General features: G+C 41.2%; 52 protein-coding genes and 1 pseudogene (1 of these 53 cut by a window edge). 20 read left to right on the top strand and 33 right to left on the bottom strand.

All coding sequences use genetic code 11. The features are described from left to right. From MHB45_RS03815 to MHB45_RS03795, 5 genes are all read left to right on the top strand, one after another. Window positions 1–813: the 3' portion of a DegV family protein gene (locus MHB45_RS03815; protein WP_072272566.1), read on the top strand. The gene continues 54 nt to the left of window position 1, outside the view; only the last 813 of its 867 coding nucleotides appear in the window; its start codon lies beyond the left edge, outside the window; its stop codon occupies window positions 811–813. Between the two features lie 68 nt (window positions 814–881). Then, entirely contained in the window at window positions 882–1,013 is a 132-nt protein-coding gene (locus tag MHB45_RS03810) for a DUF3941 domain-containing protein (RefSeq protein ID WP_072272565.1), read from the top strand. A gap of 103 nt (window positions 1,014–1,116) precedes the next feature. Continuing rightward, the gene (locus MHB45_RS03805) at window positions 1,117–1,608 is read left to right on the top strand and encodes a YajQ family cyclic di-GMP-binding protein (protein ID WP_034314577.1); all 492 of its coding nucleotides are present in this window, start codon (window positions 1,117–1,119) and stop codon (window positions 1,606–1,608) included. Window positions 1,609–1,843: 235 nt separating this feature from the next. Beyond that, window positions 1,844–2,719, top strand: coding sequence for an SDR family oxidoreductase (locus MHB45_RS03800; RefSeq protein ID WP_048686877.1), 876 nt, complete (start codon window positions 1,844–1,846; stop codon window positions 2,717–2,719). 130 nt (window positions 2,720–2,849) lie between these two features. Continuing rightward, window positions 2,850–3,629, top strand: coding sequence for an MBL fold metallo-hydrolase (locus tag MHB45_RS03795; RefSeq protein ID WP_081088760.1), 780 nt, complete (start codon window positions 2,850–2,852; stop codon window positions 3,627–3,629). Window positions 3,630–3,667: 38 nt separating this feature from the next. Here the strand turns inward: MHB45_RS03795 and MHB45_RS03790 are convergent, their stop codons facing one another. The 4 genes from MHB45_RS03790 to MHB45_RS03775 all read right to left on the bottom strand — a co-directional run bounded on the left by MHB45_RS03790 (window position 3,668) and on the right by MHB45_RS03775 (window position 9,718). Then, a complete protein-coding gene (locus MHB45_RS03790) occupies window positions 3,668–4,711 on the bottom strand; it encodes a LacI family DNA-binding transcriptional regulator (RefSeq protein ID WP_034314582.1) in 1,044 nt (347 codons plus the stop codon). 329 nt (window positions 4,712–5,040) lie between these two features. Then, window positions 5,041–6,690 (bottom strand): glycoside hydrolase family 13 protein, encoded by a 1,650-nt coding sequence (locus MHB45_RS03785; RefSeq protein WP_048686874.1) that lies wholly within the window; start codon window positions 6,688–6,690, stop codon window positions 5,041–5,043. A 79-nt stretch (window positions 6,691–6,769) separates the two neighbouring features. Continuing rightward, a complete protein-coding gene (locus MHB45_RS03780) occupies window positions 6,770–8,305 on the bottom strand; it encodes an alpha-amylase family glycosyl hydrolase (protein ID WP_072272563.1) in 1,536 nt (511 codons plus the stop codon). Window positions 8,306–8,455: 150 nt separating this feature from the next. Further along, window positions 8,456–9,718 carry an extracellular solute-binding protein gene (locus MHB45_RS03775; RefSeq protein ID WP_207117668.1) on the bottom strand — a complete coding sequence of 421 codons (1,263 nt, stop codon included), beginning with the start codon at window positions 9,716–9,718 and terminating at the stop codon, window positions 8,456–8,458. A gap of 355 nt (window positions 9,719–10,073) precedes the next feature. Here MHB45_RS03775 and MHB45_RS03770 point away from each other — a divergent pair, with 355 nt between their 5' ends. Continuing rightward, a complete protein-coding gene (locus MHB45_RS03770) occupies window positions 10,074–11,825 on the top strand; it encodes a glycoside hydrolase family 13 protein (protein WP_072272562.1) in 1,752 nt (583 codons plus the stop codon). A 43-nt stretch (window positions 11,826–11,868) separates the two neighbouring features. Here MHB45_RS03770 and asnB read toward each other — a convergent pair whose 3' ends face one another. After that, the gene (gene asnB, locus MHB45_RS03765) at window positions 11,869–13,716 is read right to left on the bottom strand and encodes an asparagine synthase (glutamine-hydrolyzing) (protein WP_048686867.1); all 1,848 of its coding nucleotides are present in this window, start codon (window positions 13,714–13,716) and stop codon (window positions 11,869–11,871) included. Between the two features lie 284 nt (window positions 13,717–14,000). On the opposite strand from asnB, the gene MHB45_RS03760 reads away from it, so the two are divergent. Then, window positions 14,001–14,567, top strand: coding sequence for a DUF2777 domain-containing protein (locus tag MHB45_RS03760; protein ID WP_020018810.1), 567 nt, complete (start codon window positions 14,001–14,003; stop codon window positions 14,565–14,567). A gap of 57 nt (window positions 14,568–14,624) precedes the next feature. On the opposite strand, the gene MHB45_RS03755 is transcribed toward MHB45_RS03760, so the two are convergent. The 4 genes from MHB45_RS03755 to MHB45_RS03740 form a co-directional block, all read right to left on the bottom strand. Next, the gene (locus MHB45_RS03755; RefSeq protein ID WP_048686864.1) at window positions 14,625–14,966 is read right to left on the bottom strand and encodes a YisL family protein; all 342 of its coding nucleotides are present in this window, start codon (window positions 14,964–14,966) and stop codon (window positions 14,625–14,627) included. A gap of 133 nt (window positions 14,967–15,099) precedes the next feature. Further along, complete coding sequence (locus MHB45_RS03750; protein ID WP_048686862.1) at window positions 15,100–16,281, bottom strand: DUF418 domain-containing protein; 1,182 nt, start codon at window positions 16,279–16,281, stop codon at window positions 15,100–15,102. A 40-nt stretch (window positions 16,282–16,321) separates the two neighbouring features. Continuing rightward, window positions 16,322–17,596 (bottom strand): MFS transporter, encoded by a 1,275-nt coding sequence (locus tag MHB45_RS03745; protein WP_048686860.1) that lies wholly within the window; start codon window positions 17,594–17,596, stop codon window positions 16,322–16,324. A 279-nt stretch (window positions 17,597–17,875) separates the two neighbouring features. After that, entirely contained in the window at window positions 17,876–19,468 is a 1,593-nt protein-coding gene (locus tag MHB45_RS03740) for a long-chain-fatty-acid--CoA ligase (RefSeq protein ID WP_048686856.1), read from the bottom strand. A gap of 223 nt (window positions 19,469–19,691) precedes the next feature. On the opposite strand from MHB45_RS03740, the gene MHB45_RS03735 reads away from it, so the two are divergent. The 6 genes from MHB45_RS03735 (at window position 19,692) to MHB45_RS03710 (ending at window position 21,657) form a co-directional block, all read left to right on the top strand. After that, window positions 19,692–19,913, top strand: a complete 222-nt coding sequence (locus tag MHB45_RS03735; RefSeq protein ID WP_034315507.1) for a spore germination protein — start codon at window positions 19,692–19,694, stop codon at window positions 19,911–19,913. A gap of 21 nt (window positions 19,914–19,934) precedes the next feature. Next, window positions 19,935–20,141: a spore germination protein GerPB gene (locus tag MHB45_RS03730; protein ID WP_034314608.1), complete on the top strand. Its 207-nt coding sequence runs from the start codon at window positions 19,935–19,937 to the stop codon at window positions 20,139–20,141. 82 nt (window positions 20,142–20,223) lie between these two features. Further along, a complete protein-coding gene (gerPC, locus tag MHB45_RS03725; protein ID WP_048686854.1) occupies window positions 20,224–20,835 on the top strand; it encodes a spore germination protein GerPC in 612 nt (203 codons plus the stop codon). Continuing rightward, complete coding sequence (locus tag MHB45_RS03720; protein WP_034314611.1) at window positions 20,825–21,004, top strand: hypothetical protein; 180 nt, start codon at window positions 20,825–20,827, stop codon at window positions 21,002–21,004. The genes gerPC and MHB45_RS03720 overlap by 11 nt, the downstream gene beginning before the upstream one ends. Before the next feature lie 5 nt (window positions 21,005–21,009). Beyond that, window positions 21,010–21,417: a spore germination protein GerPE gene (locus MHB45_RS03715; protein WP_072272561.1), complete on the top strand. Its 408-nt coding sequence runs from the start codon at window positions 21,010–21,012 to the stop codon at window positions 21,415–21,417. Window positions 21,418–21,438: 21 nt separating this feature from the next. Then, window positions 21,439–21,657 carry a spore germination protein gene (locus MHB45_RS03710; RefSeq protein ID WP_048686849.1) on the top strand — a complete coding sequence of 73 codons (219 nt, stop codon included), beginning with the start codon at window positions 21,439–21,441 and terminating at the stop codon, window positions 21,655–21,657. Window positions 21,658–21,802: 145 nt separating this feature from the next. On the opposite strand, the gene MHB45_RS03705 is transcribed toward MHB45_RS03710, so the two are convergent. The 6 genes from MHB45_RS03705 to MHB45_RS03680 all read right to left on the bottom strand — a co-directional run bounded on the left by MHB45_RS03705 (window position 21,803) and on the right by MHB45_RS03680 (window position 33,389). After that, window positions 21,803–23,161, bottom strand: a complete 1,359-nt coding sequence (locus MHB45_RS03705; RefSeq protein ID WP_072272405.1) for an IS1182 family transposase — start codon at window positions 23,159–23,161, stop codon at window positions 21,803–21,805. A gap of 310 nt (window positions 23,162–23,471) precedes the next feature. Further along, complete coding sequence (trpB, locus tag MHB45_RS03700) at window positions 23,472–24,635, bottom strand: tryptophan synthase subunit beta (RefSeq protein ID WP_072272560.1); 1,164 nt, start codon at window positions 24,633–24,635, stop codon at window positions 23,472–23,474. 129 nt (window positions 24,636–24,764) lie between these two features. Next, window positions 24,765–28,499: a helicase-exonuclease AddAB subunit AddA gene (gene addA, locus MHB45_RS03695; protein WP_072272559.1), complete on the bottom strand. Its 3,735-nt coding sequence runs from the start codon at window positions 28,497–28,499 to the stop codon at window positions 24,765–24,767. Next, a complete protein-coding gene (gene addB, locus MHB45_RS03690) occupies window positions 28,492–31,989 on the bottom strand; it encodes a helicase-exonuclease AddAB subunit AddB (protein ID WP_048680045.1) in 3,498 nt (1,165 codons plus the stop codon). The genes addA and addB overlap by 8 nt, the downstream gene beginning before the upstream one ends. Window positions 31,990–32,177: 188 nt before the next feature. Then, on the bottom strand, window positions 32,178–32,741 hold the full coding sequence (gene lepB / locus MHB45_RS03685; protein ID WP_048680048.1) for a signal peptidase I: 564 nt from the start codon (window positions 32,739–32,741) through the stop codon (window positions 32,178–32,180). 33 nt (window positions 32,742–32,774) lie between these two features. Continuing rightward, window positions 32,775–33,389 (bottom strand): TVP38/TMEM64 family protein, encoded by a 615-nt coding sequence (locus tag MHB45_RS03680; RefSeq protein ID WP_048680052.1) that lies wholly within the window; start codon window positions 33,387–33,389, stop codon window positions 32,775–32,777. Window positions 33,390–33,677: 288 nt separating this feature from the next. Here MHB45_RS03680 and MHB45_RS03675 point away from each other — a divergent pair, with 288 nt between their 5' ends. Continuing rightward, window positions 33,678–34,046 carry a hypothetical protein gene (locus MHB45_RS03675; protein WP_034314629.1) on the top strand — a complete coding sequence of 123 codons (369 nt, stop codon included), beginning with the start codon at window positions 33,678–33,680 and terminating at the stop codon, window positions 34,044–34,046. Between the two features lie 239 nt (window positions 34,047–34,285). Here MHB45_RS03675 and MHB45_RS03670 read toward each other — a convergent pair whose 3' ends face one another. Further along, window positions 34,286–34,540, bottom strand: a complete 255-nt coding sequence (locus MHB45_RS03670; protein ID WP_176702830.1) for a hypothetical protein — start codon at window positions 34,538–34,540, stop codon at window positions 34,286–34,288. A gap of 1,188 nt (window positions 34,541–35,728) precedes the next feature. On the opposite strand from MHB45_RS03670, the pseudogene MHB45_RS03665 reads away from it, so the two are divergent. Further along, window positions 35,729–36,574 (top strand): annotated as a pseudogene (locus MHB45_RS03665) (ComEC/Rec2 family competence protein). Continuing rightward, window positions 36,575–36,793, top strand: a complete 219-nt coding sequence (locus MHB45_RS03660) for a DUF3006 domain-containing protein (protein WP_048680061.1) — start codon at window positions 36,575–36,577, stop codon at window positions 36,791–36,793. 90 nt (window positions 36,794–36,883) lie between these two features. Here MHB45_RS03660 and MHB45_RS03655 read toward each other — a convergent pair whose 3' ends face one another. After that, complete coding sequence (locus tag MHB45_RS03655) at window positions 36,884–37,447, bottom strand: competence protein ComK (RefSeq protein ID WP_048680065.1); 564 nt, start codon at window positions 37,445–37,447, stop codon at window positions 36,884–36,886. Window positions 37,448–37,762: 315 nt separating this feature from the next. On the opposite strand from MHB45_RS03655, the gene MHB45_RS03650 reads away from it, so the two are divergent. Next, window positions 37,763–37,999: an IDEAL domain-containing protein gene (locus tag MHB45_RS03650; RefSeq protein ID WP_048680068.1), complete on the top strand. Its 237-nt coding sequence runs from the start codon at window positions 37,763–37,765 to the stop codon at window positions 37,997–37,999. 151 nt (window positions 38,000–38,150) lie between these two features. Here the strand turns inward: MHB45_RS03650 and MHB45_RS03645 are convergent, their stop codons facing one another. The 9 genes from MHB45_RS03645 to MHB45_RS03610 form a co-directional block, all read right to left on the bottom strand. Beyond that, entirely contained in the window at window positions 38,151–39,509 is a 1,359-nt protein-coding gene (locus MHB45_RS03645) for an IS1182 family transposase (protein ID WP_072272405.1), read from the bottom strand. A gap of 311 nt (window positions 39,510–39,820) precedes the next feature. Next, window positions 39,821–40,630, bottom strand: a complete 810-nt coding sequence (locus MHB45_RS03640) for a YitT family protein (protein WP_072272558.1) — start codon at window positions 40,628–40,630, stop codon at window positions 39,821–39,823. A 142-nt stretch (window positions 40,631–40,772) separates the two neighbouring features. Next, entirely contained in the window at window positions 40,773–42,038 is a 1,266-nt protein-coding gene (locus MHB45_RS03635; RefSeq protein ID WP_048677995.1) for a M48 family metallopeptidase, read from the bottom strand. 366 nt (window positions 42,039–42,404) lie between these two features. Beyond that, entirely contained in the window at window positions 42,405–42,542 is a 138-nt protein-coding gene (locus MHB45_RS28195; RefSeq protein ID WP_226990371.1) for a response regulator transcription factor, read from the bottom strand. Window positions 42,543–42,594: 52 nt separating this feature from the next. Next, window positions 42,595–43,047: a response regulator transcription factor gene (locus tag MHB45_RS03630; RefSeq protein WP_048677996.1), complete on the bottom strand. Its 453-nt coding sequence runs from the start codon at window positions 43,045–43,047 to the stop codon at window positions 42,595–42,597. Between the two features lie 187 nt (window positions 43,048–43,234). Continuing rightward, the gene (locus tag MHB45_RS03625) at window positions 43,235–43,762 is read right to left on the bottom strand and encodes an HD domain-containing protein (protein WP_048677997.1); all 528 of its coding nucleotides are present in this window, start codon (window positions 43,760–43,762) and stop codon (window positions 43,235–43,237) included. 176 nt (window positions 43,763–43,938) lie between these two features. Further along, on the bottom strand, window positions 43,939–45,483 hold the full coding sequence (locus MHB45_RS03620) for a fatty acid--CoA ligase family protein (RefSeq protein ID WP_048677998.1): 1,545 nt from the start codon (window positions 45,481–45,483) through the stop codon (window positions 43,939–43,941). A 178-nt stretch (window positions 45,484–45,661) separates the two neighbouring features. After that, on the bottom strand, window positions 45,662–46,651 hold the full coding sequence (locus MHB45_RS03615; protein WP_048677999.1) for a lipoate--protein ligase: 990 nt from the start codon (window positions 46,649–46,651) through the stop codon (window positions 45,662–45,664). A 41-nt stretch (window positions 46,652–46,692) separates the two neighbouring features. Beyond that, window positions 46,693–47,427, bottom strand: a complete 735-nt coding sequence (locus tag MHB45_RS03610) for an MBL fold metallo-hydrolase (RefSeq protein WP_048678000.1) — start codon at window positions 47,425–47,427, stop codon at window positions 46,693–46,695. 172 nt (window positions 47,428–47,599) lie between these two features. Here MHB45_RS03610 and yhfH point away from each other — a divergent pair, with 172 nt between their 5' ends. Further along, on the top strand, window positions 47,600–47,728 hold the full coding sequence (yhfH, locus tag MHB45_RS03605) for a protein YhfH (RefSeq protein ID WP_065310849.1): 129 nt from the start codon (window positions 47,600–47,602) through the stop codon (window positions 47,726–47,728). A 161-nt stretch (window positions 47,729–47,889) separates the two neighbouring features. Here the strand turns inward: yhfH and MHB45_RS03600 are convergent, their stop codons facing one another. The 3 genes from MHB45_RS03600 to hemE all read right to left on the bottom strand — a co-directional run bounded on the left by MHB45_RS03600 (window position 47,890) and on the right by hemE (window position 50,795). Then, complete coding sequence (locus MHB45_RS03600; RefSeq protein WP_048678001.1) at window positions 47,890–48,465, bottom strand: TetR/AcrR family transcriptional regulator; 576 nt, start codon at window positions 48,463–48,465, stop codon at window positions 47,890–47,892. A gap of 272 nt (window positions 48,466–48,737) precedes the next feature. Further along, window positions 48,738–49,673 carry a ferrochelatase gene (hemH, locus tag MHB45_RS03595; RefSeq protein WP_034314663.1) on the bottom strand — a complete coding sequence of 312 codons (936 nt, stop codon included), beginning with the start codon at window positions 49,671–49,673 and terminating at the stop codon, window positions 48,738–48,740. 78 nt (window positions 49,674–49,751) lie between these two features. Next, window positions 49,752–50,795: a uroporphyrinogen decarboxylase gene (hemE, locus tag MHB45_RS03590; RefSeq protein ID WP_048678002.1), complete on the bottom strand. Its 1,044-nt coding sequence runs from the start codon at window positions 50,793–50,795 to the stop codon at window positions 49,752–49,754. A 252-nt stretch (window positions 50,796–51,047) separates the two neighbouring features. On the opposite strand from hemE, the gene MHB45_RS03585 reads away from it, so the two are divergent. Next, on the top strand, window positions 51,048–51,563 hold the full coding sequence (locus tag MHB45_RS03585; protein ID WP_340907393.1) for an antibiotic biosynthesis monooxygenase family protein: 516 nt from the start codon (window positions 51,048–51,050) through the stop codon (window positions 51,561–51,563). Between the two features lie 550 nt (window positions 51,564–52,113). Here MHB45_RS03585 and MHB45_RS03580 read toward each other — a convergent pair. Continuing rightward, window positions 52,114–52,737, bottom strand: coding sequence for a phosphatase PAP2 family protein (locus MHB45_RS03580; RefSeq protein ID WP_340907391.1), 624 nt, complete (start codon window positions 52,735–52,737; stop codon window positions 52,114–52,116). A gap of 93 nt (window positions 52,738–52,830) precedes the next feature. On the opposite strand from MHB45_RS03580, the gene MHB45_RS03575 reads away from it, so the two are divergent. Then, window positions 52,831–54,042: a M20 family metallopeptidase gene (locus MHB45_RS03575; protein ID WP_323066782.1), complete on the top strand. Its 1,212-nt coding sequence runs from the start codon at window positions 52,831–52,833 to the stop codon at window positions 54,040–54,042. Between the two features lie 28 nt (window positions 54,043–54,070). Here MHB45_RS03575 and MHB45_RS03570 read toward each other — a convergent pair whose 3' ends face one another. The 3 genes from MHB45_RS03570 to MHB45_RS03560 all read right to left on the bottom strand — a co-directional run bounded on the left by MHB45_RS03570 (window position 54,071) and on the right by MHB45_RS03560 (window position 57,072). Beyond that, entirely contained in the window at window positions 54,071–54,778 is a 708-nt protein-coding gene (locus MHB45_RS03570) for an EcsC family protein (protein WP_309247760.1), read from the bottom strand. 349 nt (window positions 54,779–55,127) lie between these two features. Then, window positions 55,128–56,336 carry an ABC transporter permease gene (locus MHB45_RS03565; protein ID WP_048677970.1) on the bottom strand — a complete coding sequence of 403 codons (1,209 nt, stop codon included), beginning with the start codon at window positions 56,334–56,336 and terminating at the stop codon, window positions 55,128–55,130. Further along, on the bottom strand, window positions 56,329–57,072 hold the full coding sequence (locus MHB45_RS03560) for an ABC transporter ATP-binding protein (RefSeq protein WP_202187094.1): 744 nt from the start codon (window positions 57,070–57,072) through the stop codon (window positions 56,329–56,331). Before MHB45_RS03560 ends, MHB45_RS03565 begins: the two co-directional genes overlap by 8 nt. Window positions 57,073–57,671 lie beyond the last annotated feature (599 nt).

Genomic DNA, 57,671 nt, shown 5'->3' with positions numbered 1-57,671 from the left:
AAGGAAAACAATGTTTCATTAATCCCTTTACAAGTCCATCTTGACGGGGAAACTTATGAAGATTTACTTACCATTAATTCTCACGAAGTCTATCAGGCGATGCTTGAAGGAAAAGCCCCGAAAACATCGCAAGCTTCTCCAGAATACTTTATAGAACTTTTCACACAGTTTGCCAAGGAGAAAAAACAAGGGATATATATAGCCTTTTCCTCTGAGTTATCAGGAACATATCAAACGGCAGTCATGATTCTTAATCAGGTGAAGGAAGAGTACCCTGACGTTGACATTGATATCGTCAATACAAAATGCGCTTCCATGGGCGTCGGTTTAATTGTAAAGAAAGCAGCCGATCTTTCAGCAAACGGTGCCACTAAAGAAGAAATCCTGGCTGCCATAGAATTCCAAACCCGGCATATGGAGCATCTATTCACTGTAGACAACCTTGAATATCTGGCCCGTGGCGGCCGCATCTCCAAGACATCTGCCCTTGTTGGCGGTTTATTAAACATTAAACCGTTATTGCATGTTGAAGATGGGAAGCTTGTTCCGCTTGAAAAGATACGCGGCAAAAAGAAATTGATCAAACGTGTAATCGAATTAATGCACGAAAGAGGCAAAAACTTAACTACCCAAACGATTGCCATCAGTCATGGGGACGATGAAGCAACGGCCCTGGAATGGAAGGAAGCCATCCAAAATGAATTCGGGACAACCGACTTCATGATCCATACAATTGGCTCCGTCATCGGTGCGCATGCCGGCCCTGGCACAATTGCCCTCTTCTTCTTAAACGATACCCCTGAGAAATCATAAACATACATACTCCCTTCCATAATTGTGAACAATATATATTGATTAGATAATGGAAGGGAGTTTTCACTATGTCCAAAACAACCGATGACAATAAAAGGCCAAAAGATAACCAAGCGAGAAATGCTGAAAAAAATATCGCATATCAGGAAAACCTTGCTGCAGGTAAGCACTCCTATTCGAAGAAAACGGACCATAAATGAAGCGTGGGGCTTGTCCCCCCGCTTTTTTAATATCGTTTATATAGTTGTCTTCCTATCATACTTTCTCTATAATAAAGGAAATAAACCCTGCTGGAGGTAAGTGATGGCAAAGGAAAATTCATTTGATATTGTTTCGAAAGTAGACTTTTCAGAGGTAACGAATGCAGTTACCATGGCAATGAAGGAAATACAGACACGCTATGATTTTAAAGGGAGCATAAGCAGCATCACCATTGATAAAGAAGACTTGGTTTTAGTATCCGACGATGAATATAAGCTCGAACAGCTGAAGGATGTTCTCATCAGTAAACTCATAAAACGTGACGTACCCGTCAAGAACCTGGATTATGGCAAATTGGAAGGAGCTTCTGGCGGGACCGTTCGCCAACGGGCCAAGTTAATTCAAGGCATCGATAAGGAGCAAGCAAAAAAGATCAATACCATCATTAAAAATAGCGGCCTTAAAGTGAAAAGCCAGATCCAGGATGATCAAATCCGGGTTACCGGTAAGAACCGGGATGATTTACAAGGAATCATTTCCGCGATTCGGGGCGCTGATCTGTCCATTGATGTACAATTCTTAAATTACCGCTAAGTATGAAGACCTCACCTGCTTTGGGTGGGTCTTTTTTCATTTGTTTCAACTGCCTCCGTCAGCGCTCATCCTCCCTTTTCTTATGAATCGCCTTCATGGAACATGGAAAGACTAGTCATGTTCCCTTCAGTTAAAACATAAACCAAAACTTTTATGGGTATTTTTTCCATGTTTTCTTTTTCCTAAAAGAAGGAATAGAAAAAGCGTAGATAATTAAATGGGAGGCGTTTATATCTTGACTACTCAAAACCAAAATCAGAACAAACAAGGATTTCCACCTCAACATCAGCAGCATCAACCTGGATTGGAAACAAAAATGGAACCTAATCCTGATTCAGTTAAAGCTGCCTACAAAGGAAGCGGCAAATTAAAAGGTAAAACGGCAATCATAACGGGAGGAGACAGCGGAATCGGAAAATCAGTTGCCATTTACTACGCTAAAGAAGGAGCGAATGTGACAGTTGCATACCTGGATGAACACGAGGATGCCAAAGCGACAAAAGAATTGATCGAAAAAGAAGGCCAGAAATGTTTACTCATTTCCGGTGATATCGGTGATGAAGCATTCTGCCAGGAAGTCGTCAAAAAAACGGTTGATGAATTTGGCGGTTTGGACATTCTAGTCAACAACGCCGGGGAACAGCATGTGCAGACAAGTATCCTGGACATTTCAGCTGAACAATTGGAAAAAACGTTCCGCACGAATATTTTCTCGATGTTCCACTTAACTAAAGCTGCATTGAAGCACCTTAAAAAAGGAAGCAGCATCATTAATACAACCTCTATCACAGCCTATCAGGGCAACCCAAAACTAATCGATTACTCTTCAACTAAAGGTGCAATACTTGCATTTACAAGAGCCCTGTCGAACTCCATTTCAAAAGATGGCATCCGAGTTAATGGTGTTGCGCCTGGACCGATCTGGACACCGTTGATTCCTGCCTCATTCGGCGAGGAGGATGTTGCCAAATTCGGACAGGATACTCCAATGGGCCGTGCAGGTCAGCCTGAGGAATTGGCACCAGCCTATGTATATTTGGCAAGTGATGATTCATCCTATGTCAGCGGACAAGTCATCCATGTAAACGGCGGGACCGTTGTTAACGGATAAGGCCTCACCTTTTTTCCAAAAGCAGTGGATTTCATAAATTGAAATCCACTGCTTTTATTATTTCAGGCAGGATATTTCCGGTTAACGCGGAATATATGACTGGGAAGGAGTGGAGTAATTTTTGAAAAATATTGTAGATCCATGGTTCACCGTTCAGGGATTGGACTCAAAAACGTTTGCAATCAGTGAATATGGTCATTGGGAGAAAGTTCATTCCTTTTTATTACTTGGTGAGACCCGGGCTGCGTTAATCGACACAGGATTAGGCATCGATTCGATTAAGCGGATTACAGACCAGCTTACCGATCTTCCGATCATCGTCCTGACCACACACGTTCATGCGGATCATATTGGCGGTCACGTTGATTATGAAACGATTTATGTTCATGGTGATGATGCCAATTGGCTGATTAACGGCATTGAAGGTTTGCCCTTGGAACAAATAAGAAAGAACATGGCCCGGGATATCACATTACCCATACCCGATTCATTCAATCCTGATACATACAAGCCATACCAGGGGTACCCCGATAGGCTCTTATCGGATGGGGACACGATTGATCTCGGGAACCGAAGTTTAAGCATTTATCATACACCTGGTCATTCGCCTGGCCACATTTCAATTTTGGATGATAAAACAGGTTATTTATTTACTGGCGACCTGCTTTATTCAGATACTCCCGTTTATGCATTTTATCCCTCGACAAGCCCTGAAGACCTTGTTAATTCGTTAGAAAAAATCGCAAAGATCAAGGCAGTCTCCAAAATCTATGGCGGACACAACCAACTAGGCCTCGAACCAAAGATCCTTGAAGAAGTCCTTGCAGCCATTCAATATCTTAAAGAGAATCATTTGGTCAGACACGGAACGGGTATACATGCATTCAAAAGTTTCAGCGTACATTTCTAGATAAAAAAAGGCATTGCTTTTACGCAATGCCTTCTCGTTCAATAAGTCATGGCCATTGCACCTTGCTTGATCGATCTGCAGGAATGCCTTTCCACGAAATGATGTGGAATGATGGTCCCGGCAGGAGCATCTCCAGTCTGCAGCATATGAATGATGCCCTTAGCGGCCTGATATCCCAAATCAAAAATATTAATATCTACGGAGGTCAGGGCTGGTAATGACAGTTCAGAGAAAAGAACGTTATTGAAGCTGACGATTGACATTTCTTCAGGAGTGCGCACGCCCATTTCGCGAAGTGAATGCACGATGCCAAGTGCCATGAGATCATCACTGACCACCAAAGCGGTAGGTGGTTCATCGATGGATAGTAACCTTTTTGCAGCGGCTTGTCCCCCTTCATGCAAAAAATCTTCATGCAGGGTATATTCCATCCTTCGATCGATTCCAGCCCTCTCCAATGCCCGTTCATATCCTGATAAGCGATCAATGGTCATCATAAGGGATTCATCACCTCCGATGAATCCAACCCTTTCATGTCCTAGCTTTATGAGGTAATCCGTTGCCTGTTCGGCAGCCAAGACATTATCGTTATCAACATATGTTATCTCCTCGATGTAATCATAGGGTTTCCCAATGATCACAAATGGAAAATCCCTTTCCCTCAAATAGGTCAGAATGTGATCGTTCATCCTTGAATACATCAGGATTATTCCATCCACCATCCCCCCCTGCACCATATTCACTACTCCTTCGTAGATTTCATCTTCTGTTTTTCCCGTGCTTAACAACAGGGAATAATGGTTTTCCTGAGCTCCCTCACTTAGACCCTGGAGGATCGTAGGAAAAAAGGGATTTTGATAATAATCATTTGACGAACTTGGCATTACCAAGCCAATGATCCTGGTCGATTGATTGGCAAGACTACGTGCAATGAAGTTTGGATGGTATCCTAATTTAGTCATCGCCTTACGTACCCGTACCTTTGTTTTTTCACTTATCCGAGGATTGTTTGCAATCACTCGAGAAACTGTTGAAGGAGCAACATTCGCTAGCTGTGCCACATCTTTTATTGTGATGGCCATGCATTTCCCCTCTCCTTTCTTAGCCTTTATTGACTTCATTTTAAAAAAGGTGAATACCAATAAACACTTCTCTAATATTCATTTTATATTTATACATTTTGCATGTATTCATAATACACTCAGTTCAATAGTTATATCCATACTTTTTTTAATGTTTATTTAATTTTTCAGAAAATACTTACTTTTCCGTTTTTTTCATCTAAGATTAAAATTCAAAAAGAAGCTGATGGATAATCAGCTTCTTGAAAAACGACAGGTCTATTGGAAATTAAGAAGTCAGACGACTAACTACATAGGTTTTAGGCTAATTTCCAATCAAGTCCATAGAATCAATAACGATAAATCCTCGTTTCATATGGACGTAAATCAATAATGGGCACCTCAGGACAATCCTCATAATTAGCAAGCAAAAGTTCCATTCCCCCCCAATAAGAAAGGTCGATTTGATGGTGATTCATACTAAAGTTACATACCACCATAACTGAATTATCATTCATGTTTCTTGTATAAATATAAAGTTCAGGATGATCTTCCCATAATAACTCATATTCCCCATAAACAAGGACCTGATGTTTTTTTCGAAGTTCAATCATCTTTTTATAAAAATGATAAATGGATGACGGGTCATTTTTCTGCTGTTCTACATTAATGGCGCGATAATTTGGATTAACCCTCATCCAAGGGGTTCCATGAGTGAATCCGCCATTTTCAAGATCATTCCATTGCATCGGTGTTCGTGAATTATCACGGCCGCTATGCCATATAATGTTCATGATCTCATCATGAGGTCGACCTTTCGAGGTCTCTATCCTATAAAAGTTTTTCATTCCGACATCATCATAATCATCAATCGAATCAAATTGGACATTTGTCATGCCAATTTCCTGACCTTGATAAATAAAAGGTGTCCCTTGCATGAAAAAGTAAAGGGCCCCTATCATTTTTGCGCTTTCCAACCAATATTGATGATCATTTCCCCAGGTGGATACACTTCTCGGCTGGTCATGATTTTCAAAAAACAAAGCATTCCATCCTTTGTTTTTCAGCCCCTTTTGCCATTTGGTCATCGTTCGCTTTAGCCCTTGAACATCAACAGCGTGATTCTGTCCCCTATTCCAAAGACCAAGATGTTCAAATTGAAAGATCATATTGAACTTCCCATTCGATTCCCCGACCCATTCTTCCGCCTGCTCTATCCTGACGCCATTGGCCTCACCGACCGTCATGATATCATACTTAGAGAAAGTCTCTTCTTTCAACTCCTGAAGGTAATCCAGAATCCCGTCCTGATTGGTATGCATTTCAAACGCAGGTACATACTGATGCCAATAAGGATTGGGCATATCCGGAAGGCCTTCGCGCTTATGAATATGCGTGATCGCATCAATCCGGAAGCCATCGATTCCCTTATCGAGCCACCAATTGACCATTTCATATAATGCCTTTCGCACATCAGTGTTTTTCCAGTTTAAGTCTGGCTGCTTTTCGGCAAATAGATGTAAATAGTATTGATTGGTCCTTTCATCGAATTTCCAGGCACTTCCGGAAAAGATGCTTTCCCAATTATTAGGCTCACGGCCGTCCTGCCCATCCCTCCAAATATACCAATCCCGTTTCGGATTATCGCGGGAAGAACGTGACTCGACGAACCAAGGGTGCTCATCACTTGTATGATTCAAAACAAGGTCGAGTATCACCTTCATCCCACGCCCGTGAACATCTTTCAATAACAGATCAATATCTTCGATTGAACCGAATTCATCGGAAACTGCTTGATAATCACTAATATCATAGCCATTATCCGCATTGGGCGATTTATAAAAAGGACAAATCCAAATGACATCTATCCCTAATTCCTGCAGATAGTCGAGCTTTGAAATCAAACCTTTTATGTCTCCGACTCCATCACCATTACTATCCATGAAACTGCGCGGGTAAATTTGATAGCAAACCGCTTCTTTCCACCAGGTCTTATTCATGCTGTAACCTCCCGATCCTGTTTTCCACAAAGCCTTAGGGACAATGTTTGGCGGCTACCGACAATCGAGAGGTATATGATTATTTTGGTTGATTCCGTTTTGAACGTTTAATAACCAAAGCAATGAATATACCAAAAATGAGAAGAACCAATCCTATGACTAACAGGTAAGGAATATTAATAATCGACTTAGGTGACAGCGTATAGACTTCTGTCGTCTCCCTGTCGATTACGATAGAGTAGCTGTTGTCCTTACTGCGGACCAGATCCCCATTCAGCATACCTCTCAACTCTTTATTGCTTTCAAGTTCCTTATCAGTAAGGTTTATCGTTTGAGTTTCAGTCGTATTGTTCATGGCGACGACAATCGTTTCTTCACCATATACACGCTTGAATACCGAAGCTCCACCTTCTTCATATAAAAGCTCCATATCCCCTTTTTTCAATGCCGGGTACATGTCTCTGAGGTCAGAAAGCTTTGTTATATATTCCACCAATTCCTGTTCTGTCTTAAAATTCATCAACTTATGATTATCCGGGGCAATATCGCCGTTCAAGGCAATTTCCGATCCATAAAATACGATTGGCACCCCTGGCATCGTATATAGATACGACAGGGCCATTCTCCATCTGGAACCTGGATTTTCGTTATGGTCGGCTGCATCCTTTGTAAACCGGGGCATTCCCTCTGTATCCATGAACAAAGCCTGATCGGCATTGCCCCCTAATTCATCTTCGCTTTTCGCAAACGCATTAAAAACAGGTTTCAATTCCTTATCGGGCGCAGCAAATGCTTCACGTAGCTCAGCATTCTGCGGATAAGCCATAAAAGCATCGATACCCGTCTCCTTGTAGCTTGAGATCAATTTCGCATCACCTTGAACATCGCCGATTGTATAGAAATTTGATTTTTCAGATTTGACTTCATCCACAAATTCCTTCCAAAAATCTTTTGCTACGTATTGGACTTTATTTATACGGTATCCATCAATATCGGTTTCCGTTATCCACCATTTGGCAGCATCAAGTAAATATTTCCTTGTTTCCTCATTATCTTGATTCAAATCGGGAAGACCATCAACCCACCCTGTTTCCAAATCCGTTTGGCTACCATCCTTGGAAATCTTTTTTTCTTCATGGAACCATTCTTGTTTTTTTGGATCGTTCAGCCACGCGGAGTCAGGGCCCACATTATTTGCTTGAAAATCAATGATCACCTTCATATCGCGTTTATGTGCCTCATTCACGAGTTTTTTAAACTCTTCCATTGTCCCATAGTGTTTATCCGTTTTATAAAAATCGGCCACCCAATCGCCATGATAGCCATTTGCATCATTAGCGAAAATCGGTGAAAGGATGATAGCGGTATAACCCATATCTTTTAAATAATTCAGTTTCTTCGTGACACCTTCGAAATCCCCACCATTAAACGTGGAAGGGTCATTCACGTTCGCATCTCCATTATTTTGGGTATCCCCATCGAAAAATCTGTCGACCAATAATGAATATACGATTTCATCCTTCCAAGTTCGTTGTTCTTTTTCAGCTGCTCCTACTGGAATGGCGTAAAAAAGAAGCAACGGAATTAAAGCGAGTGATAACACTCTTTTTCTCATATCCGTTCTCCTCCTAGCTATCTCTTTACGCCTTTAAGATTAGCCTTTTGACCCCTTAACGTCAAATCCAATTTATAAAAAACTTTACACTTAAGGGACAAACTGGGGATACTGGTTATGGTTACTGAATTGGAAAAGAGCCAAACACGGTTAACGCTCTTTTTTTATCTTCTTGACCGCTTTATCCAAAGCCCTTTTTGGTTTTGCTTTTTGAGTGGTCATTTCATCCATGGCTGAATTCATCGGTCCCCATACTTTATTCATTTCCGGAATATTCGGCACTGGTTCAGCGTATTGTAATTGTATGCTTAAGGCTTGTGCCCTTTCATTTTCTTTGATTGCGGCACTGTGTTTAATTGATTTATTAGGTGGAAATTCCCCTGTTAAATCAAAACGCTTCATTGCATTATCATCATTAGTCAAATATTCAACTAACTTCGTAGACCAATAAGGGTGTTTTGTGAATGCTGTTACATGCCAGCCTTTGATTTCCATGAACGTTTTCATTGGCTGACCATTGGGCAATTCTGGCATGGGGGCAATTCCTGTATCCTTTCGCTCGGTAAATGAGTTCCCGTCACTCATGATAGAAGCCAATTTCCCTTGTAAAAACAACTTCTCGATTCCTGCCTTGTCGCCTTTAGGAATCAAACCCGCCCTATACCATTTTTGGATGTACGCTGCCCCTTTTACGGAACCCTTATTATTCAAACCAATGTCGGAAGGGTCTAACTTTCCATTCTTATCTTTAAATATATAACCTCCCATTCCAGCCATTACTCCATACGAATCATGGAAATCATTCCACTTGCCATAGTAACCATGCATGTTACGCTTTCTTAATTCCTTCGCCATTTTATACAGGTCATTCATCGTCTCAGGAGCCTTAGCCATCAATTTTTTATTATAAATGAAGACGGAGGTGGTTACGGACTTTGGCAATCCAAAAACCTTATCTTGATACATCTCCCCCCTAATTGAAGGTTCAATGAAGGCATTCAATACCTCATCTTTCACCTTCACTTCCTGAATTAAGCCTTCCTTCACGATTTGCCCGACTTTTTCATGGGAAAAAGTTACGACATCCGGTGCCTTTCCATTTCCGATTGGCCCATCTCGACGAAGTCGTTCATACATCCCGGTAGCCATTTCAAGCTCTTCATGCTCAACTTTGATTCCATATTCTTTTTCAAAGGCTTCAATCACCGGCTTTAGGGCCTCCGCTTTACCTTCTTCCTCCCAAATGATCAATTTTTCCGGCTTCGCTTCATTGCTGGCTTCGTCTTCTTTTTTCTTATCTTCTTTCACTGCTTTATTTTTATTTTCTAAATCTGAACTGGATCCGCAAGCACTTACACTAACAATCAATAATATGGACATGAACAAATGAAAAATCAGCTTCTTCACTTTCATTCTCCTTTTTGCAATGTTTATTCTATCATGTCCAAAAGCACCAAATAATACTGTTTTTCAGTTCAGTACTTCAAATAAAGCCAATTGATGAAAGCGATGCCAAAGCTATTGTTATCATTATATGAACGGCTTTGATTTTTACAACATTTTCCTTGGCGTATTTATTTCCTTGTAGTGATGAACAATTTTTGTTATTTTTTAGTTAATAAGTGCTTCTTTCAATTGAAATTGGGTATATAACCATAATGAAAAAGCACTTAACCTGGCTTAGTACCACTTCATAGAGACCCTCCTCGTGACAGCCGGAAGTTTCCTTTTTCACAGCCCCAAAACTTATAGAATCGGAGTGGTTTTCATGGAATTTTCATCCATACACCATAGACCTAATGACAATTACGGCTATCCAATCAACACTGAAACCCTACATATCCGCCTACGTACGAAAAAACAAGATATCTCCTCAGTTGGATTGATTTTTGGGGATCCTTACATTTCAAATAATGGTCAATGGCAGTACGAGGAACTTCCCATGAGTCTGTCGGGCAGCGATACCCGTTATGATTATTGGCATATCTATGTGAAGCCTCCCTACCGAAGAATTCGATATGGGTTCAAGGTATCGTCAGAAAATGAATGCTCCATTTACACGGAAAAGGGCTTCTTCAAAGAGCCTCCCCGAGATCCCGGATGCTATTTCGCGATTCCCTATCTCCATCAAAATGAAGTTTTCGGGGCACCGGATTGGGTCAAAGATACAATTTGGTACCAAATTTTCCCTGAACGATTTGCGAACGGAAACCCCGCCAACGACCCCGAAGGTGTGAAACCATGGGGAAGTGAAGAACCGGCGGTGGATAATTTTTTTGGCGGGGACTTCGAAGGAATCCTTGAACATTTGGATTACCTGGAGAATCTCGGCATCAACGGAATTTATTTCACGCCTATCTTCCATGCCTACTCCAATCATAAATACGATACGATTGATTATCGGAGTATCGATCCGCAATTCGGAACGAAGGAAACATTGAAAACACTAATAGCCGAATGCCATAGACGGAATATAAGGGTCATGCTGGATGCTGTTTTTAACCATAGCGGCTACTATTTCCCCCCTTTCCAGGATTTACTCGAAAAAGGGGAGAAATCGAAATATAAGGATTGGTTCCACCCACACAGCTTCCCTCTTAAGGGAGGGGAAAGGCCCAATTATGAAACATTCGGTTTTTTTGAATCGATGCCAAAATTGAATACGGCAAATCCGGAGGTGAAAGAGTATCTGCTCGAAGTCTCGGCCTATTGGATCAAGGAGTTCGATATAGACGCCTGGCGGCTCGATGTGGCAAATGAAGTCGATCAGCCATTCTGGCGTGAATTTCGAACAACGGTGAAAAATATAAAGCCTGACCTTTATATTCTTGGGGAAATTTGGCATGACTCCATGCCATGGCTTCGCGGCGATCAGTTCGATGCCGTCATGAATTACCCTTTCACCAACCAGGTCTTTCGCCTGATCGCCTCACAAACCATCAATGCACGCGAGTTCACTGAAGAAATGACAGCCATCTATCACAGTTATCCAACCAATGTTTTTGACGTGACATTCAACCTTCTTGGAAGCCATGATACACCGCGGATTTTCACGGATTGCGGGGAAGATCTAGCAAGAGCCAAGCTCATTCACGCAATCCTGCTGACATTCAATGGCAGCCCTTGTATTTATTATGGAGATGAAATCGGCTTAACCGGCGGCATGGATCCAGGATGCCGAAAATGCATGGTCTGGGAAGAAGAAAAACAAAACACCGAGCTACTCAATGAAATTAAGGCATTGATCCACTTGCGAAAAGAAGAACGGTTACTTGCCAATGACGGGGAGTTCAAATTCCTTGATACAGCTGGAAACGAAAATATCGTGGCCTACCAAAAGTATAATGAAAAACGTTCTGTCGTGATCCTCATCAATCCGACCGATGTCAAGCAATCCTTTACCCTTCCTGTTGATTTGAAAGGACGTACACTAATGGATTTAAGAACGAAGGAAACCACACAAGTTGGCAAATTTGAATTGGGTGGTTATCAATATAAAATTCTCGCAATCAATCATTGAGGCAAATGAAAACGGGGCGTTGATAAACATCCGCCCCGTTTTTTCACTCGATTATTTGGATATCATATTCTTTGAACCATACATGGGTCTGTGCCAAATGCGCGAGCAATTGTGGCCCTGACATCAATTGGCCGAACCATGGCACTTTAAAAGCCGCACCCTTTGACTCTACTATATCGGTTAGCTTCTGTTTATCGAAAAATTCATGCAGGATCGAATTTTTATCCGTCAGTAAGTCTTTCAACCACGCCTGCACACGGTCTGTATATATAGGGTTATGGGTTTTTGGATATGGACTTTTTTTACGATACAATACTTCATCCGGTAATAGCCCCTCCAAAGCCTTCCTAAGAATACCCTTTTCACGGTTGCCTTCCATTTTCATTTCCCAAGGAATGTTCCATGCATATTCAACAAGGCGATGATCGGCAAATGGCACGCGCACCTCTAGACTTGCCCCCATACTCATTCGGTCCTTCCGGTCAAGGAGCGTCGTCATGAACCATAATAAATTCACATAGAAAAGCTCTCTCCGTTTTGCCGCTATACCGCTTTCCCCTTCCAATTTAGGCGTTTCGGCAAGGGTGGCCAAATAAGCTTCCTGGGCATATTCCTCCAGCTTCAATTTCTCGCGCCATCCCGTTTTCAATAAAGATACCCGCTCATCCGTAGATCTCATCCATGGAAAACCAGCACGATTCAAATCATCCTCACGGTGAAACCAAGGATAACCTCCAAAAATTTCGTCCGCACATTCGCCGGAGAGGCCTACGACAAAATCCCGCTTGATTTCCTTACAAAACCAAAGTAAAGAAGAATCGACATCCGCCATGCCTGGGAGGTCCCTTACAAGGACAGCTTCCGTTAAATAATTTGTCAACTGCTCTTGAGAGATGACCGATGAATGGTGAACCGTGTTAAAACGATCCGACATCTTTTTAATCCAATACCCATCGGAGTTTGGCTGAAAATCATTTGCCTTGAAATAACGCTCATTATCCTCATAATCAATGGAATACGTATGAAGCTGGCCTTTCCCTTCTTTTTGATAGGCATTTGCAGCAATGGCCGTAATTGCGCTTGAGTCAAGCCCTCCTGATAAGAAGGTACAAAGCGGAACATCGGATACAAGTTGCCGCGTTACTGCATCTTCGACAAGGAAGCGAACCTTCTCGGCCGTCTCATCAAGAGTATCCCGATGTTCTTCGCTTTTCACATTCCAATATCTCCAAATCCGGAGGCCTTTCCTTGATAAAGTAAGCGCATGGGCAGGCCTTAATTCCTGGATATTATGAAATACGCCTGAACCTGGCTTCCGGGATGGACCAACACCAAAAACTTCAGACAACCCTTCGCGGTCAATCTCCGTTTTAACATCCGGATGGGCCAGAATCGCCTTCAGCTCCGATCCGAAAATGAACCCGCCGTCCCTTTCCGCATAAAAGAATGGTTTTACCCCCATGCGATCTCTTCCGACGAATAATTTCTGTTCCTTTTCATCCCAAATCGCAAACGCAAAAATCCCATTGAACAAGTCAATGCATTTTTCTTTCCATTCTATATAAGAAGTTAGCAAAACTTCTGTATCAGAATGACCGTTAAAGGAATATCCTTTTAATAATAGCTGTTTACGAATATCCTCGGTGTTATATAGCTCACCATTATAACAAAGCGTATATCTGCCGTTTTCTTGATTTTTCGTCATCGGCTGTTTTCCGCCTTCCGCATCGACAACCGTTAACCGTTTATGACCAAAGGCAACATGGGCTTCGCTCCAAACATTATCTTCGTCAGGCCCCCGCTTTGCCAACGTTTTTGTCATGTTTTCCAGCGTTTTCGTTTTTGTCCGTAAATCTTTTTGAAAATGCACCCAGCCTGTTATCCCACACATTTTACACTTCATCCTTTCTATCCGGACTATCAAAAATATATTGGCTCCCTGTCTTAAAAAGATTTACAGTCCCTAAGTATCGCTCAGCATCATTCCGTAGGGCCACCTGCCAACAACGCCCGGCGTCGTTAATGAATTGTTGAGCAAAGCATCCCGTGTTAAACATAGCCTATGCAAAGACGGAAAGATGGTTATTTGTCCATAATATTTTAAAATATACAGTTATATTTTCATTGGATTTTGACTAAAAAGTAGGTGAGGATTCCACTATTGGAGGTATATGTATGAGTCAGCAACAACGAACTAAGTTAATGAATAGGCAAACAAGAGCTTTTACCGAAGGAACAGTGGAAAATATCAATCAACAATGGATTTTTTTCGATGATGAAACAGATGAGGCCTGCTCCATAGAAGACCACGTTGACAGCATCATCGAAGTGTACAGGGGTGGGCGCTGGCAGCAAGGAGTAATTGAAGAAGAGGGAAAGATCCTGCTTCATCGGGAAATCACCTTCTTAAGGGAAAATGAGCCCATTCGGATACGCAAAAAACTGCTCTACTCTTTTGAACGTTTATTGGAAGAATTGAACGATGATTCCTTTTTCCAATTTGTAACAACATTGAATTCACTTGATTTTTCTATTTATGATTGTATATATAGCTATAACCAGCTCACTTTTTTAAGGGCCGTCCCAAACCAGTCCGGCGTGAATTTCTTCACCTTTGATAACGAGAGTCAAATTTGTCTCGTTCAGCACCATTTTTCATACGGGAAAAAGGATCATGATCGTTTTGAATTCACCCTGAACACCGGAAAAAGGATCGTCATTGAGAAAGTGAATTCACAATAACGGGTAAAAGAAAACGGGTAAATGAGATTTCCTCATTTACCCGTCTTTAATTCTGTATTAAAAAAAGTCCATTCCTTGTGGCAGTGAAAGTCCTAAATAAAGGACGAATACAAGCGCTACGATGAACAATATCCACATGGCACCTGTGCTTTTTCTTTTTTTCGTACGGACCAGCACCATTTCCATCGCCGCAATCACGATGATACCAACAATCATTTTTACTGCATAGGCACCAAAATCAGTGATCAGCATGCCGCCAGTAAGGAAAATCAATAGATAGAACAACCGTGTTATCATATGTAGCATTTTCGCTTTCGGGTTTGCACCTTTAAGCATCGAATATGTGACAAAGAAAAGAATGATTCCGATAACCCAAGCTGTAATATGCATATGTGTCATTTTTTTGCCCCCTCGTTCAGTTTCCATTTCATCATATCATAGGCTTTTACAAAAAAACAAAACTAAGTATCCACCTGAATGGGTAAAACCAACAATTTAATGAACATCATTTACATTTCTTCTTAACTGGTCCCTACCTGCGCATGACCGGCTTTTTACCATACGTAAAAAAACGCCATATATATTCAACCGGTCCGTATTTATACAGGCCCATCCACAATAAGGAAAGCAGGATTTGCAGGCAAAACAGGGCTATTAGAAAAACAAATCCTGTCGTATATGAGACTGATCCATATAAACCAAGGCCATATGAATAAAAAATGCCCGTACATACCATCGATTGGAACAAGTAATTGCTCATCGACATCCTTCCGATATACGAAAGCGGATGTAACAGGCGGGAAGCCCCTGCCCGTTCCGCCAAAATCGTGATTGCCGTGATATAAAAAATCGTAAGTAACGGTCCTCCCAAATAATCCTGGACGAATATCGTTCCAAAATGGTATACCGTCACATATGGCAGCATCTTAATTGACATGCCCAATAGCAAGCTTACGATCGATATCGCTTTCAATTGTCGTTTATATTGGGTTGGATTTTGGAGAAAGCCCTGTTTTGCCACGCCTGCTCCCATTAAAAAAAACGGAAAAATCGATAAAAAAAGGATAATGGCATTAAAAGGGTTGTTCACCATATACCAATCCAACGCCCTTTGACTCATCAGTTCCGTAAATGTACCAGATTGATAAACTTCCAAAGACTGTTTCATCATCGCCGAATCAGTCGTGATCGCCATCCCTTCACTATCAAAAATGCCCATTATAAGAAATAGAGAACCCAATATCGCAAAAGGCAGGACATAACAAACCGAGCCAATCAGAATTAAATTCCGGCCCTTCATCTTATAAAAAAACAAAAGTGCAAACCCAAATACAGCATAATTAATGAGGATGTCCCCATGCCAGATGAAGAAAGCATGAATGCAGCCAAGTATCAGCAGGAAACTTAGCCTTTTCATATATAGTAACGGAAATGATATACCCTTTTCTTCACTCCTTACTGCCAAAATGATTGCCCCGAAACCGAACAGAAAGGCAAATAACGGATAAAAGCTGGCCTGTGCGACTATATCACTGAATCTATACAAAATCCCATCCCATCCTCCTGCCCACCGCTTTGCACCATCTATGTACAAGAGCGGGGAGTGGAAAGAAGGCATATTCACTAAAAAAATCCCTAAAATGGCTAATCCACGTAAAATATCGATGCTTACGATCCGTTTACTTTCCTGCAATGGTACCATCGCGCCCTTCATAGGTACACCCTCTTTCATTCATACAGATTTAACATCTTTTCTATATCTCCATTACATCACCTTTAACTTTCGTGACCGCTTTTTGCTTTTTTATCAGTATGACAAACAAGCTGCCCAATAAGCAAAAGATTCCAGCAAGGAAGAATGCCCATGTATAGGAGTTGAATATTTTGAAGATAAGCCCCCCACCGTACGCCGCCACTGCTGCACCCACCTGATGGGCCGCGAATATCCACCCGTATACGATCCCGCTTTTCTCCAAGCCAAATACTTGCCTTGAAATGCTTATGGTCGGAGGAACGGTCGCTATCCAATCCAAGCCATAGAAAACGGAAAAGATAATCAATAGACCGATAGAACCTTCATTTAATGCAAAAGGAAGTAATACGAGGGAAGCACCCCTTAGAGCGTAATACCAAAACAGCAGCCAACGGTTATCAAAACGATCTGATAGCCATCCGGATACAGTCGTACCAATCAAATCAAAGATTCCCATGAAAGATAGCAGTGATGCTGCCGTCACAACCGGTAAACCAAAACTAATGCAGTAAGAAATGAAATGTGTCCCGATCAACCCGCTCGTTGAAAGTCCGCATATAAAAAAGCTACCTGCCAATAACCAGAATTCCTTCACTTTCACTGCTTCAATCAACGACTGAAAAGCCATGACGATGGGGTTCTTATTTTGGACTGTAACAGCCTCCTGCTTTTCCTCTTCCAATCCATACGGAAGAGTGCCCACTTCCTTCGGATTGTTTTTCATGAATAAAAGGATGATTGCCAGCATGATCAAGCTAAGGATCAAGATTAATCCAATCGCCCATCTCCACGAATAACTCTCAATGATGATGGCTAAAACCGGAAGTAAAATGAGCTGGCCCGTGGCCGTACTTGCCGTAAGTATCCCGACCGCCAGCCCCCGCCTCTTCTCGAACCAACGATTTGCCACATATGGGCTCAATACAGTTAAAAACACTCCAGAACCCAATCCAATGATAATTCCCCAAATTAAAATGAGCTGCCACTCATGCTGCATGAAAAAAGTGAGGAGAATCCCTGCCAATAAAGTGGACATGGCCGCTACCATCATTTTCTTCAATCCAAGCACTTCAATTAGGGCGGCCATGAATGGACCCGATAATCCATAAAGAAAAAGACTTATGGCAAAGGCTAAAGAAATTACGGACCGGTCCCACCCGAACTCATTTTCAAATGGTACGATGAATACTCCCGATGATGACCTAACGATACCGGCTACAATAATCGAGAAGAATGTTATGATTAAAATAACCCAGCTATAATGAATATGTTTCAATGCTCTCCCCCACAATCCAAAACTGTTAAAATCAACATAATGAAAAAAGAAAAATTATAATAATTTGAAATATTTAATAATAGTAACACTTTATCTTTAAACAGGAAGCTTTTTATTGAAACAAATTCCAATGTTCCTGAATGACCTTCCCTTATCCAACAATGGCATGAGTTACTTCGGCTATTTACGAATGGAAACATATCAGTGTCCACCTCAGGAAACCGTTTTAAACGGCAACAGAAAAAAACGCTGATCATTTCTGAACAGCGTTAGCGAGCTTCAATTAACGAATCTGCCTGTTTTCCCCTTAGATTCCCAATAATCATTACGAAGATGGATTTTTTGTATTTTCCCCGATGCCGTTTTTGGAAGCTCATCGACGAACGACACACTGGTAACTGATTTGAAATGAGCTAATTTTTCCCGTGTGAAGGCCTTTATATCATCCTCCGTTAATTCCACGCCCATTTTTGGCACAATGAATGCATGCGGTGTCTCTCCCCACTTTTCATGCGGAACGGCAATGACTGCCGCTTCAAGAATGTCCGGATGTTCGTAGAGTATTCCTTCCACTTCTATGGAAGAGATATTTTCTCCGCCACTAATGATTATATCCTTTTTGCGGTCAACGATATCCACATTCCCGTTTTCATCGATTGTGGCCATATCCCCTGTATGCAGCCATCCATTTATCAGTGTCTGGCTGGTCGCTTCTTCATTTTTCCAATAACCTAACATCACTCCATGGCTGCGGACGATAAGCTCGCCGATATCCACGCCATCTTGGGCAACTTCCTCACCATTGTCATGGATAACCTTTACCTCACTGCCTATGATGGGATATCCGGCTTTCGCCTTCATCCTGTATTTTTCTTTTTCCGGAAGATCATCGAATTCAGAACGAATCAGCGATATCAGACTGACCGGTGTTGATTCAGTCATTCCGTAAATTTGAATGAATTCCCAGCCTAACTCTTTTTCCACCCTTGTAACGAATGCAGGAGGCGGAGCGGAACCCGCAACAACGATTCGGATATCCTGCTCGATTTTCGGAACATTCCGTTCATAATATTGGAACAGTGAATTCAGAACCGTCGGTGCCATATGCATGATGGAAACCTTATGCTTTTGCAGTGTATCAAATATCATTTCTGGGCTGGTTTTCCTCAAACAAACTTGAGTGGCACCATTTGCCGTATAATAAAATGGCGCCCCCCACCCATTCACGTGGAACATCGGCAGTACGTGCAAATATGTATCGCGGTCATTGACCCTGAAATGATGCATCGCACCCAGGGCATGTAAATAGTTGTTGCGGTGAGTCAGCATCACCCCTTTGGGATTTCCTGTGGTCCCGCTAGTATAAAGAAGGCTCGAAACATCATTTTCATCCACTGACTCCCGGTTAAAGCACTTGTTATCATAACGTTCCAGCCAATGGTTGTAATCGGTTTCATTTATCTCTTCATCTTTATAATGAACGATTATGTGCTCCACCGATTCAAGTTCGTCCTTGACAGGGGAAATAAGATGATACAATTCCTGATCTACGAAAAGGACCTTGGACTCGCTATGGTTCAAAATGAAAACATAATCTGCAGGCTTCAAACGGATATTCAAGGGAACGATTACTGCCCCAATTTGAAATACCCCATAAAAGCCTTCAAGCATTTCAATTGAGTTAGGTGCCAAATATGCCACCTTGTCACCCTTTTTGACACCGAGATCCCTTAAACCATTTGAAAGCTGGTTTACACGGCCGTTCAATTCTGCGTAGGTTAATACCTTGTCATCTCCAATGATGGCTTTCTTATCGCCATATAGTAAGGCTGCTCGATCTAAGAAATGCGATAATACTAATGGTACATTCATTTCCTCACCTCTAGTTTTATTTGAAAATTCTGAATTAGCATTATATTACCATATCTGTTTACAACATTCCAATAAAATCAGCCGTTGTTATATAACAATATATTAATAGGCAGATGAATCACATCAATCATGAGTCAACATACAATACATTGAAACTCCCTTCAGTGATAGGCTCATGGCCTTAAATTCAGGGGAAAACCAGAATAAAAAAAGGGTGATTTTCTTGCCGGCCATCGTAGGAATCGTTCAAGTCATCAACGTCGGTAGCAGTGGAATTGTCCATATTGGTGACGTCTTTAAAATTAGTCCCTATTCCACCTCAAAAACGTTTGCAGGTGCTGGCTCGTTTAATACGGGTGAATCCATATCCCTTTATAATGCCTATAGCACCACGAATACAAATGATACTGATGGTGTTGATCAGCCACTGGTCCTAAATCTCTAATGTTTTAAGAAAGGAGTCAGCATGATCTTCAATATTCACCAGACCATACAAATTAATATGATAAAAATTGAAAGCATCGCCAATTCATCCGTTTTTCAAATAGGTAGTGCAGGGGTGATTAAACCATATTCCACATTGGCCAATACCGGTGGATTCACTGAGCCTGCTCCCGAAATTGAAGCCGATGTAACCCCATTAGCCAGTTTCGTCCCATTTACGCCCTCCTAGTTCATAGGCATTCACCTACATCCTACTTTTTCATATACTGTCTTATATGAAATCAACTTATTGTGAAGGTGGGTGTTGAATCGTGAATCAGGATCTCTATTCATATTCCATACAAATGCAGCGTTTTCTTGAAGCCCAGGATAAACGGATCATGAAACTTGAACACGAACTCAAACGCCTGACAGATGAAATTGCCGAGCTGAAAAATAAACCGCCAATCCATGTAGATAAAATTGAATATAAATTCGATCAGTTAAAAGTCGAATCTTTAGATGGAACATTGAATATCGGTTTAAATCCAACTGACCTTAACAACATTGATGAATTTGCCGTCAACAACCAACCCGTTCAACCTGCACCTAACCTTTTTCCAGGAAGGGAAATCGTCGTCCAGGAAATTCACAATGATATACTTTCAGACTTGGAAAATATGATTCACGATGCGGAAACCCAGCTGAAAATATCCTTGGAAGCATCTTATCATGACTTCATTAAACAGGACGTCGAACGCCAGCTTCACCAACGCATCAATATGTATTTCGATAATCTTTCTTACGCGGAACGTGCACCGCAGCAACGGGATAATGTCAAGGAAAAGATCAGGGAGAAGGTGAAATCCGATATTCAAACTGCATTATTCCAATTCATTACCCATTCACAAGCCGAGACAGGAGGAAATCCAAATGGAGTTTAATGTAACCAATCACCAGCTTTGTGTAGGAGATATTAAAATTACCGGTGTAGCAAGCTCTGCTTTATTTCTCATAGGGGATGTACAAACGGTCCAACTATCCTCAGCATTCGATACCCCGCCGGAATCCCTTATCATAGGGCCATTCGTGCCGCTTTCTCCAGAAGGATAAAAAATATGTTTTCAAGAATATCAAAAGTAAAATCTATAGTATCAGACACGGTATCGTTCAGCTCCGCCATGCAAATCGGGGATACCTCATATATTGACGGGAATTCCCTGGCTTTAGCCGTTCAAAAGAAAAGTGAAACTTTCCACTCAGTCGATATTCATTTCGCAGACTATGACATCTTTAAGAAACCATTTTATATCCCAAGATTGAATGAACCAGTCATATCAAGTTTTTCAAATCCGAATCCCTTCATACGGGTCGGCAATATCAATATAATCGGGATATCTTCCTCATCTGTGGTTGGTGTGGGGAACGTAGGCCATGCACGTATGGAGTCAAGAGTGAAACATATTCGGGAGGTTCCTAAAAAACCTGAAGAGACGCCAATCGAGGATTCCACCAACAACACTTAAACTTTTAAAGGAGGGGTTCATATGCCTGCCATTATCGGCCCGGTTCAAGTATTTAATGTCGCGCAAGGAAACCTGTTATTCGGTGATTGCGCCGTCATTTCCCCTAAGTCTTCCTCCAAAACGGTTTTCGGATCCGGCTCAGGGAACACAGCTGCAATCACTTTCACGGCCAATGGCCTGAATGGAAGCAATGTCCTTGATATCAATGGAGTTGACCAGCCCATTACAGGGAATAATTAGTCATAGAAAAAGCCTCCCATTTCCAGGGAGGCTTTCAGTTTGTAGACAAAAGGGGTTCGGAATTAAAAAATTCTGAACCCCTTTTGAAATTCCCTTTGAATTTTCGCCTAAAGTTTAGAGATTGGGGCTCTACGAGCCCACTATGTTAGGCCATTTTTGGACCTTGCCATGTCCAATTGGCCATCTTCTTTAAATTAATGGCAGCGAAAGTAAGCATCGCCTGCATCGACAATTTTTTAAGTCCCCTTAAAGTAGTCCAACGCATACCATGCTTTTCTTTTGCATCTGCGAATACACGCTCAATCGTTTCTTTACGTTTTGCATATATAGGTTTTACATCTTGATGATGACGCAGATGATCTGCTTCTTCCACATGTGTTTGCCAGATATGCCGTGTCACCACTTTTTGACAGTCTTTGCTTTCTGTACACCGAGATAAAAATGAGCATGTTGTACAAATTTGTTTTGGCGATTTGTACTCGCGATAGCCCTCTTTATTTGTTGTTGAGTACTTTAAAGTTTCGCCCGAAGGGCAAAGGTAACAATCAAAATGTTCATCGTATACATAGTCCTGTTTGCGGAAAAATCCTTCTTTGGTGCGAGGACGTGTATAAGGTAAAGCCGGTATGATTTCTTTGTTAAATAGGTAGCTTGTAATCGCTGGTGTTTTATAAGCTGCATCTGCGGCAACGGCTTCCGGTTTTCCAACTTTCTCAATCACTTGTTCAACTAGTGGCTCTAAGATCTGACTGTCATGTGTATTTCCAGGTGTTACAATCGTTCCCAATACAAAACCGTTGCGGTCTGCGGCCGCGTGGAATGAATAGGCAAACTGTTTTGTTCGTTCATCTTTCACATAGTAGCCACTCTCAGAATCCGTTGTACTTTCTTTAATCTCTTTGGTCTCTTCTTTATCAAATTTATCTGGTGGAAAAGGCTTTTTTCCATGGTTTTCACGATCTTGATTGATTTCTTCTTGAAGACGTCCTTGATACGCTCGTGTTTCTTTACGAACGATTTTCTTTTCAAATTTCCGTTTATTCGCACTGGCTTTCACATGTGTGGAATCCACGAAAACGTGTTCAGCACTTATTAACTTTTTATTAGCAGCTGTCATTAAAATGCGATAGAAAATCTGTTCAAACAGATCTGTATCTTTGAAGCGTCGCTCATAATTTTTCCCGAACGTAGAGAAATGAGGTACTTTATCATGGAAACCATAGCCTAAGAACCAACGGTAAGCCATATTGGTTTCAACTTCTTCAATCGTTTTACGCATGGAACGAATACCGAAGGTATATTGAATGAAAGTCAGTTTAACTAAAATAACTGGATCAATACTTGGGCGTCCTACCTCTGAATACATATCTTTCACCAAGTCATAAATGAAAGTGAAGTCAATGGCAGCCTCCATTTTACGAACCAAATGGTTCGGTGGCACCAATTGATCTAAAGTAATCATTTCAAGTTGATCTCGCTGAATAGAATCATGTTTAGAAAGCATCCTCATCACCTCAAGTTTTAATACTTCTATTTTAAAACAAACATGACTCCAGGCAAAAGTGTTCTATCTAAAAGGTAAGACAAAGTTGATTGGAACGGAAGGTACGAGACTCCTGCGGGAAAAGCGCGTCTAGGGGAGACCCCGCAGGCGAAAGCCGAGGAGGCTCCCCGACCGCCCGCGGAAAGCGAGTGCCTGGAGTGGAAATCAACGTCCAAATTGTACAAGCCATAAAAATAGACAAACTCGATTTTCATCGAGTTTGTCTACAGTCTGAAAGCCTCCCATTTCCAGGGAGGCTTTTACATTCGGACTATTTTTCTAACATGTTAAATACTTGCTCAACATCTTTGTCTCCCCTGCCTGATAAATTAACGATCAGTATATCTTCCCTTGTTAACTCTTTAGCTAGCTTCATGGCGTGAGCCAGGGCATGTGAGCTTTCGAGAGCTGGAATGATTCCCTCTGTTTTGGATAATACCTGAAAAGCCTCCAGCGCTTCTTCCCCTTTTACCGTCACATACTCCGCTCGTCCGCTATCTTTCAAAAAACTATGCTCGGGTCCCACGCTTGGGTAATCCAAACCGGCGGCTATGGAAAATGTCGGTTTTGGTTCCCCTTGCTCATCCACTAACGTCAAACTTTTGAATCCGTGCAATACTGCCGGGACACCTTGCGAAATACTTGGGGCTTCAATTGGCTCTACACCAATTAAACGGACATTTTCTTCATCGAGATAATGAGCAAAAGCACCGATCGCATTACTTCCCCCTCCTGCACAGGCAATTATGGCTGTGGGCAGTTTCCCTTCCTTTTCAAGGATCTGGCGCTTCGATTCTTCACTTATGATTGATTGGAAATGCTTAACGATCGTTGGATATGGGTGTGGCCCCACTGCTGAACCAAGTAAGTAAAAATTATTTTCATAGTTTTGCACCAAGTCATTCAATGCCTCATCAACAGCATCCTTCAATCGACCCTGTCCCTTTTCGACCGCTACGACTTTTGCCCCCAGCAATTCCATCCGAAAGACATTCAATGCCTGCCTCTCCGTATCCAGCTTACCCATATAGATCACACACTCCATGCCAAACATCGCACATGCTGTCGCAGTCGCCACACCATGCTGTCCTGCTCCTGTTTCTGCGATGATGCGTTTAGCACCCCTTCGTTTAGCAAGCAGGATTTGTCCGATCGCATTATTAATTTTATGAGCACCTGTATGATTCAGATCTTCACGCTTCAAGTATATTTTTGCCCCGCCAACCTTTTCCGTTAAATTCTTTGCAAGTGTTAACGGGTTTTCGCGTCCGACATATTCTTTCAGATAATATCGGAACTCCTCAATGAATTCCGGATCATCCTTATATTTCAGGAATTCCGTTTCTAAAATATCCATAACTTCCTGAAGTTCACCCGGTATAAAGCTTCCACCGAACTCACCAAAGTATCCCTTGCTCTTGATCTCACTCGTCATACTCTTCTCTACTCCTTTAAAAAGGTATTTTTCTCCACTAGTATATAGTAAGCATTTACACTTTTTCAAACTATTCTGTTTATTCAGCCAAAAAGAAGCGTCCCACATCAATGGGACACTCCTTCTCTCTTATACTTCCAATAAATGCGAGCCGTCAAAGAAAAACAAGTAACGGCCGGTTACCTTCTTATTCATTATCCCTTCAACAGCCCTCGTATAAAGCTGAAGCTGCATCTGGTATCGATCGGCAAGAATCCCTTTAGCCCCCTCGTACCCGTTTGCAAAACGGCCGGTGATCGTATCCGTTTTATAGTCGAGAAGCACAAGACCTTGTTCATCCTCAAAGATACAATCAATCACACCTTGGATAAGGACTTCTTCATCTCCAGCTGTCCAATCGCTGTAAGCTTCCTTTGCAGGCAGCGACATCGTAAATGGCACTTCACGGCGAATGCTTTTGGCCCTCTGAATTCTTTGCCCGATTTCACTATCGAAGAAATCGACGATCGTCTCAGGATCCACAGCTTCTTTCTGTTCCTCCGTCAACAGCTCACGTTGAATCAGATCAATGATCAGTTGCTGAATCGATTGAATGGTAATCTCTTTAGATAGATCAATATGCTGCATGACTAAATGTGTAATCGTACCCCTTTCAGCAGGAGTAAGTGACTTTTCTTGCATGAAAGTCGGCCGCTTCGTGATAGGCCGCTTAAATTTACGCAACAGCTCTGTGGAGCTTTGTTCGTCCTTGAGTTCATATTGACGTTTTAATTCAGAAACGGATTGCTTGGAACGAAACACCGTCGCCTCATGCTCGGGGTACTCCCATTCCAGCTGTTCCTTGATATCATCATAAAACTCGGAAACGATGCCGACCTTCTCCGATTTCTGGACATGTTCAAGCATTTGCTCTTGAACCAGTGCCTCTTCCTCATCCAGAACAGCAAGCTCTTCACTCGGAATGACGGAAATGGACCAATTCGATGGATGCGACTCCATTTCCAAGCCAAGACCTGCAGCACCAAGAGAATCCCGATGTCGGACAAGGGATGGACCAATCCAATCAAGATAACTTTTTGCACCTGCCCGTACATAGTCCTTCAATAGCCAATCTCCATGTGCCGCATTACTTTCCCAGTTCTGCTGCGTTTTTTCTGTATCATTGATACTGGCAATCAAATAAAGCTTTTCCTTAGCCCTTGTTAGCGCCACGTAGAGGACACGCATCTCCTCGGCAATTAATTCAAGCTGCTTTTTTTTCTTAAAAGCCAATTGAGGGAGGGATGGATAAGTTATCCGTAATTCGGAATTCACATACTTTGCCGCAAAGCCATAATCTTTATCCAGTAAATAGGACTTTCGTAAATCCATCATATTGAATTGCTTGGACAGACCGGCAATGAACACGATCGGGAACTCAAGCCCCTTTGACGAGTGAATCGTCATCAGCCGGACTACATCTTCCTGTTCCCCTAAAGCCCGAGCTGCCCCTAAATCATCTCCACGTTCTTGCATCCTTTCTATGAACCGCAAGAAACGGAACAGACCGCGGAAAGAACTTGCTTCATATTGCCTTGCCCTGTCATACAGCGCTCGTAAATTGGCCTGACGCTGTTTGCCGCCCGGCATCCCACCTGCAAAATCATAAAACTGCGTTTCGCGGTATAGGAGCCAGATCAGATCTGATAATGCCTCCTGCCTGGCAATCTTCCGCCACTTCACTAGATTTTTATAAAATGCAGAGGCTTTTTCATAAAGCCCCGGATGTTCCTCAGGGTCACTCTTTCTGTAAAAATCAGCTAGTGCTTCGTAATAGCTTCCTGTATGGAATAAACGCACCTTTGACATCTCTTCTTCATCCAACCCGACGATAGGTGAACGGAGAACGGAAGCCAATGGGATATCCTGTTGCGGATTATCAATCACCTTCAATAAGGAAATCATGATGGCCACTTCGGTCGCTTCAAAATACCCTGTGGACAAATTGGCATAGACTGGAATTCCCTGCTTTTTAAATTCCTCCATGATTTGCGGTGCCCATGGCATCGAACGAAGTAGAATGACCATGTCCCGATAAGTGGCAGATCGGTACCTTTTGGTTTTCGTATCATATATCCGATGCTTTTCGCTTATAGCCTTTTTAATGAGCTTGGCCATCTGCCTTGCTTCGAGCTGCGCTTTTTCAAGCTCCTCGGCCTCAAATCCGCCATCATACCCTTCCACTTCCAAATGAGCTTCAGGATCGGCTGCTCCATCAATTAAATGAAGTTCGATCGGGTTTGGATCGTCTTCGGGATATGGGGCACCTTTTTTCAATTGGGCATCTTCATCATAATCAATCTCACCGACTGTAATGCCCATCAACTGTTGAAACAAGAAATTGGTCCCATCAAGAACTTCCTTTCGGCTCCGGAAATTGCGGTTTAAATCAATTTTCAGTCCGGAATCAACACCGTCATGGGTAAATCGTGTGTATTTTCCAAGGAAGAGATTCGGTTCTGCAAGCCTGAACCGGTAAATGGACTGCTTGACATCGCCTACCATGAAAAGATTCCCATCATATTCTCCATCAGCCGTCACCAGTTTTAAGATCGATTCCTGAACCAGGTTCGTGTCCTGGTATTCATCCACTAGTACCTCTTTGAACTGGTTCCTGTATTCGATGGCTGCCGCTGAAGGTTTTCGTTCACCATCCATCGTTTCCCCTGTCAAAATTTGAAGACAATAATGTTCCAAATCGGCGAAATCCACCAAGTTCTTTTCTGCTTTTGCAGCAAAGAATCTTTCGTCAAACCGTTTAACAAGCATTACAAGTGTATCGACATAACCCTTAAGCTCCCTTATATCCCGCAGGTAGCTTTCCGGTTTCCGGGAAAATAACTCTTCCTGTAACGATTTGATGATCTTCTTGGCCTTATCCCGGTACTTGGTAGCCTCATCAGCAACTTCCTTGATAAAATCTGCACCGGTAAGGCGTTTTGCCGTCCCGAATTTCACGTTTTGGATTTCCTCATAAAGTGCATTCCAGGATTGGTCCTTCACTTCCGAAAGTTTAGCAACCAGTGCAAGATCGGCTATATAGTTCTCAGCCCTTGGAGCCGGCCCCCCAGGGGTTTTTGTCAACGCAAGCGAGCGTTCCAATAAATCCCTGGCCGTGTCCAATTGTAAACCAATATCGAACTTCAATGAATCGATAAACGAAAGATCATCGATCCCATCATCATCTGCCAGCTCATACATGCTGGCGGCACCATCGAGCCATCGGTCCGGGTTTGGATTCGATTGCGAAAAATCATGCAGCGACCGAACGATATTCTGAAGTGCATCATCATTTCGATCACTTGTGAAAGCATCGACCAAATTAAAGAACTCTTCGTTATCACTTTGGCCATACTGCTCCTCGAAAAGCTCTTCCATCACTTCATCACGGAGCAGCTGGATCTCCGTTGAATCTGCAATCCGGAAGCCCGGGTCGATATCCGTAAGATAATAATACTTCCTGATCACCTCTAGACAAAACGAATGGAGTGTGGAAATCGAAGCACGATTAATCAAGCTCAACTGCTTACGTAAATGCTGTGAATGCGGATTATCATTGATCGCTTTTTCTAATGCCTCACTTACCCGATGGCGCATTTCGGCAGCCGAGGCATTGGTGAATGTAACCACGAGCAGTTCATCAACATCGATTGGATCTTCTTCTGAAATGACTTTTTGAATGATCCGATTGACCAGTACCGCTGTTTTCCCTGAACCCGCAGCGGCCGCAACCAGGATGTCCTGATCTTTAGCCCATATTGCCTTCCATTGATCTTCCGTCCAAGTCACGTCTCCTGGCAGAGCAGGAATTTTCGTTTTACTCATCGCTCTCCCCCTCTCCCCTTAATAGCTCAAGAACGTCATTTTGTTTCTTCTGTGCCAAATTCCTGAATTGGTTCTCCTCCAGTGACTGGTCGAATTGGCATACAGATTTAAAGGAACAGAAGGTACACGGCGTTTTTTCCTTTAATTTGTATGGAGTAATATCCACATCACCATCGACCATTCGATCACCAGCTTCCTGATAAATGCGGCGCACATGATGATTCAGAAGCGAAAACTCTTCCCTGCTGGCAACTTTGGAAGCCGCCAGGAGCGATCCGTCCTTTTTAAATCCAGCTGGAATGATATCCGACTTACCCGAATTTTCAATATCAAGCGAGGTATCCATCAACTGAATGACATTTGAATGGTCCAGTACAAGTCCATTCATTTTAAAGCTTTTATAAATTTCTTCTTCAATTTTATCCAAACTGAGCATACCCTTTGATTTGACAACGGGATTATGCACATGAAAATACAAAACTCCGGCTGGAATCGCTTCTTTTCCAATCAGCGACTTGGAATGGGTGACGACGATATCTAGGTATGTCAACATTTGCAGCGCGAGTCCATAATATACTTCACTCATGTTCAGTTCCTTTTCACTCGACTTATAATCGAGCACACGCAAATAGACACCCTCATCTTCTTCCGCTTTATCCACTCGGTCGATCCGCCCGATCAATTCCATCTTCGTACCGTTTTTCAATGTGAAAGAAAGTGGCGGCAGCTCGCCATTTTTTCCGAATCCAAGTTCTAATCCGATCGGGGCAAAACCGCTCGCCTTTGCATGTTCACTTAATACGATCGAGGCACGTCCAATCACGTTTTCGAGTTTCCTGCGTAAATAGTGATGGCGGTTCGTACTTAACAAAATCTGATTTTGGAGTTTAGGAGCAAGTCTCTCCACAGCAATTCTGGCCAGCTCCAAGCATTGTTCCGGGGTCAATGTAGACCAAGGAATATCATGTTCCTTCAAGTAATCGGAAATCATTTTCAACGCTCCATGGAACATCTCGCCTATATCCGGGGCATCCAAACGGAAAATCTGCCGTTCCCTCAATTTCAAGCCATGAGCCGCATAATGGGAGAACGGGCAGCTATTGAACATTTCCATCCTGGATACACTCGTAAGAATGCTCTCACCGTATAATTGCTTACTTGTTTCCTCAGTTAATTTCTTTGTCCTATTTTGATAAAAAAGGCTCGATAAAACCTTAGTTGCTGAAGGACCGGCCATTTCATCGTCAATAATGGCATTATATACATCCCACCATAGTGAATGGATTGGATAGTTCCTTTTCTTCAGCTGCAATTGGGCAGCCAGGTACGAAAGGGCCACATCATGATTCGCTGCATATTTCACCTGTTCCTCTGCAGGCAGATCGGACGGATCGTTCATATAATACACATCGGAAACGTTAGGCAATACGTCCCTTACCCGTTTCAAATAGGATGAAGGTAAAAGCGCCTTCCCTTCCTCATCGGCAAGCGGATATGATAAATAAAGGGCCTCGGCAGGCGTAGTGAATGCTTTGTACGCTGTGAACTCCTCATCCAGCAGGCGCACTTTCGAACTTGGGGCAACATCAAGTCCACCAGCCAGCAGCACATCACGATCACTATCTGAAAATATCCCGTCAGATACAGCTTTTCCCGGCAGAACCCCTTCGTTCAAACCGATAACAAAAGCTGTCTTCACATCATCCAGGCGGGATAAATCTAGATTAGCGACTAATACTTGGTCAATTGCCGGCGGTACCAAAGAAAATTCAAGAGACTCCAGACCAGCTTCAATGATTACCGCAAACTGTTTCATGGAAAGCTCTTCCCCGCTCAGTAATTCAACGAATTGGTCCAATAGGTCGACAACCGCATTCCATGTTTGCTCATGCTCTCTTGCCGATACCAAATCACCTGCTTCTTCTGCCTCCAGTTTCAGCTTTTCCAATTTTTCCGGTATATGCAATTCTTCAAGATATAGATAAAGGGCTTCACACAATTCCCTGCCATTAGCAGCCTTTTTAGCCCGTTTTGATAGCTTCAAGATGGGCTCGGTAAATAATTGCTTCATTTCATTCAACTCTTGCTCAAGCATCATTTCCTTATCCGTTTGGTTCCGGTCCTCGAGTTCCAGACCGCGGAATCGCCGGTAGGTCCAACGATCTTTGGACGTCCACCCGCTTCCTTTAATGCCGCGTGCCAGCACATAGTTTTCCAGCTTATCTACCTGTTCACGCATCCGATCGTGGTTTTTTTGCAGCGGAAATAGAAGCTCCGTCTTGATTGCACGAAATACCGGTTCATAACGCCAATAGCCATTGATGATCTCCAAAGTCGAACGAATCAGTTCAATCAGAGGATGATTCAGCATCGTCCGCTTGGAATCGACGAACAAGGGAATTTGATAATCCCGAAAAACGGTTTGTAAAATATCTGCGTATGCTTCCCCGTTACGGACTAAAATCGCAATATCACGGAAACGGTGCTGTTTCTGTCTGACCAGCGACAAGATATCCCGGGCAACTCCTTCAATCTCAGCTCTGCGGTTAACTGCCTGGGCGATCGTTACATCAGGTGACTGCTCAAACGTTCGTGCAGGACGAATGGAAAAATAAGTTTCCAGATGATTCAGCCCCGGACTCTTTCCAAACCTTTCCGATCTTTTTAAGATTCGATCTTCTGAAATCGGTATGCCATTCCTCAATCCAGCCTGATATAGGTGATGATAAAGGTTTCCCGTTTGCCTGAACAATTGCAAATCATCCGGAGCATATTGCCTGTAGGGCTGATCTAACGTCAGCGAGATCGTTACACTCCTGCACAGCTTCATCATTTCTTCAACAATCAATAATTCCTGTGGAGTCAAGCTATAAAAACCATCGATATATATATCCGCATTCCTTATATATGAAGACTCTGACATTTTTTCGATCAGCAAAGTGAAATAATCTTCGGAGTCTAAATATTTATTGACCATTTCATCCTCAAAAGCCTGATAGACCAATTCAAGATCATGCAGTTTATCCTGAATGCCGCTGCCGGCCTGTGAGGTTTCAGCCAAATAGTTTTGAATGTCATCAGGTTGGATGCAATACTGCTTGAACTCAGCCAGCATTAGCTCCATCTGTGCAATGAACCCCTGCTTATCAGCAGATCGACTGAACATCTTTAACTCTTCCTTTTTATCATCCATGATCTTCCGTATCAGCATATTAACGCCAACACTGTCCAGATGCAGCCGGCTCATCCCCCCGGTTTCCTGAAGAACGCGCCAAGCAAGCCTGCTAAAACTGAAAACCTGTGTCCGGATCATTCCGGCAAGGCCTGGTGTTTTAATTAATTTATATTCAGATAGAAACGTCATCTGATCAGGAACGAGGTAGATAATTGGACTTCCTTCGGGATCTTCTGCCAATTTAGAGCGGATTTCGTCCAATATATTCGAAGTTTTCCCTGTACCCGATCTTCCCAGTAAAAAACGGAGTGACATCTCTTTTCCCCCTTACAACATAATATCTAGATCCATCATACCAGAAATACTTTCGTCTTTATGACTAGGTTTCTGTTTCCAATTAGATTTACCTTCTATTATTTTACCGTTTCCCTTAAAAAAACACCAATCGTACGTTCGCGTTTTCCCCCAAAAGAAAAAGCCCGCATCATACTCGGGCTTCACAATCACTCACCTGTAAACTTAAAATTGAAATCATTGACCGGCCAATATCGAACATCCACTTTACCGACAACATTTTCTACCGGTATATAACCAAAGTGACGGCTGTCAGCACTTTCAAGACGATTATCACCCATGACAAAAAGCTTGCCCTCCGGAACTTTGGTCACATCCGTCAATTCTTTTAATGTAAAATCACCTGTAAAATCCTGTCCTGGGAAACCTTCCTTGAATTTCTCAAGATAAGGCTCATCCACTTTCTCACCATTTACGTATAGCCAATCATCTTTATAACGAATACGGTCACCTGCAACCCCTATAACCCGCTTAACATAATCTTCTTGTGAATTCGCATGAAAAACAATAATGTCAAAACGGTTGATATCATGAATCTGGTAATTGATTTTATTCACGACAAGTTTATTTCCATCTTCAAGGGTCGGCTGCATCGACTTTCCTTCAACATCATAGCTTGAAAAGAGAAATGTACGGATTAAGATGTAAATAACAAAAGCTATCATCGCTGGTTTTATCCAATCGGATAAAGAATTCTTGTTTGTTTTTTCCATCTAGTTCAACCCCTACTGCATTTATATATTAATTTATTGCCCTTCTTCTCTCTTCATGCTTTTATTTAACCGGACTTCCAGTCTTTTCCCCACATACCATAGGATAAAGATGACGATTCCGATAATGATCGTTCGCACAGGTTTATGAATCAATGATACTAAATCGTAACCTACGAAACTGATCGTAAAAATCATCACCGCCTTCCCTCCAACTACTGCAAGTCCATATTGCAGGGTACTGACTTTTGATAGTCCTGCCACGATATTAACGATAGCCGATGGTGTAAAAGGGAAGCAGAGCAATATGAACAAAGGACCGAATCCATGGCTCTCAACCCAAACCATCAACCTCTGCACCTGTTTATGCTTTTGCAAAAATCGGAAAAACCTCATTTGACCATATCTTCTAATAATCCAAAAGATCAAAAAGGACCCCGCTACCGCACCAATCCAAGAAAATAAAAACCCCCACCAGAGACCAAATGCCGTTGCATTGGCGAGCACGAACACCACTAAGGGCAAAAAAGGCAAAAAAGCTTCCAGCATCGGCAGTAAGATCCCGGGAATTGGACCGAATGAGCGATATTGCTGAATAAGCGCCGATATATGATCAAGTGTAAACCACTCACGTATAGTATCCAAATCCATAATTATCTCCCTCGACATGCTGCCATCAAAGCAGCATAAACTTATTAAAAACCGTTTATTTTAGATATATCACTTTCCCCCGAAATTGCAAGAATTATTATCCATATATCTTCATACTTTCCCTATCTCCGGAAAACATAATCTTGTTAACGAATATTTCTAGATTTATCAAAACTGCTTGCATAACCACTGAAAATACATTAGGATAAAATCGGAACAAACGTTCTTATTATTACGGAAGATACATATTAGTATTAAAAACGCGCTATTTAGAAAGGGGCGGTCATGATGACCCGCATTCCAGAAGGTGACCGAAATATGATTGAAAAAGCCATCTACCTCCCTATGGTTATTACAGTCTTAAACCGGGATCTCAAGGTCATCGAAATTAGTCCGTTTAAATTAAAAAGGCCCTATTCGGAGCTAGTCGAACATATTTTAAAAGTGGTTCAAGACGAACTTGCCGAGGTACGGCGCTATTTGCGCAAAGAGAATATTAAGGTTAGTGAAATCAAACGCGATGAATCCTTCACGATGTATTGTTTTTTATATAAAGGATATGAGGAACATCATAATTATTTCAATCCCCGCCTTCGCAACAAAACCGAAGACTTGCTATGTTATTACTTTTTCGAAAAAAAACCCTCAAGGGATTAACGGGTTACAAGGGAGCCTTCCGGAAGGATACAAATTCCCTTGGACGTAAAAAGGATGACCATAAAAAAGCACCGCATCTTTCCTGGCATAAAGGTAAGGGAGTCTTTCATGATCAAGATCGATTAGACTCACTTACCTCCATTCCCCTGTTTGAATATTCCATAACATCATAATTTAATTGGCTAGTTCAAACCATGGATTCATCTCCGTGAAAGATTACTTTTCGATCAAGGCATAACCTATGTAATCAAGTGCATACTGAATATCCTAACAATTTTAGTTTTAAGATTCCTTAAATGAATGTTAATTACATGCTCCAAGACAAAGGTTGGAGTGGCACCCGTTATGATCGACTCATCATATTGAAGAAAGGATAGGAAAACAGTCAGCTTCGACAAATCGATGTAAAAGTAACCAATATCATGATCCGCCGCAAAATGTAACACGTATCCCATGATTTGCCCTGGTCGATTGCCATCAACCAATCCCTTCATCGAATGAATGGAAATTCCTTTAGGACGATGGGACGCTTAAAAAGCCCATGCTATTGGATCAAGCTCTATCATGTCGGATGAAATGTCTGCCATGGATTTCAGATTTCAGATAGATAATATCTTCTTCTGAAAATACCTTTTACATTTAACTGCGTTACTTCAAGTTCCCTAGTTATGGCATCCTTCATTAAAAGTTTGCTGTATGCATAGCATCGCCTTCGTTCTTGATGATTAAACGGCAGAATGTCGAAGCTGCCTGGTATGGTATACTATCCTCTTCCCTATTATAGGAACCGAGGACTGCCATAGCCGCTTCTCCTCTTCTTTTTACACAAGCCGTTTGCACTTACTGCTTACTGAATTAAGGCAACAGTTTCGACGAAAATGTCCTTAACGATTAAAAGGCTGGCCCGTTTGTTCATTATTAAGCGACATTTTAATTTCCATTCATCTATTATAACTATACGTCTAAACTATCATTTTAGTGTCAGTACAACGTTATTGAGGAAGATGTTAATTGCATATCCATACCTAGTATTATCTACTAGTAACACCCCCTTTATATTAAACGTATAAAGCAAAAAGAACTTCCAGAAAAACAAAACCATTTGTGAAATACTGAACAAAAGATACATCATCGTTGTCTATTATATTATGTATTAATGAGTCAATCATTAAGGAAACTTATACTCATCCCTAATTTCTTAAGATAACCATGCAATGTTTTATTTGCATGATTTAATTAGTAGCCAAAAGGGTTCCTATCTAAATTTTAAAACAAAGCTGGTTGGAACGAAAGGTGCAAACGCGCCGAGGAGGCTCACGGACCGCCCGAGGAAAGCGAGTGCCTGGAGGGTAATCAACGTTTAAATTGTACAAATCCTAAAAAAACAGAAACAATCTCTTTAACAAAATATTTTGTTGGTAATCCTAACTTTCTACGCAGCCTGCTCCTTGAATATATGCCAACTTCACACTCTTTTCTGAGAGAAATATATTTTTTTATTGATCGATTCTTTAAAATAATGGCTTTACATTTTAATTCAAGAGATTAATCATAAATACCCAGGATCATTTTCCCTAACCATAAGCCAGGTGATCTTTTCCTTTTTTTACCACAAATGAAAATCGTGTCCATATTCCCATTTTTCCGGTTACACATGGTAAATTATTAACTGGAGGGGAAAAATGAAGAAAATAAATATTCTACTGGTGGCTGTTCTTGTTTTGTCTTTATTCACTGGACTTAAAACAACCGAGGCAGCCTCAAATGTAAAGGTACATTTCATCAACGTTGGACAAGAGATTCAATCCTGATACAAACCGGTAATGAAAACGTTTTAATCGATGGCGGCGGTAAAGGAAAGGGCGACGAGGTTGTTGCCTACCTAAAAAAACAAAAGGTAAAAACACTTACTGCATTAGTTTCCACTCACCCAGATGCGGATCATGTTGGCGGTCTTGCTCATGTGATTAAATCGCTTAATGTAAAATCTGTGTATGCCCCTAAAGTTTCACATACTACCCAGGCATACAAAGACTTTTTAACGGCTGTTAAGAAGAAGACGCTTACAATAAAAAAAGCGAAGACGGGAGTGGAAATCAACACTAAAGCAAAGGATAATTCCCTTAAATTCATTGCACCTGTTAAGGACTATGCTAAGTCTGACTTAAATAATTGGAGTGCTGTCCTGTTGCTTAAACACGGCAAAAAAAAACATTCTTGTTTACAGGTGATGCCGAAGAAAAAGCAGAGAAAGATATGCTGGCTAAAAAACTGGTACCAAGTGTGGATGTACTTAAAGTAGGCCATCATGGTGCAAAAACATCGACAAGTTCAGCTTTCATTAACAAAACAAAACAAAACCGAAATATGCTGTAATCAGTGTAGGGAAAAATGGCTATGGGCACCCTACTTCCACTGTTATAAAACGGTTGAATTCAGTGAAAGCCAAAACTTATCGCACAGATAAATCAGGTAACATTATTTTTACTTCTACAGGTCAGAAAATTACTGTAAAGACGGTGAAATAATTGGTACAAGGAATTATTGATCGCTTCGAAGGAAAGATCGCTGTCGTTGAAATCAATGGTGGTGACATGAAGGATTTCCCTAAAAGTGCTCTTCCCAAGGGGGCAAAAGTAGGAGATATGCTGATTATCGATGGTGATACCATCAACATTTCCAAAGAAGGAACTGAAAAATTAAGAAAAGAAATTGACGATTTAATGGATGAATTATTCGAAGATTGATTCCAGGGCCCTTCTTTAATAAGAAGGGCTTGCTTTAAATTTGAATATTCCCGTTTGCATTCTTCTCTGATTTTTCCCCTGAACCCCCTCTTATCGCTGTATATACTTTGAGATTACCTCTGAAGCCTTGATTCCATTAGCATCAGTGAACAGATAAAAGGATTTCCTCTTTGTTTCCTCAATCCTCTGGATCAATTTCGTTTTTAAAAAAGAGGTCCGGTGCAGCTGGTTTTCGAAAGAGCTGCATGACACTGCTATATCGATGGTTTGTCTATTCCTGAATGTGATGGTTGTATGTTTGGAATCCAGGCGCTCATAGGATACCACATGCTCATGTGATAACCAGATGCATTGAGGACGTAACGGAGATGTAGTTGGAAAGAAGAATATCGAACTGGTCGGATCAATCGCGATAGGTGCTTTATGTGTGATGTTTATGAGCTGTTTCGTGCCTTGCTTGCGTCCTTCATAACTTGATCCGAAGAACTCGCAGCTTTTCTTTATTATTTCCATAGGTTTAAACGGCGAGATGAACTCGTCCTCCATTTCAACGATACGGGCATATATTTTACTGCCGTAATTAATTGGCGCAACCATTAGTGTATGTGGCGTGATTTCATATTCCTCGATGATTCCCTGATTGTTTTGATTCATTTTTAATCCACCTCTTCCTCATTGCTAAACATCGCTATCACTTTCCAAAGCTTATATTCTTAATTGCTTGTACCCTTCCATTCCTGTCCAAGAAGAGTGAAGGGGGATAGTAAATGTATGTTAAATTACTCACTATAATAGCATAACCCTTAAACATTAAAAGCGAGTTCACAAAAAATTTAAAATTCTTTTATATAGTGGCTTTTTCGTCACCTAAACGACACATTCTCTATCGTAATTTAAATTTTTTAAATTTTCAGTTGATTTTATCCACTCAAATCCATATAATAATAAAAAGGGTCAGGGGTGGTAACTTTGAAAAATGAAAAATCTTATTCAGAGTCAGTGAAGTCCTTATCAATGAGCGAAATGAAAAACGATGCCGTGGTTCAGGAAATGTTAATTGATATGATTATCCAGGAAGCCGTCCTTACTACCAAAAAGAATCTCCTTGCAAAACAGATCGATGATGCCTTGGATATGAAAAACAAACCTTTATTCTTAAAACTAAGTTCTGAAATGAACGTTTTACTAAAACAATTTGGAAATTAACATTCATGATCAAAAAAGCCTCCCATAATGTCGGGAGGCTTCAGTTTGTAGACAAAAGGGGTTCGGAATTAAAAAATTCTGAACCCCTTTTGAAATTCCCTTTGAATTTTCGCCCAAAGTTTAGAGATTGGGGCTCTACGAGCCCACTATGTTAGGCCATTTTTGGACCTTGCCATGTCCAATTGGCCATCTTCTTTAAATTAATGGCAGCGAAAGTAAGCATCGCCTGCATCGACAATTTTTTAAGTCCCCTTAAAGTAGTCCAACGCATACCATGCTTTTCTTTTGCATCTGCGAATACACGCTCAATCGTTTCTTTACGTTTTGCATATATAGGTTTTACATCTTGATGATGACGCAGATGATCTGCTTCTTCCACATGTGTTTGCCAGATATGCCGTGTCACCACTTTTTGACAGTCTTTGCTTTCTGTACACCGAGATAAAAATGAGCATGTTGTACAAATTTGTTTTGGCGATTTGTACTCGCGATAGCCCTCTTTATTTGTTGTTGAGTACTTTAAAGTTTCGCCCGAAGGGCAAAGGTAACAATCAAAATGTTCATCGTATACATAGTCCTGTTTGCGGAAAAATCCTTCTTTGGTGCGAGGACGTGTATAAGGTAAAGCCGGTATGATTTCTTTGTTAAATAGGTAGCTTGTAATCGCTGGTGTTTTATAAGCTGCATCTGCGGCAACGGCTTCCGGTTTTCCAACTTTCTCAATCACTTGTTCAACTAGTGGCTCTAAGATCTGACTGTCATGTGTATTTCCAGGTGTTACAATCGTTCCCAATACAAAACCGTTGCGGTCTGCGGCCGCGTGGAATGAATAGGCAAACTGTTTTGTTCGTTCATCTTTCACATAGTAGCCACTCTCAGAATCCGTTGTACTTTCTTTAATCTCTTTGGTCTCTTCTTTATCAAATTTATCTGGTGGAAAAGGCTTTTTTCCATGGTTTTCACGATCTTGATTGATTTCTTCTTGAAGACGTCCTTGATACGCTCGTGTTTCTTTACGAACGATTTTCTTTTCAAATTTCCGTTTATTCGCACTGGCTTTCACATGTGTGGAATCCACGAAAACGTGTTCAGCACTTATTAACTTTTTATTAGCAGCTGTCATTAAAATGCGATAGAAAATCTGTTCAAACAGATCTGTATCTTTGAAGCGTCGCTCATAATTTTTCCCGAACGTAGAGAAATGAGGTACTTTATCATGGAAACCATAGCCTAAGAACCAACGGTAAGCCATATTGGTTTCAACTTCTTCAATCGTTTTACGCATGGAACGAATACCGAAGGTATATTGAATGAAAGTCAGTTTAACTAAAATAACTGGATCAATACTTGGGCGTCCTACCTCTGAATACATATCTTTCACCAAGTCATAAATGAAAGTGAAGTCAATGGCAGCCTCCATTTTACGAACCAAATGGTTCGGTGGCACCAATTGATCTAAAGTAATCATTTCAAGTTGATCTCGCTGAATAGAATCATGTTTAGAAAGCATCCTCATCACCTCAAGTTTTAATACTTCTATTTTAAAACAAACATGACTCCAGGCAAAAGTGTTCTATCTAAAAGGTAAGACAAAGTTGATTGGAACGGAAGGTACGAGACTCCTGCGGGAAAAGCGCGTCTAGGGGAGACCCCGCAGGCGAAAGCCGAGGAGGCTCCCCGACCGCCCGCGGAAAGCGAGTGCCTGGAGTGGAAATCAACATCCAAATTGTACAAGCCATAAAAATAGACAAACTCGATTTTCATCGAGTTTGTCTACAGTCTGAAGCCTCCCATAATGTCGGGAGGCTTTTCTTATTATCATCACTCTTTATGAAACATACCCATGACCTCGGCAGTTTCGGTTATATTAACAAAAGCATTCGGATCCACTTCTTTTATCATCATTTTTACATCGGTTAACTGATAACGTGTAATGACTGTCATCATTACTTTGCTCTTTTCTCCTGAATATGCACCTTCACCATCCATGACTGTAATGCCACGATATAGGTTGGTCAGGAGCTTCGTTTTCATTTCGTCACTCTTTTTGGTAACGATCATCAATGTTAATTTAATGTGATTGGAATGGATCGTATCGATCACCTTTCCTGCTGCATAAATGGAAATAAGCGTATATAATGCGGCATCCCAACCGAAGATGAAGCCTGAGATTACCACCACAACAGCATTCATCACCGAAAGCAATGTACCAAGCGGAAAGTCGCTCTTCTTAGCCAATAGCATGGCAATGATATCAAAGCCGCCCGAAGACCCCGAAGCGCGAAAGACGATGCCTATCCCGATTCCCGATATGATTCCGCCAAATAAAGAAGACAAAATCGGTTCAGTGGAAATACCGTGAACTGGAATGAGGTATAAACTGATGGAAATCACGACAACTGATAATATCGTATAGGTGATAAAGCGTCTCCCTAATTTCAGGTAACCAAGTATCAGCAATGGCAGGTTCATCAGAAAATTCAATATCCCTGTGTTGACTGGGGTGATGATTCCGAACATGATCGCAAGTCCACTAAGTCCGCTGCTTAAAATTAAATGTGGTATCAAAAATAAGTTGTAGGCTACTGCCACAAGCACTGAGCCTACAGTGATGAAAAGTACATTATACATATCCGATCTCCTTAAAACGAACTGGGAATTTAATTTATTATAGTAGAGAACCTAAGATTTTTAAAAATAATAGTTTTTTCTGAAAACGACCACAAACTTCCACTTTCCGAAGAAAAAAAGCCAGCTGGTTTTCAGCTGGCTTTCAATCACCCTTTGTATCTGCATTTTCAACCGTTGAAATCCGTTCGAGCATGGTCGGATGGGAATACCGCAGCCATTTAACCAGGAATGGCGGGTTGACCTGACTCAAACCCGACCTCGTGAGTTCCTGGAAAGTCGTGATTGCTGATTCTTTGTCCCCGGTCATTTCAATGGCATAACGGTCAGCCCTTGTTTCTTGATATCTGGAAACATAATTGGACAGCGGACTCGAAGCAAAAAGCAGCACAGACGTTATCAAGAGAAATAACGGAAGAGATGATATGCTGTCAACTGAACGGACCTTTAACTGATGGCCCCAGCGACCAATGATAAAATTCATGATTTTCGAAGTCAGCCACAAACCGATTAATGTCAGTCCTAAATAACCTGCAATCCCTATATAAATGTGCTTTTCCACATAATGAGCCATTTCATGTGCCATGATAAAAAGGATTTCATCTTCCTTCAGTTTGTTCAGGGTCGTATCCCAAAGAACTATTCTTGAGTTGGAACCTATGCCGGTCACATATGCATTCAAGGCATTTGTCTTTTCCGCCATATTTACTTCATACACGTGTTCAGCCGGGATCTCAGCCTGTGAGGCTAGTGCCAATATTTCCGTTTCCAGCTCTTTATTTTTGAGAGGATAGAATTCATTGTACAGCGGATCAATCAATACAGGCTGAACGAACATCAGGAACAAGGAAAAAGGAATGGACAACATCCAAGCATAGAGCCACCACTTCTTCACACTTTTCTTCATTAACCAATATAAAACGGAAACGATGATGAACATCATCCCAAAATTCACCCAGAATTCGATGACTCCATCCTTCATCCACGAGGTGAAACTTTGTGTACTTATGTGGTAACTCTTGCTCATCCGATATCCAATGAAACTGATTGGAAATAGAGCCAGGTATGAAATAACGGAAAGCCAGAATAAGTAAATGCCCGTTCTGATCGCTTTCCGTCTAGAGACTGCCATTGACGATTTTTCAAATGCCTTTGAAAAACCGAATAATAATATGAAGAAATACAGAAGCCATTCATATGGCGTCGATACGAAAAAAATAAAATTCCGCAGTCCTGAATACTCTTCACTAAGCTTTAGTTCCCTTGCATTCAGGAATGTTGCAGGATCTGCTGCCGTTCCACGCAAAGCTTCGGGAATGGTCGTATCCGCTCCATAAAAAATATACCAATACATCGCTGCTGCATAAAGGATATATAATATAATCGCCCTTCCAGCCCATTTTCTAACCATGATGCCCCTCCTTAAAACGAATCTCCCTCTTAATAGTTTAATCCAAAATGGACAGGTTAGAACCGCATTTCCCTTCAATATTATTCTTCCTTACAATTCCCATCATTTTGTTGATTTTTCATTGTTCATTATCAACCTTAAGATTTCCCAGAATAATCCACCAGCCTAACATGCACTTCCGGGAAGGGAGGCAGAATGATTCATATGCAGAGACACTAAAAAAACGGAGGGATGAGAGGTTTAAGGCAACGACGAATTTATTCCTTTGCCTAATTGCTAAGATGAAATCGTTTCATCAAAGGATTTCAAATGTGAATTTGATTTATAATGAATGAGACCGATTAACGGAACGGCAGGCATAATCGGTCATCCCTTCATCCCGCTATTTTGAAAACCATACAAAAGTGCCATAAGCTCCGGTCGATTATTAACATTCAGTTTTCTGTAAATACGGCTTATATGGTTTTTTACCGTGCCGATCGATAGAAAAAGTTTTTTTGAAATTTGCTTATTCGTTTCGCTTTGGGTTAGCAGGATAAGCAGTTCATGCTCGCGTTTAGAAAAAAGCCCCCAATTTTTCGATTGCCTTTTCCAAAGTTACTGGTGATCTTTCAACATCCCGCTCCAGCTTTTTCATTAAAATTGATTTGAATGAGGCAGGATAAACGATTTGACCGTTGGCACATTGACGGATTGCCGACATCAACTGTTTCATTCCGCCATCCTGTAACACATAACCTGCTGCACCATGGCCTATTGCTTCAATAAGATAATGATTTTCTGAATAGGCAGTAAAAATGACGAAAGGAGTGGATGGGTGTTTTTCCTTCAGGATTTGCATGACTTCCTGTCCATACTTCCCTGATGAGCGAATGACTGATGTATGATCAGAATCAAGAAGGTCCATTTCATTTCCAGTCATCCCCATGACCTTAATGTCACCTTCTTGTTCGATGATTCCCTCAATTCCTCCCTGACCACCATATATCACTAGCTTAATCGACTTCATAACCTCACCTGTTACTTTCTTTATTTGTTATTAATCCGATAGTTTTTTATAATTGTTAGCCGGGGAATAGTTCTAATGGTCTATATTTTACATCATTAATTCACCTGTTAACAAATTTAAACTGTAAAAATACTTTTAATAATTGTGTTCCTCCTGACAATAAAAAAGGCTATCAACCCGTTTGATTTCAGGATGATAGCCTTTTTCTTTGTTCCTCATCTATGAGCGTATCAAGTTTCATGATGCTTTCCTTTGCCCGCGGAAAATCAATTTTGCGATAATGGTGTTTTCCGCCTTCTTCTTCATCTTTTTCGTCGGCCCATTTGACGACTTGCTGAAGCGGTGTACGAATAATATCATTCGAAGGTAAGAACGAATCGGTATGAAATAAAATGGCGAGGGAAATGGTCTTTGCCTTGATCGGGTTTTCTCCCAAGCGGATTAACAGTTTATGTGCTCGTTCGGCACCTTTGATGGGGTGAATATCATTTTGTTTATAAAGATCATAATCCCATTTACCATTGCGATACCAGGTGAAATGACCCATATCATGCAATAGCCCGGCTTTAGCGGCAATATCAGGGTCGACATTATATTCATTTGCTAAGTGAAACGCATGGTATGCTACCGCAATCGCATGTGCCAGACCTGAACGGTTCAAGTATTTTTGAGCAATGGGATGTGCAAAAATATCCAATAGCTTTACATCTCTCATCTAACCCCTCCTTACAATTTTGTGGAAATTTTTAATGACAATCATAACTCTTTTCGAAACAAGAATCAAGGTTTTAAGATTCTTCAATATATTTTATGCAGCCTCATACACTTTGGTTGTACAAAAAAAGGACCATTGCCGGTTATAGGCAATGATCTCCTCATGATCAATGTAATTCAGTTTTGCAGTACATGGTTTTTCAAGGAACGCCGTAAAATTTTACCAGTCGCGTTTTTTGGAAGTTCATCCAAAAACTCAATTTTTGCCGGCACCTTATATTTGGCCAAGTGTTCCATGCAATGGGCAAGCAGCTCTTCCTCAGTCAATGCATTGTTTTTCTTTACCACAAAGCATTTAACCACTTCCCCCTGATTGGGATCGGGAACGCCAATGGCTGCTGCCTCAACTACTTCAGGATGGGCATACAAAACCTCCTCCACTTCACGCGGATAGACATTATAGCCACCGACGATGATAAGCTCCTTTTTACGATCTACAATGAAAAAGTAGCCTTCATCATCCATCCTGGCTAAATCGCCTGTATATAACCAGCCATTTTTCAAGACAGCGGCTGATTCTTCAGGCATTTTATAATAACCTTTCATTACATTCGGACCCCTGACAATCAATTCTCCTACACCATTGATCGGCACTTCTTCTCCAAGCTCATTGACCACTTTGTTTTCCACCCTAAGGATGGATGTTCCGATGGAACCCGCCTTCCTTGGACGGTCCAAAGGATTGAAGCAGGTAACAGGGGAAGCTTCGGATAAGCCATATCCTTCTGAAACCCTAACATTAAATTTCCGCTCGAATGATTCAAGCAGGGACACTGGCATGGCGGATCCGCCAGATATGCATATCCGCAAAGACTTCAAAGCATCCTCTTTCGCATCTGGATATTGAAAAAGAAAGTTATACATCGTAGGCACGCCAGCAAAAACGGTTGCATCATATTTTTTGATTTGCCTGAATATTTCCTTTGGACTGAATTGCGGGACAATTAAAAGCGTACCTCCGCTTATCAACGGGGCATTCACAACTACCGTTAAACTGAAAACATGGAACATTGGCAATGTCGTAATGACACGGTCACTTTCCGTGATATTTAAATATTCACCAATATCATGTGCATTGGAGTAGATATTGGTATGTGTGAGCATGGCCCCCTTTGGTTTCCCCGTTGTCCCGGAAGTATAAAGTATGATTGCCGTATCTTCAGGATCCAGTTCAGGACCTTTAAAGCCTTCATCCCCCGATTCGACCATTTTTGTAAACGATTTCATTTTATTGCAGATGTTAAATTCGCTACTATCCCCATTATCCGGCTGCATTTCACAAATTACATATTGTTCTACGCTTGAAAGGATAGGGTTCATTTTCTCCAGTAAGGGTAAAAGCTTATCTAATGCCACAACAACCTTTACATCGCCATTATTCAGGATATAACCAATCTCGTCAGGTGTGTATATTGGATTGACGGGAATTACGGTCGCCCCTGCTCGCATAGCTCCATACAATGAAATGATGAAATGTGGAGAGTTGCCTAATAACAGCGCAATGTTATCACCTTTTGAAACACCAAGCCTATGTAATTCGTCTGCGAACTTCGTAACGGCTTTATCCAATTCCCCATATGAAGTGGATTGATCCAAAAAGTAATATGCTGGCTTATCCGCCTTTTTTAAAGCCATTTGATGAAGCTGTTCAGATAAATTCATCTTTCTCCCTCCCCTGCAAATAGCATGAATGAATGGTCATTCATTTTTATGGTGAACTAAATACATTTTTATTATATTAAAAGAATGCGATCACAGCAACCATTTTATCCATATTCAAGCAATTACTGTCATTATTAGTCACAAAAGCCGTCCTATTAAGTCGGGACGGCTTTCAGGCTTAATATATTAAAGCCAATATTTCTTCTTTTGTTACATTGCCAAAATAATGACGAACATCGATCTCATCCAGTACTCGGCTGATTGCTTCCTTTTCATAGCGTATTCCAGTAAGCTTTCGTTCAATATCCGCAACCTCTCCGACCCCGAAGAAATCACCGTAGATCTTGCAGTTCTCAATGATTCCCCTGTTCACTTCAAGGCGGATATCAACAGATCCCACAGGAAATCTATGTGAGTTTTGCAAGTTGAATTTAGGTGATTTTCCGTAATTCCACTCCCAATTTTGATACCTATCTTCCGAGATTTCGTGAATTTTCTCCCAATCCGTTTCTGTTAAAACATACTCTGTAACCTTTCCGTTATCTTTGAAAATATTTTGCAGAAGGAATGAACGGAATTCTTCAACAGACATCGGTTCTTTTAGGAAATCGGCGATATTACCAACACGGCTTCTTATCGATTTAATCCCTTTGGACTCGATTTTATCTTTTTTCACTTTTAAAGCGGATACAATGTGATCCATTTCTGATTGAAACAGCAATGTCCCATGACTGAACATTCTGCCCTTCGTTGAAAACATCGCGTTTCCCGAAATTTTCTTTCCTTCAGCCAGAATATCGTTACGACCGCTCAATTCAGCATGTATTCCTAGTTTCTCGAGCGTTTCCACGACAGGCTGGGTGAATTTCTTGAAGTTATGGAAACTATCCCCATCATCTTTCGTAATGAAACTGAAATTGAGATTCCCTAGGTCATGATAAACCGCTCCACCCCCGGAAAGGCGGCGAACAACTGTAATGCCCTTTTCATCTACATAATCGGAATTGATTTCTTCAATCGTATTTTGATTTCTGCCTATGATGATTGAAGGTCGATTAATGTAAAATAAAAGATAGGTTTCATCTATGTTTAAATGTTTAAGCGCAAATTCTTCGATGGCCAGGTTAATTCTTGGATCTGTAATTCCCTTATTATCAATAAAAAGCACAGTTGTTCCTCCTTGTAGACTTCATATCACTGATGTTTCATTTATAGTTGGAACTCGAGATTGGTTTTGGCTACAGCTATTTCCCTTTTGAATACCTCGGATGCTTCTTTTTTCAGTTGATCGAGATTCCCATAATGAGGGAGGTGAGTTAACAGCAAAAGCTGGACGTCAGCCTTTTCTGCCAGCAGGCCCGCTTCCCTTGCCGTCATATGCCCCGCCTTTGAACCATCCATATCACTGTAAAAGTTACTTTCGCATAATAAAACATTTGCGTCTTTAGCGAAATCTGCAAGCTCATCCATATATGAACTGTCACCTGTGTAAACGATCGAATGATTTTCAGCTTCAATCCTCATTGCAAAACAAGGTACTGGATGTTTTGTTTTCATGAACGTAAATTTACACGGTCCAATGGTTAATGGCTGATCAGCGGAGATGGCTATCCCCTTTGTCACGTCTTTATAAGTTAACTTACCAAATTCGACTTCGTCCAAATCATGACCATATATAGGAATCGTCCTTTTTTCGCTGCCCAATATCTGCTGTATGAACGCAGCGTGCTGCAGGACACCAATATCCGCTACATGATCAGGATGATAGTGGGATAATACAACTGCACCAAGATCCTCCGGCTTCATATGGTTTTGAAGCTGTGATAGAACACCGCTGCCACAATCAAGCAGAATGCGAAAATCTTCATATTCAAGCAAATAGCCGGAACTTGCCTCATTTTTAGCTGGATAACCGCCCCAGCAGCCAATTACGGTGATTTTCATGCTTAGGCACTCCTTTTTTTCTCTCAATGACTTCCCCATTAATATAAACTATTCTTGCCCTTATTTCACCTTTTTTACTTATGTTATAAAACATTCATTGACATTCTAAATCTGTTATAATACAATAAAACCATAGAAAAGCGAATAATAAAAAATTCAGGAGATGATGTTCATGATTCAAAGTAGCGTTGAGTTCTTTAAAAATCTGCCACCGAAACAATGCACGGAATGCGGAAAAAAAATTGAAGAACAGCACGAATGTTATGGAAACCACTGTGATCATTGCCTTTCTGGAGAGTAGTAGTCTTTGTGTTTCACCATCCTCTTCCCAAATAGCAGGATGAATTTCATAGATGTTTCGGTTTCGCAGCTGAAAAAAACCCCAATAAAAGAAGAGATACCGATGATCGGTATCTCTTCTTTTATTGGGGTTCATTGCCTTTCAGCAAAAAAATAGAATGATCACGTAACGGATAATCCTTTGAACAAATATATTTTAAATAGTTCAGCAATTTCCTCTTTCTCTAATGGGGCATGGTTCCTTTCCCAATCAAAGATCAGGGCAAGGTACATTTTTAGCATCAGGAAAGCTGTTATCTCTGGATCGCAAGGTTGTATATAGCCCTTATCAATCGCTATTTTTAGTTTTTCCTTAATGTAGGATACGATGGCTTCTTCCATTTCATTAACCATTTCCTGAACGGCCGGCGTACCAATTTCCCGCTCTTCCTGAAGAAGTTTTAATGATAATTGATGTTCCTGCCTGAACTCCAGAATTCGATAAACGGCCCGATGCAGGTTTTCAAAAAAGGAGAGTTGGTCATCCAAAGATTGTTCCGCCTCATATTTCATTTCCTCTATCATCCGCTGAACGATTTCTTTAAACAGCTCTTCTTTATTTTTATAAAAGGTATAAATGGTCCCTTTTCCCACATTGGCAATTTTAGCGACTTGATCCATCGTCGTTGCCTTATAGCCAAAAAGTGAAAACGACTTGGTCGCAGCTTCCAAAATTAATTTTTTACGATCAACAGACATTTCCCACCCCAATCCTGACCAGACGGACAAAACAGTCATTATGTTCAACGATATCATACCAAAAATTTTCAGTTTTTTCAATTATATTTTCAATTTCCAAGAGAAACAATGGCCATCCTCGTTACTGGACAGCCACTTTTCGAAAATACATATTTATTTAAATCTGCAAGGCCAAAGGTAGCGTCGCTTTTCCGGTGAATAACATAACTTCAAATAAAAATAGGCAGAGCACATGGCAAGCATGGTTAAACTGATTTTCTCCTATTTACTGATCACTTTTCCTGTAATCTGTTTAAAATGATCGTGGCCAAAGCATCGATGAATTCAGGTTTAACATTGGGCATATCCGGCCTATAGTAGCCTGCGCCAATCTCTTCCGTCACAACCTTACATTCATAATCGTTATCATAAAGGACTTCAAGGTGCTCGGCAACAAAGCCAACAGGAATATAAATGAAAGCTTTATAACCTTTTGCTTGATGAAGATCTCTGGTTAAATCCTGTACATCGGGTCCCAACCATGGTTCAGGAGTTTGTCCAGCGCTTTGCCAGCCTACTGCATAATTGGTAACCCCTGCGCCTTCGGCAATCATGTCTGCCGTTTCTTTCAGTTGATTTGGATACGGATCACCCGATTGCAAGATTTTTTCCGGGAGGCTATGTGCCGACACAATCAAAGCGAAATTATCGCGTTCTTCCGAGGTCATTTTCCCGATTACTTCTTTTACTTGGTCTACCCAATATTGGATGAATTTTGGTTCATCATACCAGCTTTCAACGGAAGTGATGGTCAGGTCCCCCAATTTAGCGGCTTCATCCTGGGCACGTCCATTATAAGACTTCACGCTGAATGTTGAAAAATGCGGTGCCAATACGATACTGACCGCCTCTTTGATTCCATCTTCATGCATTTGTTTCACTGCGTCTTCAACAAAAGGTTCAATATGTTTCAGTCCAAGATATGCCTTGAATTCAACTTCCTCCTGGACGGAATTCAATTTCTTTTCAAGCGCTTCAGCTTGCCCTGCCGTTATTTTTGCAAGCGGGGATAATCCACCGATCGCTTCATATCTGCCTTTAAGGTCGGCAATCAATTCGTCGCTTGGCCGTCTCCCATGTCGAATATGTGTATAATACCTTTCAATATCCTCTTCAGTGTATGGAGTACCATAAGCCATGACTAAAAGGCCCATTTTTTTTCTTGACATGAAATTACACCTCTTTTAAAGATTTCGTTCTTTTATTGTGCATCCAATTAAGGAGTTTTAGCAAATGGTTCGCTCACCTTACTTCATTTTTGATGAATATTCGTGAATGAAAGCGGTCAGCCTCTTCAGTGTTTCCGGATTTACGGATGGGAAAACTCCATGACCAAGATTAAAGATATAGCCGTCCTGTTCCATGCCCTGATCCAAGATTCTTTTCGTCCGTTCTTCTATAACATCCCATGATGATAATAGCAGGGCAGGATCAAGATTACCTTGTACCGTTTTCTGGATTCCCATTTGTCTTGCTTCTGTAATTGGTAATCTCCAATCAAGCCCGACTACATCAATCGGAAGATCATTCCACTCAAGTGCCAAGTGACTTGCGCCGACCCCGAACATGATTAGCGGTACATTTTCTTCTCTCAATGAAGAAAAGATACGAGTCATGATCGGCTTGATGAACACGCGGTAATCTTCAACATTCAAAGCACCCACCCAAGAATCAAAGATTTGGACGGCTTTAACGCCGGCTTTAATTTGTGACTTGACATAGATGATGATCATATCGGCTAGCTTATCCATTAATGCAAACCAAGCCTTTGGCTCGGAATACATGAAAGCTTTCGTCTTATTGTAGTTTTTGGAGGGGCCGCCTTCAATCATGTATGAAGCAATGGTGAACGGAGCCCCGGAGAAACCGATCAAAGGAACGGACAATTGCTCCGTGGTCAATAATTTAATCGTGTCCAATACATATGGGATGTCTTTCTCTGGGTTCAATTCACCTAATTTTTCAACATCTGTCACCGATTGGATTGGATTGGCTATGACTGGACCGATTCCGGACTTAATCTCAACATCGACACCAATGGCTGGTAGCGGTGTCATTATATCTTTATATAAAATCGCAGCGTCTACATCATATTGCTCAACTGGCAATCTAGTTACATAAGCGCATAATTCCGGCTGATGAGTAATTTCAAAAAGTGAGTACTTCTCTTTCAATTTACGGTATTCCGGCTGTGAACGGCCAGCCTGACGCATATACCAAACAGGCACATGATCCGTTTTCTCTCCTCTTGCAGCTTTTAAAAATGTATCATTCGTAATTTCCTTAGACATTAATATCCACCTTTCAAGCAATCACGTTTCTATTTTTATTCATTACCTACATAGAATATCAGAAGGATGTTGAATTTCAAATCGAATCTCCTTAAACTATAGCTTTTTCTATAATATATTTGTCAAAAAATCGACTTTTATATATGTATCTTACCGGTTTACCAGCTTTATGGTTAGTTTGGAAATGGTAAAAGCACTATTCATTGGGTAAAATGGGTATACAGGCACTATATAGTAATTGGAGGGGAAATTATGAATGTATTCATCACATCAGGCACTTACGATTTTTTGAAAATCAAAAAAGATAAGCACCCGAAAGAAAAAATATTACTTATGCAAAACCCTGACACTGCAGTACTTTTACATGAAACTACAGGTAAAACGATCTTCAGCTCTCCACGTAAGTATGAAGTAGTTGATGGGAAAGGAACCCTTCAGGATCATGGGTATGTAGTCATGAACAATATCCCTGTAAGTGAAGAAGGAAGGCCGGTATTCGAACATCGTTTTAAAAACAGGGCTGGATTCATTGAAAATGAACCAGGTTTCGTCGCACTTCGTGTACTGCGGCCAATCAACTCTGAAACTTATGTTATTCTAACGATTTGGGAGAAACAAGCTGATTTCCTGAACTGGAAGAATTCCAGTTCCTTTAAGATGGCACATAACAGCGACTCCAAAGCTCCCGTTACGAATTCCAGCCAGAAGATGTTTTCAGGTGAAGCCTATGTAACGCAATATACATTGGTGAAGGATTCCGAAGAATAATCCATTCTTGCTCAATAAGAGGCGCATCCTAAAGGATGGGCCTCTCAGACTGTAGACAAACTCGATGAAAATCGAGTTTGTCTATTTTTATGGCTTGTACAATTTGGACGTTGATTTCCACTCCAGGCACTCGCTTTCCGCGGGCGGTCGGGGAGCCTCCTCGGCTTTCGCCTGCGGGGTCTCCCCTAGACGCGCTTTTCCCGCAGGAGTCTCGTACCTTCCGTTCCAATCAACTTTGTCTTACCTTTTAGATAGAACACTTTTGCCTGGAGTCATGTTTGTTTTAAAATAGAAGTATTAAAACTTGAGGTGATGAGGATGCTTTCGTAACATCATTCTATTCAACGAGATCAACTGGTTCCGGCGAACCATTTGGTTCGTAAAATGGAGGCTTACATTGACTTCTGTTTCATTTATGACTTGGTGAAAGATATGTAATCAGAGGTAGGACGCCCCAAAATCATATAAACCTATAACAATCCGACAAATTCCTTCTTTATTTCCGGGAAATGCAACCGATATTTACATATATTTTATCAGAATCCTTTTATCAAAGCACTCTGGACCCCAGGAATTTATACAATTTAAACAAGATTAAACTATATGCCGCCCCTAATGCAAAACCTGCCAAGATATCAGTTGGAAAGTGAACTTTCATAACGATCCTGCTGACACTGATCAGCAGGACCAGACAAACGAAACCAATTCCCATTGCCCATTTCAATGAGTTTCCTTTAATTTCATTCATGATTAAATAAGCTACCATACTGAAGAAAATAATGCCCACCATTGCGTGGCCACTTGGAAAACTGAAGCCGTCGGTGTCCATCAAATGATTTTCAGGGCGCACTCTTTTAACATGATTTTTTATCCACCCGTTTAATACATCCGCGCCGGCAATCCCGATAGAAAAGACGGCCATTGTCCAATAATCCTTCTTTATTATCCACAAATATAGAACACATAGTAAGCTGCCAAAACCAATGAACATGGATTTCCCAAGATAGGTAAGGGACTTGAAGAAAGTGAACGAAAAAGTATTTTTACCTACGGAAAAGAGTTCCGCAATATATGTATCGAATGCTAAAGATTTCTCACTCTGAATTTCATTCATCAAAAAAAAGAATAGCAACAAGCAAAGCGAAACCATAGAAATCCAGGAATATTTATTCATTCTCTCTCTCTCCTCAAGGTATTTAATTCTCTTTGGATCATTGAGAATATGATATACTATTTACAATTAATCCAATCATTGGGAGGTGCAAAAATGATACAGCGATTACACGATCTTCTGGATGGCTCATATGAAGAAATGGTTTCCATCAGGCGTTACCTTCATCAACACCCCGAGCTATCTTTTCAAGAAACCCAAACGGCTGCCTTCATCGCTGAATATTATAAAAAACATGGAATCGAACACCGGACGAATGTAGGCGGCAATGGTGTTATTGCCAAGGTCACAGGCAGTAAGCCCGGTAAAACCGTAGCATTGCGCGCTGATTTCGACGCCTTACCCATTCAAGATGAAAAAGAAGTACCCTATAAATCTTCCGTACCCGGGGTCATGCATGCGTGTGGACACGATGGCCATACAGCGACACTCCTTCTCCTTGCAAAAAATCTGAATGAACTGAAGGATGACCTCGAAGGTGAATATATATTTATCCACCAGCATGCTGAAGAGTATGCTCCAGGAGGGGCCAAACCGATGATTGAGGCTGGCTGCCTTGATGGGGTGGATGTAATTTTCGGCACCCATTTATGGGCCACGGCCCCTACCGGAACAGTCCAATACGCTTTAGGACCCCTTATGGCCGCTGCAGACCGTTTTGAAATCACCATTCAAGGGCAGGGCGGACATGGAGCCCAGCCGCATAAAACCCGTGATGCAATCGTAGTCGGCTCTCAGCTAGTCATGGCCCTGCAGCAAATCGTAAGCCGCCGGCTTAACCCAATAGATTCTGCAGTCATTACCGTCGGTTCCTTTGTAGCAGATAATGCCTTTAACGTCATTGCAGATAAGGCTAAAATAATCGGGACCGTCCGCACATTCAAGGAAGATGTCCGTTCATTCATTAGCGAAGAAATGGAACGGATTGTTAAAGGAACCTGCCTAGCTGCGGACTGCACCTATGAATATCAATACTTTCAAGGCTATCCGGCTGTTATTCCGCATGTTGAGGAAACTAAATTCCTCATCGAAAGCACTGAGTCCGTCAAGGAAGTTTTGATTACAGAGGAAATTGCCCCGGATATGACAGGTGAAGATTTTTCTTATTATTTACAAAATGTAAAAGGTACATTCTTCTTTACGGGAGCCAGGCCAAAAAATGAACATACATATCCACATCATCATCCTTTGTTTGACATTGATGAAAAAGCGATGCTCATTGCAGCCAAAATATTAGGCACTGCAGCGGTGACCTATCACAATAAGAAACAATCATCTAAAAAAGTGAATGAATCTTTATTACAATAATGGTAAAGGGACGGGTTTTCCCCGTCCCTTACTGTTTAAGAAGTCTGATTCGGTAACAATGGACAGCCGTCTTCCCAAGATGTTCCAACAAATGATAGTTGGCATATCCACCGACAGCTGCCCCAAAACCTGGAACGAGCTGAAACATTTTGATGACATCGATGTGATCGCGATATTCCTGCTGAAATTCCTGCCAGTCTATTTCCGGACATTTCCCTGAATCCCATTCCTCTATTACCCGTAATGTTTCCAATTTCTTCTCCTCGCTTGAAAATGCCATCTGGAAGATATGAAGGATGAACAATCGTTCCTCATATTTATTTGGATCGAAACCGTATATACGGGATATTTCGAATAATAATTTCATCTTGATGCTAAGCAGTAATGGGAAATCAGCCAATCCAATTAAAAGCCCTGCCGCTCCGGTACCCACACCTTCTATAACGGCCGTTTTCCTATATGCGGTTACAGTTTCCGCAACCCACTCTTCCTTTTGCTGCAAGGATAATAGCACTACATTTTTTTCTTTAGACATATATTTAGAACCTGATAATACAGCCTCTATCATCCCTTTAATACTATCAGTAATCACTTTGTGCACTCGGTCTGGAATATAACTATTCAATTTGATTTGCGCCTTTTTGGACATCCGCTCAAACCTGCCGGATTTCTTGGCTACTTTCTTTTTCCATGATATTAGTTCAGATAATGCCTTTTGTTCATATTCATCCATCATTTAACACCTCCGTTAAATATGTATATACCCCCTATGAGGCTTTTATTTTCAATTTTCATTTCTTAAAAATTAACTGAAACGTTTTTTTTTGAGGGTTTGTAAAATTCGAACGTTGTTTTCCACTCCAGGCACTCGCTTTCCGCGGGCGGTCCGCCACCTCGGCGCTCTTTGCGCCTGTGGGGTCTCCCTTGAACGCGTTTTCCCCGCAGGAGTCTCGTACCTTACGTTCCAATCAACTGGAACGTTTTTTAAAATAAAAACTGCAGGCTGGTCTATTCCGAACCAAGTTTTAGACTAGGTTATCCTTGTAATAAAGAAAAAGCTGATTTTATGAAAAATCAGCTTCTGCTTAAAAGTTTTTTATTTTCTTTGTTGCATAAATTTTAAAACCGAATATGAAAACAAGCCCCATTGCCAAGGCGGCTAAAGCGGAAATCCATTCCCCTTTCACTAGCAGGACCAAACTGAAGACAAGGTCCTCAAATAATAGGAAATAGGAAATTAGTTTTATGACTGCAGATTCTCTCATTTTTGCTGGCAATGGATACAATGAGACCCATACTTTCCACTCATGTGCCTTCCAAACCGGCAGCAGTTGCAGGGCTGTCATGAATAAGAACATGAACGTAACAATCAAATGTGCAAATATGTTAGTGAATACACTTAAAATCACGGATCCCATGATCGTTAAACGAAAACAAAGTCCCACATAATCATTGGATCGCAGAAGGGTACGAGCGTAAAGATAGGTATAAGTTGATTTATCACCATACGGAATGAGTGCTAATAGCCAGTCCATCCATTTCCTTCTCGCTACCTTCCCTTTCAAATGAGGAACATCAGTAAACATGTTCGCTATTCGATAGAAAGAATTCATCCGTTTGTTTTCCAGTTCCACCAGCCGTTCCCACTTCAGCACGAAACCTTTAGTCGCGCTTCGGTAATACATGTAAAGTGCTAACAATAATAAGAAGGTTATAAGTGCAAACAGTATATTTGCCCTTGAACAGATGAAATAAAGAATCACGCCATTAAGTAAAAAGCGGATGAGAGAGTCCCAATGGCTCACTGATGTATCCTGATATTTCAATACCAGCCAGCGCATGGTCAAATTCAAAAACTTCAAAATAAGCAAAACGGCCAGGATGATTCCAAGATCCTTACCTCCTGCACCCGTAACCTTCGAATACATCGGTATCGATGCAATCAGGACAACCAGAAGAATAAAGCCCTGCATGACCCAGCTTAATATCAATGAATTCTTGAAATAACTTCTCAACTTCGTTTCAAGCGGAAGCAGGAATACCGTATCGGGTTCTTTCAAGAAAGTATTTATCGGGCTTCTGGTTACAATGATCGATAAAACAAAGGCCATGATCAATGCAGCAGGGAAATCACTGTTTAACGTCTTCACCCAATCACTGTAATAATAAGCCAACCCACCAAGAACCAATACCATGACAAAAACAAGATGGCCATTAAAAATATAACGAAGATATTTTTGCGTTTCATTTATATAGCCTAAATATCTTTCCTTCCAGAGATTTTGACTATTCATGACCGATTTCTTCTTTCGTCAATTGGATATATAAATCGTCCAGAGTTGCCCCTGGCATGGAAAATTGTTCACGAAGCTGCTCAAGATTGCCTTTCGCCCGAATCTCTCCATTATGCAGTATGATGAAAGAATCACAATACCTCTCGGCTGTCGCCAGAATGTGTGTAGACATTAAAATTCCCGCTCCGCTCTCTTTCATCTTCCTCATCAAATCAAGCAGGGATTGAATGCCTAGTGGATCAAGACCTACGAAGGGTTCATCGACGATATATAAAGACGGCTGTACTAAAAAGGCGCACATTATCATGACCTTTTGCTTCATTCCCTTTGAAAAATGGGCCGGGAACCATTTAAGCCTTTTCTCCATATGGAATTCCTTTAACAGAACGTCCATCCTCTCTTTAAATGTGGCTTCCGCCAAACCATGTGCCATGGCTGTAAGCTTTAAATGCTCCTCTAGTGTAAGCTCATCATACAAAATGGGCGTTTCTGGAACATAAGTGAATTGTTTTCGATATGTTTCCGGGTCCTGAGCTAGTGTTTTACCATGAATCGAGACGCTTCCGCCTTTCGGCTCCATGAGTCCGATGATATGTTTAATCGTCGTACTTTTCCCAGCCCCGTTAAGCCCAATTAACCCAACGAGCTCATTTGGCTGAATGTCAAAACTTATTCCTTTTAAAACGGGCGTTTTCGTGTATCCGCCCACTAGCTGCTTTATTTCCAATAAGGACATATAAACGATCCTTTCTATATAGAGGTTCTTATTTCCATTTTATCAAATTCTCCTGCTTTTATATAGTCGAGTGTTCCCGGAACTAAATTTCCATAAATAACTAATTATATTTTTGCTGCATGATGGTCATCATAAATAAGGAAGAAGGGGTTAGCCATTACGTGTGATTCACATCATATTGTAAATGAGGTGTCAGTTAAAGACGTATTATACTGAAATACCCATTAGGTTTATTACAAATGATTTACATCATATTGTAAATGAGGTGTCAGTTAAAGACGTATAAACTGAATTAAACCATAAGCTTCATAACAAAAATCGTTTCGAGCAAGGAGATGGTTCTCTTGCACGTAAAAGCAGAAAAATCATTCAATAATTATCAATTATGCTTTAAAAGTTGATGAAACTTTAAAGATATAGGAGATGGTTGCTTTGAATGGAAAATCTCTATTTAGATAATAACCATATTTTACCACAATGTAGATGAGGTGTTTGTCGCAGAGAATTTATGCTAATACGAATTTTGAAGCAAAACCCCCTTTTTCGACAGGCAGGGTGCAACTTAATGTTGCATCCTGTTTTTATATTTTTCCTTTTCT

The sequence above is a fragment of the Peribacillus sp. FSL K6-5616 genome (assembly GCF_038008245.1).
GTDB lineage: Bacteria > Bacillota > Bacilli > Bacillales > DSM-1321 > Peribacillus > Peribacillus frigoritolerans.
The sequence above is the reverse complement of the archived record's forward strand: the minus strand, read 5'-3'. Positions and strand labels throughout refer to the sequence as shown.

Bases quoted from the DNA above. Each gene is read 5' to 3' on its own strand.
- MHB45_RS03670 (WP_176702830.1), bottom strand. From the start codon at position 34,540: ATGAAGGGATTGGTTGATGGCAATCGACCAGGGCAAATCATGGGATAC.
- hemE (WP_048678002.1), bottom strand. From the start codon at position 50,795: ATGTCTAAGGAAATTACGAATGATACATTTTTAAAAGCTGCAAGAGGA.
- MHB45_RS03785 (WP_048686874.1), bottom strand. From the start codon at position 6,690: ATGAATAAGACCTGGTGGAAAGAAGCGGTTTGCTATCAAATTTACCCG.
- trpB (WP_072272560.1), bottom strand. From the start codon at position 24,635: ATGACGAGTGAGATCAAGAGCAAGGGATACTTTGGTGAGTTCGGTGGA.
- asnB (WP_048686867.1), bottom strand. From the start codon at position 13,716: ATGTGTGGGATAACAGGCTGGGTGCATTTTCAAAAAGATTTACGGACA.
- MHB45_RS03635 (WP_048677995.1), bottom strand. From the start codon at position 42,038: ATGGTTAGAAAATGGGCTGGAAGGGCGATTATATTATATATCCTTTAT.
- MHB45_RS03655 (WP_048680065.1), bottom strand. From the start codon at position 37,447: ATGAATCAAAACAATCAGGGAATCATCGAGGAATATGAAATCACGCCA.
- MHB45_RS03680 (WP_048680052.1), bottom strand. From the start codon at position 33,389: ATGGATTTGGATACTATACGTGAGTGGTTTACACTTGATCATATATCG.
- MHB45_RS03645 (WP_072272405.1), bottom strand. From the start codon at position 39,509: ATGCTTTCTAAACATGATTCTATTCAGCGAGATCAACTTGAAATGATT.
- MHB45_RS03715 (WP_072272561.1), top strand. From the start codon at position 21,010: ATGTTTTCAAGAATATCAAAAGTAAAATCTATAGTATCAGACACGGTA.
- MHB45_RS03610 (WP_048678000.1), bottom strand. From the start codon at position 47,427: ATGAAAATCACCGTAATTGGCTGCTGGGGCGGTTATCCAGCTAAAAAT.
- MHB45_RS03625 (WP_048677997.1), bottom strand. From the start codon at position 43,762: ATGAGAGATGTAAAGCTATTGGATATTTTTGCACATCCCATTGCTCAA.
- MHB45_RS03740 (WP_048686856.1), bottom strand. From the start codon at position 19,468: ATGAATGTACCATTAGTATTATCGCATTTCTTAGATCGAGCAGCCTTA.
- MHB45_RS03580 (WP_340907391.1), bottom strand. From the start codon at position 52,737: ATGAATAAATATTCCTGGATTTCTATGGTTTCGCTTTGCTTGTTGCTA.
- MHB45_RS03750 (WP_048686862.1), bottom strand. From the start codon at position 16,281: ATGAAGGGCGCGATGGTACCATTGCAGGAAAGTAAACGGATCGTAAGC.
- yhfH (WP_065310849.1), top strand. From the start codon at position 47,600: ATGATTCAAAGTAGCGTTGAGTTCTTTAAAAATCTGCCACCGAAACAA.
- MHB45_RS03805 (WP_034314577.1), top strand. From the start codon at position 1,117: ATGGCAAAGGAAAATTCATTTGATATTGTTTCGAAAGTAGACTTTTCA.
- MHB45_RS03710 (WP_048686849.1), top strand. From the start codon at position 21,439: ATGCCTGCCATTATCGGCCCGGTTCAAGTATTTAATGTCGCGCAAGGA.
- MHB45_RS03705 (WP_072272405.1), bottom strand. From the start codon at position 23,161: ATGCTTTCTAAACATGATTCTATTCAGCGAGATCAACTTGAAATGATT.
- MHB45_RS03755 (WP_048686864.1), bottom strand. From the start codon at position 14,966: ATGACACATATGCATATTACAGCTTGGGTTATCGGAATCATTCTTTTC.
- MHB45_RS03600 (WP_048678001.1), bottom strand. From the start codon at position 48,465: ATGTCTGTTGATCGTAAAAAATTAATTTTGGAAGCTGCGACCAAGTCG.
- MHB45_RS03780 (WP_072272563.1), bottom strand. From the start codon at position 8,305: ATGAGAAAAAGAGTGTTATCACTCGCTTTAATTCCGTTGCTTCTTTTT.
- MHB45_RS03640 (WP_072272558.1), bottom strand. From the start codon at position 40,630: ATGTATAATGTACTTTTCATCACTGTAGGCTCAGTGCTTGTGGCAGTA.
- addB (WP_048680045.1), bottom strand. From the start codon at position 31,989: ATGTCACTCCGTTTTTTACTGGGAAGATCGGGTACAGGGAAAACTTCG.
- MHB45_RS03720 (WP_034314611.1), top strand. From the start codon at position 20,825: ATGGAGTTTAATGTAACCAATCACCAGCTTTGTGTAGGAGATATTAAA.
- MHB45_RS03675 (WP_034314629.1), top strand. From the start codon at position 33,678: ATGACCCGCATTCCAGAAGGTGACCGAAATATGATTGAAAAAGCCATC.
- MHB45_RS03730 (WP_034314608.1), top strand. From the start codon at position 19,935: ATGATCTTCAATATTCACCAGACCATACAAATTAATATGATAAAAATT.
- MHB45_RS03620 (WP_048677998.1), bottom strand. From the start codon at position 45,483: ATGAATTTATCTGAACAGCTTCATCAAATGGCTTTAAAAAAGGCGGAT.
- MHB45_RS03760 (WP_020018810.1), top strand. From the start codon at position 14,001: ATGAGTCAGCAACAACGAACTAAGTTAATGAATAGGCAAACAAGAGCT.
- MHB45_RS03630 (WP_048677996.1), bottom strand. From the start codon at position 43,047: ATGAAGTCGATTAAGCTAGTGATATATGGTGGTCAGGGAGGAATTGAG.
- MHB45_RS03560 (WP_202187094.1), bottom strand. From the start codon at position 57,072: ATGTCCTTATTGGAAATAAAGCAGCTAGTGGGCGGATACACGAAAACG.
- hemH (WP_034314663.1), bottom strand. From the start codon at position 49,673: ATGTCAAGAAAAAAAATGGGCCTTTTAGTCATGGCTTATGGTACTCCA.
- MHB45_RS03565 (WP_048677970.1), bottom strand. From the start codon at position 56,336: ATGAATAGTCAAAATCTCTGGAAGGAAAGATATTTAGGCTATATAAAT.
- MHB45_RS03575 (WP_323066782.1), top strand. From the start codon at position 52,831: ATGATACAGCGATTACACGATCTTCTGGATGGCTCATATGAAGAAATG.
- lepB (WP_048680048.1), bottom strand. From the start codon at position 32,741: ATGGAAAAAACAAACAAGAATTCTTTATCCGATTGGATAAAACCAGCG.
- MHB45_RS03810 (WP_072272565.1), top strand. From the start codon at position 882: ATGTCCAAAACAACCGATGACAATAAAAGGCCAAAAGATAACCAAGCG.
- MHB45_RS03585 (WP_340907393.1), top strand. From the start codon at position 51,048: ATGAATGTATTCATCACATCAGGCACTTACGATTTTTTGAAAATCAAA.
- MHB45_RS03790 (WP_034314582.1), bottom strand. From the start codon at position 4,711: ATGGCCATCACAATAAAAGATGTGGCACAGCTAGCGAATGTTGCTCCT.
- MHB45_RS03770 (WP_072272562.1), top strand. From the start codon at position 10,074: ATGGAATTTTCATCCATACACCATAGACCTAATGACAATTACGGCTAT.
- addA (WP_072272559.1), bottom strand. From the start codon at position 28,499: ATGAGTAAAACGAAAATTCCTGCTCTGCCAGGAGACGTGACTTGGACG.
- MHB45_RS03775 (WP_207117668.1), bottom strand. From the start codon at position 9,718: ATGAAAGTGAAGAAGCTGATTTTTCATTTGTTCATGTCCATATTATTG.
- MHB45_RS03570 (WP_309247760.1), bottom strand. From the start codon at position 54,778: ATGATGGATGAATATGAACAAAAGGCATTATCTGAACTAATATCATGG.